This window comes from Oerskovia paurometabola (assembly GCF_016907365.1).
Classification (GTDB): Bacteria; Actinomycetota; Actinomycetes; order Actinomycetales; family Cellulomonadaceae; genus Oerskovia; species Oerskovia paurometabola.
Genome location: NZ_JAFBBV010000001.1, coordinates 2,003,788 through 2,061,458, shown reverse-complemented (window position 1 = coordinate 2,061,458; position 57,671 = coordinate 2,003,788). Strand labels below are relative to the sequence as shown.

The following is a 57,671-nucleotide window of genomic DNA, read 5'->3' as shown; positions in this document are numbered from 1 at the left end:
CCCAGCGCGGCGTCGATGTCGGGCCCCCAATTGGTGGCCCAGCGACGCATGAGGCCCGCAGGAGCGGACACGATCGCGAAGTCCGCCTCGATCTGCCGCGCCTCGCCGTTCGCCGCCGTGTAGGTGACCTTGACCCCGCTGCTCGTGTTCTCGACGCCGGTGACCGGTGAGTTGAAGAGCACGTTCTGCTTGCCGATGGCGCGCACGAAGTACTCGTAGGTCGTGTCCATGCCGCCCTTGGGCTGGAACATGAGCATCGACTGCTCCCAGTTGATCTCGAACGGGAAGTACTGCCCCACCTTCGAGGCGAGCACCTCCGAGACCGTGCCCGGTCCGGGCAGCGGCGTGCCGTGCTCGTTCCACGCCGTCGGGTAGACCGAGTACCCGCGGTTGCTCCCGCCCTGGTACTTCCCGTCGGCCGTCAGCGACCCCCAGCTGCGCAGGAAGGACCGCAAGTTCTCCTTGTCCGCGGCGGTCAGCCTCTGGTCGAGCGCGCCCTGGTCGGCCGCCATGCTGAGCAGCTCCGAGGTGTACCCGAACACGTCGGCCTTGGCCGTGCGGTAGCGGACCGGGTTGCCCGGGGTCGCGCCCGAGCGCTCGTTGTAGAGGTAGGCATCGGCGTTCGCATTGGTGAAGACCTCGTACGGCACACCCAGCTCACGCAGGTAGTCCATGGTGACCATCCACTGCGCGATGCGCCCGGCACCCGCGTTCATGTAGAGGCCGTCGGCGAAGCGCGCGGTCTGGGTGACGCCGTTGACGTCCGTCTCGGAGTCTCCGCCGCGGATCGTGAGGGTGCGACCGCCGGCCCGGTGGCGAGCCTCGAGCACCGTGACCTTGTAGCCGGCCTTCTGCAGCTCGTACGCCGACGCCAGGCCGGCGGGACCGGCTCCGACGACGACGACCTTCTTGGCCGAGCGCCCGGTCAGCGAGAAGTCGCTGCCCTGGGGAGGGGTCCAGGACTCGTTCCGCGGCTGCGCCGCAGCCGTCGGAGCCAGCCCGACGGCGCCCATCGTCGCGAACATGACGCCGGCGCTCGAACCCACGCCGACCGCCTGGAAGAAGCTTCGGCGTGAGACGCCGGAGGAGTCGTTCTCTGAGACCACGATGCCCTACCTCTCGTCTTGTCGGTCTGACGGACGGGGTCCACGGCCGCACGCGCCGGGTGCCGCCGCCAGCACCGTGCGTGACGCTAGGCGCCGTACGTTCCCAGGACGGTTCTCCAGCGTTTCCTGACAGTTGCGGGTAGTAACAAGTCTGTTTCGCGAGGTTCCGGTCGGATGCCATCTGCATGCGGATCGGGTGATACGAGGCATCAGTCCGACTTCAGCCCGAACCTCCGCGTTCATCGCGCCGAAACGGCACCTCACTACGGTCCTCGTCATCCGGTACCCGCCGGACCGAACACGTGCCAGGCGCCCCCGCGCGCTGCACCGCCACCGGAGGTCCTCATGAAGAACAGCGTCCAGGTCATCGCCGCGGTCGTCGTGACCGCAGCCGTCGCCGTCCCGGGCACCGCCTACGCGAAGGGCAAGCTCTTCGAGCCCGCGCCCACCGAGGCCGTCTCGTTCATCACGGGCGACACGGCCTCGATCGCCGACGGCGTCGCGATCGGCAAGAACGTCTCCTGGTACAAGTCCTCGGGACTCGGTCCGTCGGCGATGAACACGGCCCCCGGCGTGTCGGCCGAGGCACGGTACATCCCGATCGACGTCTTCCCGGGCGGACAGCTGCCCGCCGGGGTCACACTCACCGAGGCCCAGGGCATCAACGCCCTCATGCGCATCGGTGAGAACCTCACGAAGGCCGGGCTGTCCTATGAGGACGTCGTCTCGATGCGGGTCTTCCTGCAGAACCCCGAGGGCGAGGCGAAGATGGACTTCGCGGGGTGGAACCGCGCGTACCGTCAGTTCTTCGCCAACACGAACCTCGCGACCGGCGCGACGCTCGACGTCCAGCTCGGCTCCGTGACGACTCAGCCGATGGTCGTCAACGAGGCGCGTCCCTCGCGCTTCGCGCTCGAGATCGAGAACCTGCCGGTCAACGGGTGGCTCGTCGAGGTCGAGGTGGACGCCGTCTACCCGGGGACGGACCACAAGCACTCGAAGTGAGGGCGGGCGCCGCGGCTCGCGCGGGCTGACCGGCCGCCGGCCATGTCCCCCGGTCGGCGGGCACGAACTGACGAGCACGTCCCTCAGTGAGGGCCCACGTCAGACGTTGAAACCCAGCGCGCGCAGCTGGTCCTTGCCGTCCTGCGTGATCTTCTCGGGGCCCCACGGCGGCATCCAGACCCAGTTGACCCGGAAGCCGTCGATCAGCCCGTCGAGGGACTGCGCCGTCTGGTCCTCGATGACATCGGTCAGCGGGCAGGCCGCGGACGTGAGCGTCATGTCGATGACCGCGTGGTTGTTCTGGTCGACCTGGATGCCGTAGACGAGGCCGAGGTCGACGACGTTGATCCCGAGCTCGGGGTCGATGACGTCGCGCATGGCCTCCTCGACGTCGGCCGCGGTCGGCGGGGTCGGCGCCGCGGAGGCGGCGGGGGTCTCGGTCGTCATCGGTTCTCCTGAGGTGACTGAGGGGACGTGGTCTGGTCGAGCGCGGGCTGCTGGGTGGAGTGGGCGTCCGTGAGGACCCCCGACGTCGCCAGGGTGTCACGCAGCGCGGCCCAGCCGAGCAGCGCGCACTTGATGCGGGCCGGGAACTGTGCGACCCCGGTGAAGGCCGTGGCGTCGCCGAGCTGGTCCTCGAGGTCGTCGTCGAGGCCCTTGCCGCGCGACTGCATGAGCTGGCGGAAGACGTCGCCGAGGTGCTCGGACTCCGCGACGGGTGCCCCGGTGACGAGGTCCGTGAGCACCGACAGGGAAGCCTGCGAGATGCTGCAGCCCTGCCCCTCCCAGCTCACGCTCGAGATGGTCGGGGACTGCGGGTCGGCGGTGTCGAACTCGACGCGCATCGTGACCTCGTCGCCGCACGTGGGGTTGATCTGGTGCGACTCACCGTGCAGGTGCCCCTCCGAGAGTTCCACGAAGCCTCGCCCGTGGGGGGACTTCGCGTGGTCGAGGATGACCTGCTGGTACATCTGCTCCAACGAGCTGCTCATGGCGGGGGTCGTGCTCCTTCGGTACATCCTGCGTGGCCGTGGGGACCGCGCGAGCAAGTGAGGGACGTGCGGGTTCTCAGTCCACTGAGAAGAACGCCCGGACCCCCGCCAAACCTTCCCGGAACGCCGTGACGTCCTCGGACGTCGTGTACACCGAGGCCGAGGCGCGTGCCGTGGCGGCGATCCCGAACCGGCGGTGCAGGGGCTGGGCGCAGTGGTGACCGACCCGCACCGCGATGCCGGCGGCGTCGAGCACCTGGCCCACGTCGTGCGCGTGGACGCCCTCGACGACGAACGAGACGACCGCGAGGCGGTCCTCCGGTGTGGCCGGGCCGATGATCCGCACGCCCGGGACGTCGGCGATCTTGAGGAGCTCGACCGCGAGGTCGTGCTCGTGGGCGGCGACGTTCTCCATGCCCAGCTCGTCGAGGTACTGCGCGGCGACGCCGAGGCCGACGATCTGCGCGACGGCCTGCGTGCCGGCCTCGAAGCGCTGCGGCGGCGGCATGTACGTGGCCTCGGTCATGGTGACGACCTCGATCATGGACCCGCCGGTCGTGACCGGGGGCAGCGCCTCGAGCAGCTCACGGCGCCCGTAGAGCGCCCCGATCCCCGTGGGGCCGAGCATCTTGTGCCCCGAGAACGCCGCGAAGTCGACGTCGAGGGCGTGCAGGTCCACGGGCAGGTGCGGCACGGACTGGCACGCGTCGAGGAACGTGAGCGCCCCGACCTCCTTGGCCCGTGCCACGATCGGCGCGACTGGCGTGATCGCTCCGGTCACGTTCGAGGCGTGCGTGAACGCGACGACGCGCGTGCGCTCGGTGATGACCGAGTCCGCCTCGTCGACGCGGATGCGCCCGTCGTCGTCGACGCCGAACCAGCGCAGCACGGCGCCCGTGCGCGCGGCGAGCTCCTGCCACGGCACGAGGTTGGCGTGGTGCTCGGCCTCGGTCAGGACGATCTCGTCGCCCGGGGCCAGGGCGAAGCGGCGGGCCGCCTCTCCCCCACGACCGATCGTCGCGTTGGACAGCGCGTACGTGACGAGGTTGATCGCGGCCGTGGCCCCGGACGTCCAGACGATCTCGTCGGCGTCGGCCCCCACGAAGCGGGCCACCGCGGACCGGGCGTCCTCGAACGCCTCGGTCGCCTCCTCCGCGAGCTGGTGCGCGCCGCGGTGCACCGCGGCGTTGCGCTCCTCGTAGAAGTCGACCTCGGTGTCGAGCACGACCTGCGGCTTCTGCGACGTGGCGCCCGAGTCGAGGTAGACGAGCGGACGTCCACCCCGCACCGTGCGGGCGAGCAGCGGGAAGTCGGCTCGCACGGCGGCGAGCTCGGTGGCGCTCAGCCCGGCCCGCACGGTGTCGGTGGTGGTCATCGGAAGTCTCCTCAAGGTGTCAGGTGCCCGCCGAGATCTGGCGGGCGGGTGGCCGGCGGACCGGCCACCCGCAGGCCCAGGTCAGGCCGTGGCCGCGCCCGTCGTCAGGAAGCGGTCGTAGCCCTCGTTCTCGAGACGGTCGGCGAGCTCGGGGCCGCCCTCCTCGGCGATGCGGCCGTCGACGAACACGTGCACGAAGTCCGGCTTGATGTAGCGCAGGATGCGCGTGTAGTGCGTGATGAGCAGCACGCCGACGTCCGTGGACTCCTTGGCGCGGTTGACGCCCTCGGAGACGATGCGCAGCGCGTCGACGTCGAGGCCCGAGTCGGTCTCGTCGAGGATCGCGATGCTCGGCTTGAGGAGCTCCATCTGCAGGATCTCGTGGCGCTTCTTCTCACCACCGGAGAAGCCCTCGTTGACCGAGCGCTCCGCGAAGGACGAGTCCATGCGCAGGTTCTCCATGGCGCCCTTGACGTCCTTGACCCACGTGCGCAGCGCGGGGGCCTCGCCGTCGATCGCGGTCTTGGCGGTGCGCAGGAAGTTCGAGACGGACACGCCGGGGACCTCGACCGGGTACTGCATGGCGAGGAACATGCCCGCACGGGCACGCTCGTCGACCGTCATCGCGAGGACGTCCTCGCCGTCGAGCGTCACGGTACCGCTCGTGATCGTGTACTTGGGGTGGCCGGCGATCGAGTAGGCGAGGGTCGACTTGCCCGAGCCGTTGGGGCCCATGATCGCGTGGGTCTCGCCCGCGTTGATGGTCAGGTCGACGCCGCGCAGGATCGGCTTCGGCCCTTCCTTGGTCTCGACGCTGACGTGCAGGTCGCGGATCTCCAGAGTGGACATGTGGTGTTCTCCAGTATTCGAGAAAGTTCAGGGGGTCAGGACGGGGAGACGGTCTGGTCGATGTCGACGAGCACGCGCTCGCCGTCGATCGTGACCGGGTAGACGGGCACGGGGCGCATCGCGGGCAGCGCGGTGGGCATGCCGGTCCGCAGGTCGAACTGCGAGCCGTGCAGCCAGCACTCGATGAAGCAGCCCTCGACCTCGCCGTCGGACAGCGAGACCGCGCCGTGGGAGCAGATGTCCGAGATGGCGTGCCAGTTCCCGTCGCCGTCGCGGACGACCGCGACCTCGACAGGGCCGCTCTCGCCCTCGAGCTCCACACGCAGCGCCTCCTCGGGCGCCACGTCGTCGGTCATGCAAGCAAGCTGTGCAGTCATGCGGGTCGGGTCACCGGCCTTCGATGACGCTCATCGACTTGGCGAGCTCGGCCTCGATCGAGGTGAGCAGGCGCTCCTCGACCGAGGGGACGCCGATCTCCTGGATGAGCTCGGCGAAGAACCCGCGGACCACGAGGCGACGCGCGTCGGCCTCGGGGATGCCGCGCGCCTGCAGGTAGAAGAGCTGCTCGTCGTCGAAGCGACCGGTGGCCGAGGCGTGCCCGGCTCCCTCGATGAGGCCCGTCTCGATCTCGAGGTTCGGCACCGAGTCCGCGCGCGCGCCGTCCGACAGGACGAGGTTGCGGTTGAGCTCGTAGGTGTCGGTGCCCTCGGCCTCGGTACGGATCAGCACGTCGCCGACCCAGACCGTGTGCGCGCCCTCGCCCTGCAGCGCGCCCTTGTAGGTGACGCGCGACTTGCAGCTCGGCACGGCGTGGTCGACGAAGAGGCGGTGCTCCTGGTGCTGGTCGGCGTCCGCGAAGTACAGGCCGACCATCTCGACCTCGCCACCGGTACCGGTGAACTCGGCGTCCGGGGTCACGCGGACGACGTCTCCGCCGAAGGTCACGACGACGTGCTTGAGCTTGGCGTCGCGGCCGATGCGAGCGCGGTGCGAGCTCGCGTGCACGGCGCCCGCGCTCCAGTCCTGCACGGAGACGACCGTGAGGTGCGCGCCGTCCTCGACGACGATCTCGACGGTCTCGGTGAGCGTCGCGGAACCCACGTGGTCGATGACCACGACGGACTCGCTGTGGCGCTCGGCCTGGATCAGCAGGTGCGTCGCGGTGGGCTCGTCGGACAGTCCTTCGATACGCACGGACGTGACGTCGCTGGCCACGGCCTCGGCCGGGATCGTGACGACGGTCGCCTCGTCGAACGCGTTCCACGCGGTCACGGCGGTGCGGTCGCCCGGGACGCCCGCGCGGCCGAGGCGCTCGTCGTCACGGCCGACGATCGCGACGTTGACCTCGGGGGCCTCGACCACGGTCGTGCGCACGCCGGCGCTGCCGAGCTGGGTCGAGAACAGCGGGGCGAGGCGCTTGACCGGGGAGAAGCGCCACTCCTCCTCGCGGCCCGTGGGCTCGGTGATGACGGCCGGGTCGAACGAGGTGATGCGCTCGGCGCGGGAGCCCTGCGGCGTGCCGCCGACCCCGTGCGAGTGAGCGCCGTCCTGGACGGCCTGGGAGTGGTCCGTGCTCAGGCCGACCGGCTCGGTCTGTGTGGTGCTCGCAGTAGTAGTCATTTAGCCGACGGACCCTTCCATCTGCAGTTCGATGAGGCGGTTGAGCTCGAGCGCGTACTCCATGGGCAGCTCACGGGCGATGGGCTCGACGAACCCGCGCACGATCATGGCCATGGCCTCGGTCTCCGCCATGCCTCGGGACATGAGGTAGAACAGCTGGTCCTCGCTCACGCGCGACACGGTCGCCTCGTGACCCATCGACACGTCGTCCTCGCGGACGTCGACGTACGGGTAGGTGTCGGACCGGGAGATCTGGTCGACGAGCAGCGCGTCGCACAGAACGGTGGAGGCGGAGTGCTCCGCTCCCTCGAGGACCTGGACGAGACCGCGGTAGGACGTGCGCCCACCGCCGCGCGCCACGGACTTCGAGACGATCGAGGAGGACGTGTGGGGGGCGGCGTGCACCATCTTGGCGCCCGCGTCCTGGTGCTGGCCCTCGCCCGCGAACGCGATCGACAGCGTCTCGCCCTTGGCGTGCTCGCCGAGCAGGTAGATCGCGGGGTACTTCATGGTGACCTTGGAGCCGATGTTGCCGTCGACCCACTCCATCGTCGCGCCCTCGGCGGCCGTCGCACGCTTGGTGACGAGGTTGTACACGTTGTTCGACCAGTTCTGGATGGTCGTGTAACGCACGCGGGCGTTCTTCTTGACGATGATCTCGACGACCGCGGAGTGCAGCGAGTCGCTCGAGTAGATCGGGGCGGTGCAGCCCTCGACGTAGTGCACGTACGAGCCCTCGTCCGCGATGATCAGCGTGCGCTCGAACTGGCCCATGTTCTCCGTGTTGATGCGGAAGTAGGCCTGGAGCGGGATCTCGACGTGGACGCCCGGGGGGACGTAGACGAACGAGCCGCCGGACCACACGGACGAGTTGAGCGCGGCGAACTTGTTGTCACCCGAGGGGATGACGGTGCCGAAGTACTCCTGGAAGAGCTCGGGGTGCTCGCGCAGCGCGGTGTCGGTGTCGAGGAAGATGACGCCCTGCTTCTCGAGCTCCTCGTTGATCTGGTGGTAGACCACCTCGGACTCGTACTGGGCCGCGACGCCGGCGACGAGGCGCTGCTTCTCCGCCTCGGGGATGCCGAGCTTGTCGTAGGTCTCCTTGATGTCCTCGGGCAGGTCGTCCCACGAGGTCGCCTGCTTCTCGGTGGACCGCACGAAGTACTTGATGTTGTCGAAGTCGATGCCCGACAGGTCGCTGCCCCAGTTGGGCATGGGCTTCTTGTCGAACAGGCGCAGGGCCTTGAGGCGGTAGTTCAGCATCCACTCGGGCTCGCTCTTGAGCGCGGAGATGTTGCGCACGACCGCCTCGGAGAGGCCACGCTGCGCCGTCGCGCCGGCGTCGTCCTTGTCGTGCCAGCCGTAGCCGTAGGAGCCGATCGAGGCGATGATCTCCTCGTCGGACTGGCCGGTGCTCTGGGACACGCCGGCGGTGTCCTGGGTGGGAGCGCTCATGTCATTCCTTCCACGTTCCGTCGACGACGGAGGGGGGCGGTGGGGCGGTGGTCGATGAACCTGTCGGTTCGGGGTGTCGTGCTGGGGGGTGCGCCGGGGCGCGCGGTCCGCGCGCGGTGGCACGGCGTCCGGTGGTCTGGTACCCGACGGCGTCGCTCGCCTCGGGGGCGCGGGTCACCCCGGGGAGCACGGGGACGTTGGTCGTGCAGGCGTGCCCGCCGCCCGCGAGGGTCGCGAGCCGCTGGACGTGCGAGCCGAGGAGCTGGGAGAAGACCTGGGCCTCGGCGTCGCAGAGCTGGGGGAACTCCTCGGCGACGTGCTGGACCGGGCAGTGCCCCTGGCAGAGCTGGACGGTCGCGGTCCCGGCGACGGGGCGCACGCTCGCCGCGAACCCGTCCTCCGCGAGGACCGTGGCGAGCTGCTCGGCACGGCCCGCGACGTCGTCGGCCGTGATGCGGCTCGCGTAGCGGTCGGTGAGCTCCTCGAGGCGGCGGTGCGCGAACTCCTCGACCGCGTCCTCCCCGGCGACGTCCCGCAGGTAGCGCAGCGCCTGGGTCGCGAGGTCGGGGTAGGCGCCCGAGAGCTCGGACTGGCCGCGGTTCGTCGCGACGTAGTGGCGGGCAGGACGCCCGCGCATCCCGGTGCCCGCGCCCGACTCGTGGACGGTGATCTGACCGTCGGTCTCGAGCTGGGCGAGGTGGCGGCGGACGCCTGCGGGCGTGAGGCCGAGGTCGGTCGCGAGCGAGGCAGCGCTCACGGGACCGTCGGAGACGATGAGCGCGAGGACGCGCTCGCGCGTGGTGCCGTCGCCGTCGACTGGGGCGTGCGTGTCGTTCGGGCCCTGGAGGGCGAGGGGTCCTGCGGGCGGCACGGCGCGGGAGGTACGTGCGTCGTCGCTCATTCCTCACCTCCACGTCGTCGGCCTGCTGGGTTCCTTCCGCCTGGCCCACGGGCGCGCAAAGATCCCGGGAGGCGTCGTCGATATAGGTAACAGTCTCATGCGCTAATTGTTCCGACGCAAGCAAGGCGTACCTCACAGCCACCCCCAGCCGGCTCCCCTACAATCGCCACCGTGCCCGACTCCCCCGCCGTCGTCCTCCAGGACGTGGTCAAGCGTTATGACGGCCGGGCGGTCGTCGACCACCTGAGCCTGACCGCCTCCCGAGGCGCCGTGACCGCCGTCCTCGGCCCCAACGGGGCCGGCAAGACCACCACGATCGAGTGCTGCGAAGGCCTGCGCGCCCCCGACGAGGGCAGCGTGCGGGTCCTCGGCCTCGACCCCCTGCTGAACGCGCGCGACCTGCGCCCGCGCGTCGGGGTCATGCTCCAGGACGGCGGGCTGCCCACGGGCGTGCGCGCGCTGGAGATGCTGCACCACGTCGCGTCGATGTACGCGAACCCTCGCGACGTGGCGGAGATCACGGAACGCCTGGGGCTCGCGAGCTTCGCCCGGACGACGGTCCGGCGCCTGTCGGGCGGTCAACGTCAACGCCTCGCGCTCGCCGCGGCGATCGTGGGCCGGCCCGAGGTCGTGTTCCTCGACGAGCCGAGCGCGGGCATGGACCCCCAGAGCCGCCACGCGGTGTGGGAGCTCGTGCGCGAGCTGCGCGCGGACGGCGTCGGGATCGTCCTGACGACGCACCTCATGGACGAGGCCGAGGACCTCGCGGACCACGTGTACATCGTGGACCACGGGCAGGTCATCGCCTCGGGCGCGACCGCCGAGCTCCTGCACGCGGGCCCGTCCGCGGACGGGAACCGCACGCTGCGCCTGGAGGCCCGCGAGGGCCTGGACACCGGTGCGCTCCGCAAGCGGGTCGAGTCCGGCCCGACGACGTCGCCCGCCTCGGCGTGGACCGTCACCGAGACGCAGCCCGGCTCGTACAGCGTGACCGGGCCGGTCGACCCGTCGACCGTCGCCGTCGTGACCGCGTGGCTCGCGGACGAGGGAGCGCTCGCCTCGCGCCTGACGATCGGCCGCCGCACCCTCGAGGACGTGTTCCTCGACCTGACAGGACGAGAGCTCCGATGACCGACCAGACGACGGCCGGCCCGGTCGCCTCGGACCCCGCCGCGCCGGCCGCGACAGACGGAGCCGCCCCCGCGTGGCGCCGGGTCGCGTCGCAGACGGCGTTCGAGACGCGCATGATCCTGCGCAACGGCGAGCAGCTGCTCGTGACGATCATCCTGCCCGTGATGCTGCTCGTCGGGCTCGCTCGCACGTCCTTCATCGACCTCGACACGCAGGGGTACTCGCGCATCGACTTCGTGACCCCGGGCGTCCTGGCGCTGGCCGTCATGTCGACGGCGTTCACGTCGCAGGCCATCGCGACGGCGTTCGACCGTCGCAACGGCGTCCTGCGGCTGCTGTCCACGACGCCGCTGGGCCGCGGAGGCCTGCTCGCGGGGAAGATCCTCGGGGTGCTCGCGGTCGAGGTGGTCCAGGTGGTCGTGCTCGGCGGGGTCGCGCTCGCCCTGGGCTGGTCCCCGGACCCGGCGGGGATCCTGCCCGCGCTGCTCGCGGTGCTGCTCGGCACCGCGGCGTTCACGAGCCTCGCACTCCTGCTCGCGGGGACGCTGCGCGCCGAGGGCGTGCTCGCGGTCGCGAACCTGCTGCTCGTCCTGCTGACCGTCGCGGGCGGCGTGCTCGTCCCTGCGGCCCAGCTCCCCGGGGCGCTCGAGCAGGTCGCGCTGCTGCTGCCGTCGGGCGCGCTCGGCGAGGCCATGCGGGGAGCGCTGCTCCTCGGCGAGGTGCCCGCGTTCTCGGTGGTCGTGCTGCTCGGCTGGACCGCGGCCCTCGGGTGGGGAGCGGGCAAGCTGTTCCGCTGGCACTGAGGGTCTGCCGGCACCGAGGGCCCGCCGGCCCCAGGTCGCCTCAGGCGCCGGGCCAGGCCCCCGCGGCCTCTGCCGCCGTGGCGGGCAGGCGCAGCCACTCCAGCACGGCGGTCCACGCCTTCTCGTCGATCGTCGTGCCAGTGCACTCGAAGGACAGGACGGTGCTGGTCCGCATCGCCACCCCGGAGTAGCTCGTGAACGTCCTCGCCCGGACGAGGACCCTGCTCCGGACCGGCGACCCTGCGCGGTCGACGGTCCACTCCTGGGTCGCGACGTTGGTCCCCTTCCGTGGCTCGGTCCGCTCCTCCCCGAGCACGAGGGACTCGGACTCGGCGGACACGTTCTTCGCTCCCCGCTCTGCGGCGAGGACGTCCCGGAGCACCGCGAACGACGCGTCCCGTGCGGCGCCCGGGACGTCGTCCGTCGGGCCGTCGGTCGGAGCCGCGGTCGTGGTGGTGGACAGGGCGCACCTCCCGTTCGAGCTCAGGACGGTCCACCCGTCACGGGCCTGGAACCTGTGGGACACCGAGAACCCCTGGGGCTGGAGCACCATGAGCGGGGTGTAGGTGTCGACCAGCACCCGGCGCAGCTCCTCGGGGTCCGGCACGTGCTCGTCGGGGCCGTCCGCAGGTCCTGTCACCACGGGCGGTTCCTGGGTGCCGTCCCCTGCTCCGTCCACGGCGGTCGAGGTCGGGCTCGGCGTCGGGTCCGACGGCGCGCTCGTCCCTCCACCGTCCGTCGCGTGCGCTGCGCTCGGGCCCGGCTGCGCCTGGTCCCCTGACGTACAGCCTGCGAGGACGCCCAGGGTCAGGGTCACCGCCAGCAGGCGGCCGGGCCGAGCGACGACGGACGGACGGCGAGCAACCATGCGAACCCCCTGGACGGTCGAGAAAAAGTCTCGTCAGAGTATCGGTCGTGTCAAGAACTCGCCTGCTCGACGCTCGCCTCTCGGAGCCTGCCCGCTCGCTCTCCCGCGGCCCCGCGCCCGATCCGGGCCAACATCACACCCGGACGCCGCGCCCGGATGGCGGGCGCCGCTCCGCGCGCGGCTACCTTTGGACGGTGAGCAGCGCAGAACTCGCCCCCGTACCCACCTCCCCCGCCTGGTACGCGAAGGTCGACCGCTTCCGCCGCTGGACCCGACCGGTCCTCGTCGCGAACCTCGTCGGCCAGATCGGCATCATCGTGACCGGGGGCGCGGTGCGTCTGACGGGCTCGGGGCTCGGCTGCTCGACGTGGCCGCTGTGCGAGCCCGGGAGCTTCACGCCCGAGTTCCACTCCGCGATGTCGATCCACCCGATCATCGAGTTCGGCAACCGCACGCTCACGAGCGTGCTGGGGATCATCGCGGTCGCGCTCCTGCTGCTCGTGTGGACGGACGCCTCGCGCTCGTCCTCGTACCGGCGACTCGGCTGGGCGCCGCTCGGTGGTGTCGCGGCGCAGGCCGTGATCGGCGGCATCACGGTGCTGCTGCACCTGCACCCCGCGGTCGTCGGGTTCCACTTCCTCGTCTCGGCCGCGCTCGTGTGGGTCTCGGCGTACCTGCTCTACCGCCACGGCGAGGGCGACAAGGCGCCGGTGGCCGTCGTCGACGCGGGCACCCGTGTCGTGGGTCGCGTGCTCGCGGCCGTCTCGGTGCCGCTCCTCGTCCTGGGGGTCCTGGCCACGGGCTCGGGCCCGCACGGGGGCGACGACGAGGTCGCGTACCGCTTCGCCCTCGACCCGGCGCTCGTCAGCAAGCTCCACGCGGCCTCGGTGTGGCTCTTCCTGATCGTGCTCGTCGTGCTCGCGGTGCGGGTCCTCCGACAGGCCGACGCGCCCGCCCGTGCCCGCAAGGCCGTCGTGGTGCTGGTCGCCGTGACGCTCCTGCAGGGCCTGATCGGCTACGTGCAGTACTTCACGGGCCTGCCGGAGATCCTGGTCGCGGCGCACATGCTGGGCGCCGGCCTGCTCATCACGTCGCTCACCTGGACGCTGCTCTCGTTCCGCGTCCGCGACTGATCGCTCCGGGCGCCGCACGGCGTTCCAGAAGGGCCACCGTCCCCTCGGGACGGTGGCCCTTCTGCGTCCAGGGAGCCGCCGGGGGCCCCGGCGGCGACAGCGACGTGACAGCGCCCTGACACCGCCGTGACAGGCACCTCCCGGAGGCTGGGTCCATCAGCCACCAGGAGGAATCCATGACCCACGAATGGGCGGTCGAGGCACACGGCCTCGTCAAGACGTTCGGCGACAACCGGGCGGTCGACGGCGTCGACCTGAGCATCCGCACCGGCTCGGTGTACGGCGTGCTCGGCCCGAACGGCGCCGGCAAGACCACCACCATCAGCATGCTCGCGACGCTCCTGCGCCCCGACGCGGGCGAGGCCCGGGTCTTCGGGCACGACGTCGTCCGCGAGTCCCAGGTCGTGCGCCAGCTCATAGGCGTCACGGGCCAGTACGCCTCGGTCGACGAGACGCTGAGCGCGACCGAGAACCTCGTGATCTTCTCGCGCCTGCTCGGACTGGGTCGGGCCGAGGCTCGACGCAAGGCCGCCGAGCTCCTCGAGACGTTCGGCCTGACCGAGGCGGCCACGCGCCCCCTGAAGAACTTCTCGGGCGGCATGCGCCGTCGCCTGGACCTCGCGGCGAGCCTCATCGCGCAGCCGCCGCTGATCTTCCTCGACGAGCCCACGACGGGCCTCGACCCTCGCACCCGCGCGCAGATGTGGGACACGATCCGCGAGCTCGTCGCGACGGGTTCGACGGTCGTGCTCACGACGCAGTACCTGGACGAGGCGGACCAGCTCGCGGACCGGATCGCGGTCATCGACCGGGGCCGCGTGGTCGCGGAGGGCACGGCCGACGAGCTCAAGGACGCGGTGGGCAACCAGTCGCTCCAGCTCGGGCTCGTCGCGGCCGCGGACCTGGGGTCGGCGCTCGACATCGTGACGACGTTCGGCGTGCCCGCGACCACGTCCCCCGAGGCCCGGCGCATCACGGTCCCGGTGACGGGCCCCGACGAGGTCACGGACCTCCTGGTCCGGCTGCGCGAGGCCCGCATCGCGGTCGACTCGATCAGCATGGACAAGCCGAGCCTCGACGAGGTGTTCCTGACCCTCACGGGCCACGGCGTCGCGGCCGACGTCGAGGACGACAGCCCGGGCACGGCTGCCGCCGGCGACGTCGCCCACGCCACCACCAGCACGCGAGAGGAAGCCCTGCGATGACCACGACCCTCACCGCTCCCCGTCAGCAGATCCAGGCCGGCTCCGACCGCAGCCTGTCCAACCGCACGAGCGCCGGCCAGACGGTCCGCCACACGGTCACCATGGCGTACCGCGGGCTCCTCAAGATCCGCCGGACGCCCGAGCAGCTCGTCGACGTGACGGTCCAGCCGATCCTGTTCACGCTCATGTTCACGTACATCTTCGGCGGCGCGATCGCGGGCGACGTCGTGAGCTACCTGCCGACCATCATCCCGGGCATCCTCGTGCAGACCGTCATCACGACGTCGGTCGTCACGGGCGTCCAGCTCCGCGAGGACATGGACAAGGGCGTGTTCGACCGCTTCCGCTCGCTGCCGATCGCGCGCATCGCGCCGTTGTCGGGCGCGCTGCTCGCGGACACCGTCCGGTACGGCATCGCGACGACGCTCACGTTCGCGATGGGCTACGCCATGGGCTACCGCCCGGCGGGCGGCCTGGGTTCGGTCGTCCTGGCCGGCCTGCTCGTGATCGTGTGCTCGTGGGCCGTGAGCTGGATCTTCGCGTTCTTCGGCGTGATCGCCCGGACGGCGTCGAGCGTCCAGGGGATCTCGATGATCATCCTGTTCCCGCTCACGTTCCTGTCGAACGCGTTCGTCCAGCCCGACACCATGCCGGGCTGGCTCCAGGGCTTCGTGAACCTCAACCCGGTCTCGCACCTGGTCACCGCGGTGCGCGAGCTGACGAACGACGGGGTGCTCGGTGCGGACGCCGTGATCTCGCTCGTCGGGGCGGCGGTCATCGTCGCGGTCTTCGCCCCGCTCACGGTGCGGGCGTACATGCGCAAGGCCTGAGCGTCGCGATCGACCACGGGCGGGCGGTGCCCCGGCGGATCCTGCCGGGGCACCGCCCGCCCGTCATGCCGTGGGCCGGGTCCAGGGTGCGGTGCGCAGGATCTTGATGACCCGGTCGGGCAGGTCGTCGTGCCCCAGCTGCCCGACGGCGTCGCGCACCTCGTCCACGTGCGCGTCACCGTGCAGGGTGCGCGCCCAGGCGACGTGCGCGGGCGTGCGGAGCGAGGGAACGTCCTGGCGTGCTCCCATGCGGCGCGCGAGCTCGAGGAGGGTGAGCCCGTCGTCGACCCGGTCGAGGCCCGGGGAGGCCCACAGGTACGCCCCGAGGGCGAGCGCGGCCGTGCCGAGGACGGGGTAGTCGACCATGCCGGGCGCGGCGCGATGACCGGCGATCATCCGCACCCGCAGCTCGCGGGCCAGGCGCTCGGCCTGGGCCGAGGGCAACGCGTCCGGCTCCCACGGCCCGGTCGTCCCGGGCGCGGGCAGCAGCAGGGTCGACAGCCAGCCGGCCGCGAACATCGTGTACCAGGGCGAGCGCCGCGCGGCCCCGCTCCCGACCGCCGCGTTGGCGGCCTCGAGCTCGGCCAGGGCGCGCGCGTGGTCACCGCGGGCGACGGCGATCTCGGCCAGCCCGGCGTGCCCGATCGAGCGCAGCTCGTGCGCGGTCCCCCCGATCCCGGAGGGCACGGGGTCGTCGTCGGTCTCGACGAGCGACGTGAACAGCGGCTCTGCCTCCGCGACGCGCCCGACGAGCGCGAGGTTGGTCGCCTCGAGCCAGTCGAGCTGGCGCAGGTCCTCGTCGGCGTGCAGCCTGCCGAGCCCCTCGCGGGCCGTGTCCACCCACTCGAGCGCCCGCGCGGCGTCGCCCTGCTCGCTCGCGAGCTGGGCGAGGAAGAGCGCCGACGTCGCGGCTCCCCACGTGTCCTGGGTGCGCGTCGCGAACCCGTGCGCGACCGTGACCTGGGCGATCGCCTCGTCGAGGCGTCCGTTGTTCTCCGAGAGCTGCGCGCTGAGCAGATGAGCCACGAGCGCGACGAACGGGTCGTCGGACGTGTGGAGCTCGGCGAGCCGCGGCCCCATGCCGAGCGGGTCGCCCGCGTCGGCCAGGAGGTCGGTGAGCGCGGCCGCGCGCGAGCCGATGTCGGCGTCGCGGTGCAGGCGCCGCAGCCTCGCCGCGGCCCGGACCCCGGTGGCCGGGTCCCCGTTGGGCGTCGAGGCGGTGAGCAGGAACAGCACGATGCCCGCCTCGCGCGTGAGCTGCTCGACGGGGACGTCCGGTATGCCCCGCACGAGCCTGCCCTGCCAGCCCGCGACGACGCGCAGCACGTCGCGGCCGAGCCCGACGACCTCGGTGTGCGCACCGCGCAGGGACCAGTGCAGGCCGAGCGCGTGGAAGACGGGCAGGACCACGTCGGCGCGGTCGGCCGCGAGCGCCGTGCGCAGCACGTGCAGGAGGTTCTCCTGCTCGACGCGCAGGGCGAGCATCGCGGGGACCTGCCTGGTCCCTTCGAGGCGGGCGACCTCGCGACGTGCGAGGTCGACCGCCCATCGGTAGGTCGCTTCCTGGGCGGTCTCGCGCTCACCGGCCTCGTCGAGCGCGAGCGCGCCGAACTCACGCACGGTCTCGAGCATGCGGTAGCGCGCGGTGCGGCACAGAGGTTCGTCGGTCACGGTCAGGAGGGACTGGTTGACGAGCGCCTCGACGTCGTCGAGCCCGACGGCGGAGGCCGCCTGGGCCGTCTGCACGCCGAACCCGTCGGGCAGCAGGGACAGGCGGCGCAGCAGCTCCTGCTGGGGTGCGGTGAGGAGGTTCCAGCTCCAGTCGATGACGGCGTGCAGGGTCCGGTGGCGCGCGGGGGCGCTGCGGTCGCCCGTGGTGAGCAGCGCGAAGCGGGCGTCGAGGCGGCGCTCGATCTCCTGGACGGACAGCGTGCGCACGCGCGCCGCAGCGAGCTCGATCGCGAGCGGCAGGCCGTCGAGGTGCGCGCAGAGCCGTTCGACGACGTCGTCGGGCAGGTCGGTGCCGGGGCGGGCCGCGAGCGCCCGGGCGCGGAAGAGCTCGACGGCGGGCCCTGCCCCGCCGCCCACGACGCCGGTCGTCGCGAGCGGTTCGAGAGGGTGCACCTGCTCGCCGCCGACCTGCAGGGGTGACCGGCTGGTCGTGAGGATCGTGAGCCCGGGGGCCACGGCGAGGAGCTCGGCGGCCCACGCGGCGGCCTCGTCCACGACGTGCTCGCAGTTGTCGAGCACGAGCAGGGTCTCGGTCTCCCCGAGGCGGTCCGCGACGAGCTCGTGGACCTCGGTGCGCGCGACCTGGTCCCCGAGCCGCAGGCCGCGCGTGTCACGGATCTCCAGGGCGGACGTGAGGGCCAGGCCGATGTCCTGGCCCGTGCGCACGCTGGCGAGCTCGACGACGGCCACGAGCGGGGTCGTCGCGCCCGCGCGGCGCGCGACCTCCTGGACGGCCCGGGTCTTGCCCATCCCGCCCGGCCCGAGCACCGTGACGAGCCGGGAGCGCGCGAGCAGGCCGAGGATCGTGACGACGTCGGCCTCGCGCCCGACCAGGGCGTTGGGCGCCGCACGCAGACCGAGCACCGTGCCGCGGCGTGGTGGGCGGGACGACGGCGCGAGGGCTGCGGTGCCGTCGGTGCTGCCGCTGCCGGCGGCGACGGGAGCGGTGGCGGTGGTCGTGGCGGTGCCCTGCAGGATGCCCGTGTTGAGCGCGACCAGGTCGGCACGCGGGTCGGCGCCCAGCTCGTCGGCGAGCCGGGTGCGCAGCGCCCCGAAGGTGCGCAGCGCGTCGGCGGAGCGGCCGGCGCCCACGTAGGCGCGCAGGAGCGCGAGGTGCGCGTCCTCGTCGAGCGGTGCCCGCTCGACCGCTCGCTCGGCCCACCCGACGGCGTCCTGGTGGTCGCCCGCGGCGAGGAGGGCGTCGAGGAGGGCCTGCTCTGCCTCGGCGCGGCGGCGCTCGGCCGTCGCGACGAGATCCTCACCGACCGGGCTGCCGACCAGGTCGAGCAGGTCGTCGCCGGGTTCGCCCCGCCACAGGTCGAGCGCCGCGCGTGCGGACGCGACGGCCCCGAGGGCGTCTCCCGCCGCGAGCGCGACCGCGGCCTCACGGGTGCGCTCGCGAGCGACGTCGAGGTCGCTCTCGGTGAGCAGCACGTAGCCGCCGGGGGCCGAGACGAGCGCCCCCTCGGCCAGCACGGCGCGCGTGCGGGAGACGAGGCTCTGGAGCGCCGCACGAGGGTCGGCCGGCTGCTCGTCGGGCCAGAGGTCCGTGATCAGCGCCGAGGCGCTCACGGTCCGACCCTGCGCGAGCACGAGCGCGACGACCAGGGCTCTCGCGCGAGCGCTGGAGGGAGCGACGAGGGCCCCGTGGCGCCCTTCGACGACTACCGGCCCGAGGACGAGAGCGCGAGGGCGCGGAACCGACGAGGACACCCGCCACACTCTAGTGCGCGCGGGCCGCGCACCCTGGCGGTGACGCCGGGGCCCGACGGAGCGCGACGCCGTCGGGCACGGGTCCGTCCGCGTCAGGCGACCGGCGTCCCCGCGGCGAGCGCCTCGCGGTCCTGGTCGTCGACCGGGCGCAGCACGCGGCACGGCGAGCCGACCGCGAGCACGCGCGGCGGGACGTCGCGCGTCACGACGCTGCCGGCGCCGATGACCGAGCCCGCGCCGATCGTGACCCCGGGCAGGACGACGACGTTCGACCCGATCCAGACGTCGTCCTCGATGCGCACGGGCAGCGAGAACTGGGACCCGCCGCGACGGGCCTCGGGCGAGAGGGGGTGACCGGCCGTGGCGATCGTGACGTGCGGGGCGAACAGGACCCGGTCACCGACGTGGATGTCGGCGTCGTCGACGAGGACCAGGTCGAAGTTGGCGTAGACGTGGTCCCCGAGGTGCACGTGCGACCCGTAGGACACGCTGAGCGGCGGCTCGATCCACACACCCTCGCCGATCGACCCGAACAGCTCGCCCAGGATGGCGGCACGCTCGGCGACCTGGCCCGGTCGTGAGTGGTTGAAGTCGTAGGCGAGCTCCTTGCCCGCGACGCGCTCGGCCTCGAGCTGCTCGAGGCCGTCGCCGAAGTCCACGTAGGGCTCGCCCGTGTTCATGCGTGCTCGGACGGAGCGGTACTGCTCGGTGGTCATCGTGGTCTCCTGGTCGTTCGGTGGGCGTCGCACGCTACCGGTCGGCAGGGTGCGGTCACGCATAGGATCGTCGGGTGGCGAGGGACGGGGTGTACGCGAAGGGGCGGCTCAAGCGCGAGGAGATCCTCGACGTCGCGCTCGAGGTCTTCGCCGACGAGGGGTACCGCGGCACGAGCCTGCGGACCATCGCGGCGCGCTGCGGGCTCACGGTCGCGGGGGTCATGCACTACTTCGACTCGCGCGAGGACCTGCTGACCCAGGTGATCGTGCGACGGGACCAGACCGGTCGGCCCCTGCACCACGACGCTCCCCGCACGCTCGCCGAGAACGTCCGGGGCAACGCCGAGCGCCCCGGCCTCGTCGAGCTGTTCGTGTCCCTCACGGCCGCGGCCCGCGACCGTGAGCACCCGGCGCACGAGGTCCTGGCCCAGCGGTACGCGGGTCTGCGGGCCACGCTGCGCGACGACGTCGTCGCCCGGCAGGAGGCCGGCGAGCTGCCCGGGCGCCTCGACCCCGACGCTCTCGCCCGTCTGATCCTGGCGACCGCCGACGGAGCGCAGCTCCAGTGGATGGTCGACGACGAAGCGAGCCTCGAGGGCCCGCTCGACACGCTGCTGTACGACGTGCTCGGCCTGGCGCGGCCCTAGTCCACGGCCGCGCCGGGGGTTCTGGCGGCGTCCCTCCACCCTCTCGCTCCTTCGCGCCGGACCATTTACCTATCAGTGTATGGTTTTCTCGGACCGCCCGCGGACGCCCCCCGGCCCACCGCCCCGGACCTCCGCCCCCGCGCCACCGTCGTCGTCTCGAAGGGACACCCCATGTCCGACCGCCTCCCCTACCAGGACCCCACTCTCCCGGTGCCCTCCCGCGTGGCCGACCTCGTCGGCCGCATGACGCTCGCGGAGAAGGTCGGACAGATGATGCAGCTCAACGCGGCCGACGGCGTCGAGCGGCTCGTGACCGAGATCCACGTCGGCTCGATCCTGCACACCTGCCCCGAGAACGTCCTGCGCGCACACGAGCTGGCGTCCGCGACCCGCCTCGGGATCCCCCTGCTCATCGCCGAGGACGCCATCCACGGGCACTCGTTCTGGGAGGGGGCGACGATCTACCCGACCCAGCTCGGCATGGCAGCGACCTGGAGTCCCGGGCTGCTCGAGCAGGTCGCCCGGGCCACAGCGGTCGAGGTCGCCTCGACCGGCAACCACTGGACCTTCTCGCCCGTCCTGTGCATCACGCGCGACCTGCGCTGGGGCCGGGTCAGCGAGACGTTCGGCGAGGACCCGTTCCTCATCGGCGAGCTCGCGTCCGCGATGGTCCGCGGGTACCAGGGCGAGGGTCTGAGCGACCCGACGGCGATCCTCGCGACCGCCAAGCACTTCGCCGGGTACTCCGAGACCCAGGGTGGGCGCGACGCGAGCGAGGCCGACATCTCACGGCGCAAGCTGCGCTCCTGGTTCCTCCCGCCGTTCGAGCGCGTCGCGCGCGAGGGGTGCCGAACCTTCATGCTGGGCTACCAGTCGATGGACGGCGTCCCGATCACGGTCAACGACTGGCTCCTGAGCGAGGTGCTGCGCGGCGAGTGGGGCTACACCGGGACCCTCGTCACGGACTGGGACAACGTGGGACGCATGGTCTGGGAGCAGCACATCCAGCCCGACCACACCCACGCCGCGGCCGCGGCGGTCCGCGCGGGGAACGACATGGTCATGACGACCCCGCAGTTCTTCGAGGGAGCGCAGGACGCCGTCCGCCAGGGGCTGCTCGACGAGGTCGACCTCGACGCCGCCGTCGCACGCATCCTCACCCTGAAGTTCGAGCTCGGCCTGTTCGAGGACCCACGCCGCCCCGACCCGGCCCGGCAGGCCGAGGTCATCGGCTGCGCGCAGCACGCGGACCTCAACCTCGAGGTCGCGCGGCGCTCGCTCGTCCTGCTCGCCAACGACGGCACGCTGCCCCTCGACGGAGGGCATGTCGCCGGGCCGGACGGACGCGCGGCCCGCGCCGACGCCCCGGGGCGCCCCGTACGCCGGATCGCGGTCGTCGGGCCCAACGCGGACGACCCGGACACCCAGCTCGGCGACTGGGCCGGACGGTCCGGTCAGGCCGACTGGCTGCCCGACGGGCACCCGCGCGAGATGACCCAGACGGTGCTCGACGGGTTCCGCGACCACGTCCCCGCCGGGTGGACCGTCACGCACGCACGAGGTGCCGACATCCTGACGCTCGTCCCCGACCCGGACGGCGAGCTGTTCCCCGACGGGCAGCCCCGCCCCCAGGTCGTGCTGCCCGCCGCACCGGACGCCGACCTGATCGCCGAGGCCGTCGCGGCCGCGCACGACGCCGACTACGTCGTGGCAGTCGTCGGGGACCGGATCGAGCTCGTGGGCGAGGGACGGTCGACCGCGACGCTCGACCTCGTGGGCGCACAGGTCGCGCTCCTCGACGCGCTCGCCGCGACCGGGACCTCGCTGGTCGTCGTGGTGGTCGCGTCCAAGCCGCTCGTCCTGCCGCCCTCGGCACGCGACGCGGCCGCGATCGTGTGGGCCGCCAACCCCGGCATGCGCGGCGGGCGGGCGATCGCCGAGCTCGTGCTCGGTCTGGTCGAGCCGTCGGGCCGCCTGCCCCTGTCGTTCGCGGAGCACGTCGGGCAGCTTCCCGTGTACTACAACCAGCTCCCCGGCCAGCACGGGACCCGCTACGCCGACCTCACGCAGCGCCCGCCCTTCGCGTTCGGCGAGGGCCTGAGCTACACGACGCTCGAGTACTCGGCGCTGACCGTCCTCGACACCGCGCTGGGGCTCGACGACACCGTGCACGCGCAGGTCACGGTCACCAACACGGGCGCGCGGCCGGCCCGGGAGACCGTCCAGGTCTACGTGCGCGACACCGTGACGTCCGTGACGTGGGCCGAGAAGGAGCTCAAGGCGTACCGGCAGGTCGACCTCGCCCCGGGCGAGTCGCTCGTGGTCGACCTCGAGGTCGCCGTCGCGGACTGCACGCTCGTCGACGCCCAGGGTCGGCGCGTCGTCGAGCCCGGCGCGTTCGAGCTGCTCGTCGGACCGTCGTCGCGCGACGAGGCGCTGCTCGTGGCGGGCTTCACGGTCACGAGCTGAGGCGAGCACCCCGGGCGACCACCCCGGGGGTACGACGAAGGGCCCGACGGCGCGTGACGCCGTCGGGCCCTTCGTGGCAGTGCTGCGGTACGCCCCTCAGGCGCGCGGGTCTCCCCCGCGCCGCTCGGGCCACGGGCTGTCGGCCGGGCGCAGGGCGGACCAGCCGGTCGCGCGCGCGGCGGCGGCCGCCAGGATCCCGACGACGGCCGACGGGTTGTGCAGGTCCCCCGCCAGGACCGCGGACACGGCCTCGTCGAGCGGCACCCAGCGCAGCTCCATGCCCAGCTCCTCGGCCTCACGCTCGTGGCGCTCGGCCTCGGGGACCTGCGACAGGTCACGCGCGAGGAAGACCCGCAGGGCCTCGTTGCTGCCGCCCGGCGACGTGTAGTAGTCCGCCAGGACGTCCCAGCGCGCAGCGCGCAGGTCCGCCTCCTCGAGCAGCTCCCGGGCGGCCGCGGCCTGCGCGTCCTCCCCGTCCACGTCGAGCAGACCGGCCGGCGGCTCCCACAGCTCGCGCCGCACCGGGTGCCGGTACTGGTGCAGCAGCAGGACCCGTTCGTCCTCGTCGAGCACGACGATCGCGACCGCACCGGGGTGGTCGACGAACTCGCGCGTCACGACGCCACCCTCGCCCAGGTCCACGGACTCCGAGCGCAGGTCGAAGATGCGGCCCGCGTGCAGGACACGCTCCTCGCTGACGTCCCGGGCCACCGGGACGTCAGCGAGCGGGCGGACGCTCACGTCAGGCCGTCCGAGCCTCGAGCGCCGCCGCGACCAGGCCCGCGAACAACGGGTGGGCACGCGTCGGGCGGCTCTTGAACTCGGGGTGCGCCTGCGTGCTCACGTAGTACGGGTGCACGTCGGCCGGGAGCTCGACGAACTCGACGAGCGACGAGTCGGGCGAGGTGCCCGAGATGACCAGGCCGGCCTCCTCGAGGCGCGCACGGTAGGCGTTGTTGACCTCGTAGCGGTGACGGTGACGCTCCGTGACCGACTCGGAACCGTAGGTCTTGGCGACCACGGAACCAGGACGCAGCGCGGCCTCGTACGAGCCCAGACGCATGGTGCCGCCCAGGTCGCCCCCACCGTCGACGATCGCGAGCTGCTCCTCCATCGTGGCCACGACGGGGTTCTTGCTCTCCGGGTCGAACTCGCTCGACGACGCGTCCTCGATGCCCAGCACGTTGCGCGCGTACTCGATGACCATCGACTGCAGGCCCAGGCAGATGCCGAGCGTCGGGACCTTGTTCTCGCGGGCCCAGCGCAGGGCGCCGAGCTTGCCCTCGATACCGCGCACGCCGAAGCCGCCCGGGACCAGGATCGCGTCGGCCCCGCCGAGCGCGTCCTCGGCACCCTCGGGCGTCTGGCAGTCGTCCGAGGGGACCCAGCGGATGGTCACCTTCGCGTCGTTGGCGAAGCCACCCGCACGCAGCGCCTCGGTCACGGACAGGTAGGCGTCCGGCAGGTCGATGTACTTGCCGACGAGCGCGACCTCGACCTGGTGCTCGGGCTGGTGCACGCGCTCGAGGAGCTGCGACCACCCGTCCCAGTCCACGTCGCGGAACGCCAGGCCCAGACGGCGCACGACGTACGCGTCGAGGCCCTCCGAGTGCAGCACGCGCGGGATGTCGTAGATGCTCGGCGCGTCGATCGCGTTGACCACGGCCTCGTTGTCCACGTCGCACATGAGCGCGATCTTGCGCTTCACGGGCTCGGGGACCACGCGGTCCGCGCGCAGCACGATCGCGTCGGGCTGGATGCCGATCGAGCGCAGCGCGGCGACCGAGTGCTGCGTCGGCTTGGTCTTGAGCTCGCCCGACGGGCCGATGTACGGCACCAGGGAGACGTGCAGGAAGAAGACGTCGTCACGGCCGAGCTCGTGCCGGACCTGACGGGCGGCCTCGAGGAAGGGCTGGGACTCGATGTCGCCGACCGTGCCGCCGATCTCCGTGATGATCACGTCGACGCCCTCGCCCGCCTGGGCGCGCATGCGCGACTTGATCTCGTCGGTGATGTGCGGGATGACCTGCACCGTGTCGCCGAGGTACTCGCCGCGACGCTCCTTGGCGATGACCTGCGAGTAGACCTGGCCCGTCGTCACGTTGGACGAGGCCGGGAGCTCCACGTCGAGGAATCGCTCGTAGTGCCCGATGTCGAGGTCCGTCTCGGCGCCGTCCTCGGTCACGAAGACCTCGCCGTGCTGGAACGGGTTCATGGTGCCGGGGTCGACGTTGAGGTAAGGGTCGAGCTTCTGCATCGTGACGCTCAGGCCACGGGATCGGAGCAAGCGACCCAGGCTCGAAGCCGTCAGCCCCTTACCGAGAGAGGAGGCCACGCCGCCGGTCACGAAGATGTGCCGGGTGCTGTGGTCCGAGCGGCCGCCGGTGAGGGCGTGGGGTCTGTTCAGGTGATCTGCCACGGAACTCCATCCTAACAGTGACTCGTCGGGGCCGCTCCGGATCCGGGGGTCCGCGACCGTGGGATGACTCTCAGTCGGGCTGTTCGCCCTCCAGTCTGCGCCCGGCGGGCGGGTACCGCCCAGCCCGTCAGGCGTCCGGGCTCGCGTCGGCGGGTGCAGTGCCCCGCCCGCGCCGCACCAGCCCGACGACGGACGACCGGTCCGCGACGAACGCCAGCCCGACCACGACGAGAGCCGCCAGGACGGCAACCCCGACGCCGACGGCGAGCGCCGCCGCGACGTGCGCGTCGTCGGGCAGGAGGACCGCGCTGAGGCCCCGTCCTGCCGTACTGCCGAGCGCCACGCCCAGGATCACGACGGCGACAGTGCGCGGCACGTGGGCCACCGCCTCCGGGCCGGCGTGCCGACGCACCGCGAGCAGGAGCAGAAGGCCCGCGACCGTCATGCCCACCGCGGTCGCGAGGCCGAGGAGCGCCAGCACCCTCACCTGGTCGCCCTCCCCGAGCGCCGCGGGGCCCACGACCGCCAGCACGGCGACGACCACCCAGCCGGTCGCGGTCGCCACGACGGCCGCGCGCTGACGGTCCAGGACGTAGAGAGCGCGCGACAGGTGCAGGATCAGGGCGAAGCCCATGATGCCCGGCGCCATGGTGGCCGTGGCCACGCCCAGGCCCTCGACCGACGAGCCGGTGACGACGTCGAAGACCGACTCGACCGCGGCCGAGGCCGCCACGAGCGCCGCCGCGCCCACCCCGGACACCAGGAGCAGGGTGCGCGTCGTCGACGCCAGCAGCCCGTCGAAGAGCTCGCGGCTGCCCTGGGCGACGTGCTCGGCCAGGCGAGGGAACGCGCTCGTCGCGAGCGGGAACGCGAGCACCGCGTACGGCAGCAGGTAGACCTGCTGCGCGTAGAAGTACGTCGGGAAGGTCGCCTCGGGCCCGGAGGTGTTCGCCGCGTACATCGCCGCGAGCACAGAGACCTGCTGCGCGACGAGCGCCCCGACCCCGGCGAACGCGAGGTTGCGGGCGCGGACGCCCTCACCGCCGGGAAAGCGCAGGGTCGGGCGCAGCCGGGTGCCGGTGCGCGCGACGGGCAGGACGAGAGGCAGGGCCAGCGCCGCGACCCCGAGCGTCGTCCCCCAGCCCAGCCATGCGATCGCGCTCGACGACAGCGCCGCCACGTCGTTCTGGTCCCCGTCCGCCATGCCCGCGAACACCAGGTACACCCCGATGACCACGAGGCTCGAGACGAGCGGTGCGAAGGCCTGCCAGAAGAAGCGCTTGTGGGCCTGGAGGATCCCGCCGAGGATCACGGCGAACCCGTACATCGGGATCTGCAGCGCGAAGACGCGCACGAAGAGCGCCGTGACGTCGACCAGATCGGGGTGCTTGCCCATCAGCACGTACGCGATGGGGTACGCCAGCGCAGCGAGGAGGGCGCCCAGCGGGACCAGGACCAGGAGGGTCCAGCCGAGCAGCGCGGACGCGATCTTCGAGACGTCGACGCGGGCACCTCGCGCGATGGGCCCGGCGAGCAGCGGGACGACCGCGCCCGCGAGCGCACCGCCCGCCGCGACCTCGAACAGGACGTTGGGCAGGATGTTGGCCGACGTGTACGCCGTCCCGATGCCCTCGGTGCCGACCGCCGACGCCATGACCAGCGACCGGGCGAAGCCGACCAGCCGGCTCGCGATCGTCACGACCGTGATCATGAGCGCCGCGCCCGCGAGCGTCTGCGTGCCCGCACGCAGCCGGGAGCCGCGTGCGGGTCGTGGCGCGGGCGCGGTCTCCGGGCCCGGCGTCACGTCCTCGCTCAAGCCGGTGCGTCCTGTCCGGACGGCGACGGGTCGGTGGTCGTCGCGGTGCTGGCGGGGATGGCGGTGGTGGACGCCCCGGTGGTGGACGCCGGACGGCGGCCCCACTGGTCCACGCGGCGCAGCACCTGGTTGCCGTCGATGACCTTCGAGAAGCTGACCTTCTCGCTCGCCACGTTGAGGCCCAGGATGCCGGCGAGCGCGAGCAGGCGCACCGGCCGTGGCGCACCGAACGCGATCTGCGTGCCGACCAGAGCGCCGAGCGCGTTCGCGCCCCCGTCGCCGAGCATGTCGCGCTCGCCCAGGTCGCCGGGAGCGGCTGCGGCCGCCGCACCGAGCACCGCGCCCGACGTCGCTCCTACGGGCGTGGCCGCGAGCGGGACCGCCAGGGCGGCGCCCGCCTTGAGCGCGCGCCCGGGACGCAGGTCGAGAAGGTTGAAGAGGTTGGCGCTGAGCGCGACGATCGAGCCGTTGACCGCGACGTCCGTCAGGTACCCGAGGGCCGAGCCGGTCCGGCGCGTACCGACGAAAGCCGCCGTGAGCGACGTCGTCCCGATCCCCAGGACCTTGAGGCCCCCCGTGGTCACTCGCCCCTCGAGCAGCGCACCGACGTGCCCCTTGATGCCCTTGGTCCGGGTCGAGGCGTCCTCGGCGAGGTCGTCGACCAGCCCGAACGCGCCGCCTCCCGCGGTCGCCAGTGCGGCCGCGGTGCGGGTGCGGGCGTCGGGTCCTGCGACGAGAGCCCCTGCCACGAGACCCGCGGCGACCGCCGGGCCCTCGAGCAGGCTGATGGGCTCCCCACGGTGGTTGGTCCGGGTCCAGCGTTCGTCCCCGCCGGGCGGGGTGGCGTCGAGGTACGCGCGGGCGGTCGCCGTGGCCGCGGCCGAGGTGAGTGCGGCGCCGACGGCGCGCAGGAAGGTGCCCACTGGTCTCAGCCCTCCGTCTGCTCGCCGGTCGTGCCGGTGTCGCCTGTCGTGCCGGTGTCGCCGGTGTCGGTGGCCGTGCCCGGGGCGCCGAGGGGCGCGCGGTCGACGGGCGGGAGCTGGACGGCCGGCGGGATGACCGCCGTCGCGCCCTCCTCGAAGCCGAACTGACCGACCTTGTCGCCCAGGCGTGCCGCGAGAGCCAGCGGGACCGAGATCTGACCGGCAGGCTCTTCGATACCGCTGACCGTGGAGAGGACCGCCGCGAGGTCGGCGTCGGCCGTGATGGTCGAGATCAGGTCGCCCGGCACGGGGGTCGAGCCCGCGACGAGCGAGCCCTCGGACCGCGCCTGCGCTGCCTGGGCGAGCAGGACCTCGATGTCGACCGCGTAGGCCTTGGCCTCGTCGACGGAGGCTTCCTCCGTCGTGCCGGCCGCAGGGACGGCCTTCGGCTGGGGTTCCAGGAGAAGGATGACGTCGGCGGGTACGTCCTGCTGCTGCACGACCTCGAGGAGCTCTGCCTCGGCCAGCTTCTGCTCGATCAGCACGGCCTCCGAGGTGCGGGCCTCGGGGGCGGCGAGCTGCTTCGCGCTGAGCGACGTGGCGAGCGCGGCAGCCAGCTTCTCGTCGGTCCCGGCGTCCTCGACACCGGACACGAGGTTGGTCACCTCGGTCGCGACGGTCTTGCGCGCGTCCGTCTGGTCCTTCGACGTCCAGGCATCGTGGAGCCGGACGTGCCCGACGACGCTCGCGCCGGCGCTCTCCAGCTGCTTCTGCACGGCCTCGTAGCGGTCGCCGTCGACCTTGCCGAGGTCGACCACGGCGACCCGGCGGTCCTGGAGGGAGCCGGCGACGAGCTGGGGGCCGGCCGCGCCGATGAACTCCTCGTTGTCGGCGGCCTCGAGGTTCGTGGCGTCGAGCTGGTCGCGCAGCTCGTTGCGCTCGAGCCGCAGCTGCTCGACCTGTCCCGTGAGCTGGTCACCGATCGCACCCTGGAGCGGACCTGCGCCCAGGATGATCCCGACCGCCAGCGCCAGGAAGACCGAGATCAACGAGACGATGTGGTACCTGAAGTCGATCACTGTGCTGTTGCGTCCTTCGTGTCCGTACGGGGCGACGTGCGATCGGTGCGCGTCAGGGAGATGAGGTCGATCGTCCGGCGGCTCATGCGCCCCCGAACAGTGCGCCGATCCACGAGACGAAGTCGTCGAACCGGGCGCCGATGATGCCGAAGACCGTCTGTCCGGCGGCGGTGGACCACATCGCCATGATCACGGCGAAGAGCCCCGCGAGGGACAGCAGCGTGAGCTGCAGGTTCGAGATCCGGTGCTGGTAGAGGCGCGAGACGCCCTTGGCGTCGACGAGCTTGCCGCCCACGCGCAGGCGCGTGAGGAACGTGGAGGCCATGCCCGAGCGGCCCTTGTCGAGGAACTCCACGAGCGTCGCGTGCGTGCCGACGGCGACGATGAGCTCTGCTCCCTTGTCGTCGGCCATGAGCATCGCGATGTCCTCGCTCGTGCCCGTCGCCGGGAAGACCACCGGCTCGACGCCGAGCGCCTGGACCCGTTCGAGCCCCGGAGCCTTGCCGTCACGGTAGGCGTGCACCACGATCTCGGCACCGCACGAGAGCGCGCGGTCCGAGACCGAGTCCATGTCGCCCACGATCATGTCGGGCTTCCAGCCGGCGTCGAGGATCGCGTCGGCGCCGCCGTCGACCCCGATGAGCAGGGGACGGTACTCCTTGATGTAGGGGCGCAGCGTCGCGAGGTCCTCGCGGTAGTAGTAGCCGCGCACGACGATGAGCACCTGCCGGCCCTCGATGTCGGTACGGATGTCCGGGACGCCCACGCCGTCGAGCAGGAGCTCCCGCTCGCGCCGCATGTAGTCCATGGTGTTCTCGGCAAAGCGCTCGATCTCCTCGGACAGCCCTGCACGGGCCTCGTCGAGGCTCACCGCGATCGTCTCGGAGGTCTGCCGCACGCCCTCGGCGAGCAGGTCCTCGCCCGCGTAGACCTTGCCGTCCTCGAGGCGCAGCTCGCGACCGTCCGAGATGCTCATGATGCCGCTGCCGAGGTCGTCGATCAGGATGATCCCGGCGTCGACCAGGATCTCCGGACCGAGGTTCGGGTAGCGGCCCGAGATCGACTTCGCGGCGTTGAGCACCGCGAGGGGCTTGGCGGTGACGAGGGCGTCGGCCGCGACCCGGTCGATGTCGAGGTGGTCGATGACCGCGACGTCACCGGGCTTGAGCCGCTTGGTGAGTGCCTTGGTGCGGGCATCGACGCGGGCGGGACCGCTGGTTCCCGGTTCCGCCACGTCGGACGTAGTTCTGCGCAGAGTGATTCTCATCGCCGCTATCGTCCCACGACCGAGGACTCGAGCAGTTCGAGCGCGTGCTGGCGGGCGGCGTCGGACTCCTCCTGCCCCGAGAGCATGCGCGCCAGCTCGCGGACGCGGTCCTCACCCGTGACCTCGTGCACGCCCGTGACCGTGACCGGGTCGACACCGTCCGAGCCACCAGGCGACTTGGTGACCACGAGCTGGGAGTCGGCGAACGCGGCGACCTGCGCGAGGTGCGTCACGACGATCACCTGGGCAGTGCGGGCCAGGGACGCGAGGCGTCTGCCCACCTCGACGGCCGCCCGGCCGCCGACGCCCGCGTCGACCTCGTCGAAGACGAACGTGGGCAGCGGTGCGGCGTCGTCGGTGCCCGCGTCCGCGCCCGACGTGGCCAGCGCCACCTCGATCGCGAGCATCACGCGGGACAGCTCACCGCCCGAGGCGCCCTTGCCGAGCGGGCGCGGCGGGGAGCCGGGGTGCGGGACGAGCGAGAGCGTCACGACGTCGGCGCCCCACGGGCCGGGCTCGTCGGCGGGGGTCACGTCGACCACGAGGCTCGAACCGGTCATGGCGAGCCCCGCGAGCTCGTCCGTCACGGCGCGCGCGAGGCGCTCCCCCGTCGCGGTGCGTGCGGCGGTGATCCGGGCGCCGAGACCGGACAGCGTCGCGGTGAGCTCGTCGGCCCGCTCGGTCATCGAGCGCAGGCGCTCGCCGCCGTCGTCGAGGTCCAGCAGTCGCAGCCCGGCGTCGCTGGCCCAGGCCAGGACGTCGTCGATCGTCTCGCCGTAGGTGCGGGTGAGCCCGCCCAGGGCGGCCAGGCGCGTGTGCGCCTGCTCGAGGCCCCCGGGGTCTGCCTGGAGGTCCTCGACGTAGCCCGAGACCTCGGTCGCGATGTCGGCGAGCGCGTAGCCGACGCCCGCGATGCGCTCGACGAGCCCGGCCAGGCTCGGGTCGAGGTGGCTCGCGGTCTCGAGCGCACGCCGGGCGCGCTCGACGGCCGACGTCGCGTCGCCGGGCGCGTCCGTCCCGTCGAGGGCGTCGTCACCCACGATCGCGTCGTGGGCCGCCTGGGCTCCCAGGCGCAGCTCCTCGGCGTTCCCGAGGCGCGCGACGAGCGACGTCAGCTCGGTGTCCTCGCCGGGCTGCGGGTCGACCCGCTCGATCTCGGTGAGGCCGATGCGCAGGAGCTCCGCCTCGCGCGCACGCTCCTGGGCGCGGGCCGTGAGGTCGGCGATCTCCTCGAGCAGGCCGGTGCGCTCGGCCCACGCCGCCCGGTACTCGTCGAGCAGCTCGGCGTGCGCGCGCCCCGCGAACGCGTCGAGCGCGACGCGCTGGTGGCTCGGGGTGCGCAGGCGCAGCTGGTCGGCCTGCCCGTGGACGGTGACGAGGTCGTCGGCGATCTCCGCGAGCACGCCCTGGGGAACGCTGCGGCCGCCCAGGTGCGCGCGCGAGCGCCCCTCGGCCGCGACGGTGCGCAGGACGACGACCGTCCCGTCGTCGTCGACGCTCCCGCCGGCCTCGTCGATGCGCTGCCCGACGGCGTCGCGCCCGCTCACTCGCAGGCGCCCCTCGACCACGGCACCGGTCGCGCCGGGGCGGACCGACGACGGGTCGGCCTTGCCGCCCATGAGGAGGCCCAGGCCGGTCAGGACCATGGTCTTGCCGGCGCCGGTCTCGCCCGTGATGACGGTCAGTCCGGGGTGGAGGGGGACGCGCGCGGAGCGGATGACGCCGAGGTTCTCGATCGAGATCTCTTCGAGCACGGTCAGTCCTCCTTCGGGTCGGGAGCGGTGGGACGCGGGCTGCCCAGCCGTGCGGCGTCGACGGCGTCGGCTGCGGCCTGGCGGGCGACGCGGACAGCGTCCGCGGCGTCCTCGGCGACGCGGCCGCGCCAACCGACCACCGGCAGCGAGAACTTGGAGACGAGCCGGTCCGTGAAGGGAGCCGTGGAGAGCCTGGCCAGGAGGATCGGTGAGTCCCCGCGCGAGACCTCGACGCGGGCGCCTGCCGGCAGGTCGATGCGGCGACGACCGTCGCACGTGAGCACCGCGGCGCCCGAGCGTTGCAGCAGCTCGAGAGCGAACGTCGAGCGTGGGCCGACGACGAGCGGGCGCGCGAACAGGGCGTGCGCCGCGAGCGGGACGAGCAGCATCGCGTCGACGTCGGGCCACACGACCGGTCCCCCGGCCGAGAACGCGTGCGCCGTCGAGCCGGTCGCGGTCGACATGACCACGCCGTCGCAGCCGAACGACGACAGCGGCCGGCCGTCGACCCCGATCGCGACCTCGATCATGCGTTCGCGGGACGCCTTCTCGACCGTCGCCTCGTTGAGCGCCCAGCCGATCCGTGGCTCGTCCTCGCCGGGCAGCGTGACGCGGACCTCGAGCACCCCGCGCTCCTCGACCACGTAGTCGCGGGCGGCGAGGCGCTGGACGGCGGCGGGCAGGCCCTCACGCTCGGCCTCGGCGAGGAAGCCCACGTGGCCGAGGTTCACTCCGAGCAGCGGGACCCCCGTGCCGTGCGTGAGCTCGGCGGCACGCAGGATCGTCCCGTCACCACCGAGGACCATGACGACCTCGGACTCCGCGACGCCCTCCCTCGTGCGCAGCTGGGCCATGTGGTCGCCGAACGTCTCGGCGAGGTCGTCGTCGTGCAGCCCGACCTCGAAGCCCGCGTCCTGGAGCTCCTTGACCGCCTCGTGCAGCGCGACGACCGCCTCGGGCCGTCCACCGTGCGTGACGATCAGCACTCTCCTGGTCACAGGGCTCCTCCGGTCGGTCGTGGGTCCACGGCGGTGCCGCGGTCCTGGGTGGGCGCGCCGTCGTCGGGCACCGGTTGCGAGTCTGTCAGGTCCGCGCGCCCGCGCGCGTCCGGCGGCGACGTGACATGGGCGACGCTCCCGCCGACCAGTGCCACGACGGGGACGGTCGTCACGGTCGAGGCCACCGCGGCCTCGACCGCGCGCTCGAGCGCCGGCACGTCGGGCGGCGCGGGTGCGTCCGTCGCGCGCAACCACACGAAGAACTCGCGGTTGCCGCTGGGCCCGGGCAGCGGGCTGGGGACCACGCCGACGGGCCGGAGCCCCAGCGCGGCTGCGTCGAGGGCCACGTCGAGCACCGCGTGGGCGTGCAGGGTCCGGTCGCGGACCACTCCCCCGGTGCCGAGGCGCTCGCGTCCGACCTCGAACTGCGGCTTGACCATGAGCAGCAGGTGCGTGCCGGGAGCCACGACCGCGGCGACGGGCGGCAGGACCAGGCGCAGCGAGATGAACGACAGGTCGGCCACGACGACGTCCGGGGTCTCGTCGAGGTCACCGGGGGCGAGATCGCGGACGTTGAAGCCCTCACGGACCACGACGCGCGGGTCCTCGCGCAGGGCGGGCACGAGCTGGTCGTGCCCGACGTCGACCGCCACGACCCGCCGCGCACCACGGCGCAGCAGGACGTCGGTGAAGCCGCCCGTCGAGGCGCCCAGGTCGAGGCACGACGCGTCCGCGACCCGTGGGGCGCTGCCCGGGGCCGCGGCGGTGATCGCGTCGAGCGCTCCGGCGAGCTTGAACGCGGCCCGGGAGGCGTAGCCCGGGTCCGTGGGGTCCAGCTCGACGGTGATCGACTGCGCCTGCGTCACGGTGAGCGAGGGCTTGGCGACGGTCCGGCCGTCGATCGTGACGCGTCCGGCGGCGACGAGGTCGGCGGCCTGGCGCCGTGACCGGGCGAGGCCGCGGCGGACGAGCTCGGCGTCGACGCGTGTGCCCACGCTCAGTCCTCCGCGTCCGCGAGGCGCGCCTGCAGGGCCTCGTGGATCGCGTCGAACACCGCGACGTGGTGGGTCAGGGGTGCCTCGGCCAGCTCGTCGAGCCGGCCGAGCGCCGCCGCGACCGCGTCGTCGCCCGGGTCGTTGCCCGACGCCGTCGCACCGGTCCGCACGTCCCCGGGGGTGGGGACGGGGGTTGAGGTGGGAACGCCGTCGTCGACGGTGTCCTGCGCCATGCGTGTACCTCCAGTCCGTGTCCAGGGTGCGGTGCGTCGCACCGACACGGCGGGCGCCGCCACGAGGGGCGCGCGTCGCCGCACCGGTGCAACGCTACCGGTCGGGACAGGATCTCAGCGGCTACCGACAGCCAGCTCGGGCACGGTGTCGGCGTCGACCGTGCCGCCCGTGTCGACCGTCGACCAGGCCGCGCCGCACGCGGCACGGATCAGGTCGACGCCCTCGGGGCCGGTCAGCTCGAGCGAGCCGTCCGTGACGCGCGCGGCGGAGTCGCCGCACGTCCACCAGCCCTCGCCGCCCTGGGTGGGCGCGGCGTGCGGCTCGAGGAGGCTCAGGAGGTCCGCACCGATGTAGTGCGGGCGCAGCCCAGGCTCGGCGAGGACCGCGTCGCGGCCCCCGTTGACACCCGTCAGGACGTGCAGGCCCGGGTAGCCGCCCGAGCGGGCGCCCGCGAGGTCGGTGTCCAGGCGGTCACCCACGACGAGCGGTGAGGACGCCCCCGCCCGCTCGATCGCGAGCCGGTACATCGTCGGCGAGGGCTTGCCCGCGCTCGACGGCTCGACCCCCGTCGCAGCCTGGACGGCACGCACGAGCGAGCCGTTGCCCGGCGCGAAGCCCCGGGCCGTGGGCAGCGACAGGTCGAGGTTGCTCGCGACGTGCCAAGCACCCCGCTGGACCGCGTAGGCGGCCTCGGCGAGCTGGGCCCAGCCGAGCTCGGGGGCGAACCCCTGCGCGACCGCGACCGGCTCCTCGTCAGCGCTCTCGACGATCACGAAGCCCGCGTCGTGCACGGCCGTGAACAGGCCCGCACCACCGACCACCAGGACACGGGCGCCCGGCTCCAGGCGAGTCCGCAGGAGCGCGGCCGCTGCTTGTGCGGCGGTCATGACCTCGTCGGACGACGTGGGGATGTCGAGCTCGGTGAGCTGCGAGGCCACCGACTGCGGCTCGCGCGACGCGTTGTTCGTCACGAACACGAGGCGCATGCCCGCGGCACGAGCTCCCCCGAGGCCGGTCGCGGCGTTCGGGATGGGCTCGTGCCCGCGGTAGGCGACACCGTCGAGGTCGACGAGGGCCAGGTCGTAGCGTTCCGCGAGCGGGACGTCGCTCGAGATCAGCCCCAGGCTCACTTGGTCTCCTCGTCGCTCTCCACGCCCGACGCCGCAGCGTCCTTCTCGTCCGCGGGCTCGTCCGTCGACGTCGCGGCCGAGTCGTCGGTCTCGTCGTCGCTGTCCGCCTCGTCGTCGATCTCGACGGCGTCCTCGGTCAGGTCGTAGACGACGACGTCCTCGTCGAGGGACGTGCCGAGGGCAGCGGCCAGCGCACGGGGGTCGACGTCCGCGAGGATCGCAGCCGCTTCCTCGGTGCGGCCTGCGGCCTCCAGGACGCTGGCCTTGGCCTGCAGCACACGAAGGGCGAGATCACCCGTGGCGTCGGCCGCGGGGATCTGGTCGAGCACCGCGAGTGCGGCCTCGAACTCGCCGAGGTCGACGCGCGCACCGCTCACGACGAGAGCGAGCTCCGTACGACCCGTGGCGTCGAGGGTGCTCGCCTCCTCCGAGGCGGCCAGGGCGATCGCCCGCTCGGGGCGCTCCAGCCCGCGCTCGCAGTCCGCCATGATCGGCAGGTGCTCCGACGATCCGTTGAGACGACGCACGGTGCGCAGCTCGCGCAGCGCCTCGGCATACCGGCCCGTCTGGTAGGCCGTCAGCCCTGCGGCCTCACGGACCACGTCGACGCGGCCGGCGCGGCGCACCGCAGCCTGGGCGTGCTCGTAAGCCAGCTCGGGGTCGGTGTCGATCAGCTTGCCGGCCATGACGAGGTGGCGCCCGACGACCGTCGCGTTCTCCTTGCTCAGCGTCCGCAGACGACCGCGCACGTCGCGATCGAGGTCCGAGAACTGCACGGCCTCGTCGATCTCAGGGCCAGCGTGACGCTGGTCCTGCGGCGGACGCGACTGGCGCTCGCCCTGGTCTCCTGCACGCTGCGGGCGGTCGCCGTAGCTCTTGCGCTCACCGGAGCCCGAGGACTGCGGGCGGTCACCGTAGGAACGGCGCTCGCCAGGGCCCGAGGACTGGGGGCGGTCGCCGTAGGAGCGGCGCTCGCCAGGGCCCGAGGACTGGGGGCGGTCGCCGTAGGAGCGGCGCTCGCCGCCACCGTGGGACCCGCCACCAGACTGCGGACGGTCACCGTAGCTCTTGCGCTCGCCGGAGCCCGAGGACTGGGGGCGGTCGCCGTAGGAGCGGCGCTCGCCGCCACCGTAGGACCCGCCACCGGACTGGGGGCGGTCGCCGTAGCTCTTGCGCTCGCCGCCGCCGGACTGCGGACGGTCACCATAGGAGCGGCGCTCGCCAGAGCCCGAGGACTGGGGGCGGTCGCCGTAGGAGCGGCGCTCGCCGCCACCGTGGGACCCGCCACCAGACTGCGGACGGTCACCGTAGCTCTTGCGCTCACCGGAACCCGAGGACTGCGGGCGGTCACCGTAGGAACGGCGTTCGCCGCCACCGTAGGACCCACCACCGGACTGGGGGCGGTCGCCGTAGGAGCGGCGTTCGCCACCGCCGGACTGCGGGCCGTCACCGTAGGAACGGCGTTCGCCGCCACCGTAGGACCCACCACCAGACTGCGGACGGTCACCATAGGAGCGGCGCTCGCCGGAGCCCGAGGACTGGGGGCGGTCACCATAGGAACGGCGCTCGCCGCCACCGTAAGACCCGCCACCAGACTGCGGACGGTCACCGTAGGAACGGCGCTCGCCGCCACCGTAAGACCCGCCACCAGACTGCGGACGGTCACCGTAGGAACGGCGCTCGCCGCCACCGTAAGACCCGCCACCAGACTGCGGACGGTCACCGTAGGAACGGCGCTCGCCGGAGCCCGAGGACTGGGGGCGGTCACCATAGGAGCGACGCTCGCCGCCACCGTAAGACCCGCCACCAGACTGCGGACGGTCACCGTAGCTCTTGCGCTCGCCACCGCCGGACTGCGGACGGTCACCGTAGGAACGGCGCTCGCCAGAGCCCGAAGACTGCGGACGGTCACCGTAGCTCTTGCGCTCACCGGAACCCGAGGACTGCGGACGGTCACCGTACGAACGGCGCTCGCCGCCACCGTAGGACCCGCCACCGGACTGAGGGCGGTCACCGTAAGAGCGACGCTCGCCGGAGCCCGAGGACTGGGGGCGGTCACCGTAGGAACGGCGCTCGCCGGAGTCCTGGCGGCGGTCGCCGCCGGCGCGCGGGGGCTTGCTCGAGCTTCCGTCGCGACGGGGCGCTCCCTGACCACGGCCCTGAGAGCCGGAGGAACGACCGGTGTCGCCGGACCGCCCTGCCCCGGAAGACCTACGGTCGCGGTCGTCGGCGTGACGTTCTGGGCTGTCGTTCACAGCGGTGTCCCTTCGATATGCACTGACGTTCATCATCCCACGAGCAGGGTCGTGGGGGCTTGCCCGGTAGGTCACAGGCACGCCAAAGGCCCACCCCGTGAGGGGTGGGCCTTTGGTGAATGGTTGTCCGGCGGCGACCTACTCTCCCACCCCGTCTCCAGGGCAGTACCATCGGCGCTGAGAGGCTTAGCTTCCGGGTTCGGAATGGGACCGGGCGTTTCCCTCTCGCTATGACCGCCGTAACTCTATGGAGATGTTCGGGGCCCCCGGTTACGTGGGGGTGTGCCCGTATCTCGGGAACCGCACAGTGGACGCGTAGCACAAGTTTGTGTGTTATCAAGTTGTCGGCTTATTAGTACCGGTCAGCTTCAGCAGTCTTTAGTCCTGCCTTACACATCCGGCCTATCTACCCAGTGGTCTAGCTGGGAGCCTCTCCCCCTTGCGGGGATGGAAACCTCATCTTGAAGCAGGCTTCCCGCTTAGATGCTTTCAGCGGTTATCCCTTCCGAACGTAGCTAACCAGCCGTGCTCCTGGCGGAACAACTGGCACACCAGAGGTTCGTCCGTCCCGGTCCTCTCGTACTAGGGACAGCCCTTCTCAAGCTTCCTGCGCGCGCAGCGGATAGGGACCGAACTGTCTCACGACGTTCTAAACCCAGCTCGCGTACCGCTTTAATGGGCGAACAGCCCAACCCTTGGGACCTACTCCAGCCCCAGGATGCGACGAGCCGACATCGAGGTGCCAAACCATGCCGTCGATATGGACTCTTGGGCAAGATCAGCCTGTTATCCCCGGGGTACCTTTTATCCGTTGAGCGACGGCGCTTCCACAAGCCACCGCCGGATCACTAGTTCCGACTTTCGTCCCTGCTCGACCTGTCAGTCTCACAGTCAAGCTCCCTTGTGCACTTGCACTCGACACCTGATTGCCAACCAGGCTGAGGGAACCTTTGAGCGCCTCCGTTACATTTTAGGAGGCAACCGCCCCAGTTAAACTACCCACCAGGCACTGTCCCTGATCCGGATTACGGACCGAGGTTAGATATCCAGAGCGACCAGAGTGGTATTTCAACGTTGACTCCACACACACTGGCGTGCATGCTTCACAGTCTCCCACCTATCCTACACAAGCCGCACCGAACACCAATACCAAGCTATAGTAAAGGTCCCGGGGTCTTTCCGTCCTGCTGCGCGTAACGAGCATCTTTACTCGTAGTGCAATTTCGCCGAGTTCGCGGTTGAGACAGCGGAGAAGTCGTTACGCCATTCGTGCAGGTCGGAACTTACCCGACAAGGAATTTCGCTACCTTAGGATGGTTATAGTTACCACCGCCGTTTACTGGGGCTTAAATTCTGAGCTTCGCTCCGAAGAGCTGACCCGTCCTCTTAACCTTCCAGCACCGGGCAGGCGTCAGTCCGTATACATCGTCTTGCGACTTCGCACGGACCTGTGTTTTTAGTAAACAGTCGCTTCTCCCTGGTCTCTGCGGCCGTCAACGCTCGGGAAGCTAGTTCCGTCACGCATCGGGCCCCCCTTCTCCCGAAGTTACGGGGGCATTTTGCCGAGTTCCTTAACCACGATTCTCTCGATCGCCTTAGTATTCTCTACCTGACCACCTGAGTCGGTTTAGGGTACGGGCGGCTAGAACCTCGCGCCGAGGCTTTTCTTGGCAGCATAGGATCACCCAATTCGCGCATACGCGCTATCTATCAGTTCTCAGGCTATGTGAACAGCGGATTTGCCTACTGTTCGCCCTACAACCTTGGACACGGTCAACCATCGCCGTGCTGGGCTACCTTCCTGCGTCACCCCTGTTAATACGCTTACCTAGTACCGGTTCGGGTCGCGCGCCGCTCCAGCGGTGTCTCCCGAAGGAGACGATGCTGGTTAAGGGCGCTTAGCATCACCGGGTTCGGTATGGGCGGTTCTTCGCCGGTAGGAGAATATCAACTCCTTGTCCATCGACTACGCCTGTCGGCCTCGCCTTAGGTCCCGACTTACCCAGGGCGGATTAGCCTGGCCCTGGAACCCTTGGTCATTCGGCGGACGGGTTTCTCACCCGTCTTTCGCTACTCATGCCTGCATTCTCACTCGTGTAGGCTCCACCGCTGGGTTACCCCGCGACTTCACTGCCCACACGACGCTCCCCTACCCATCCACACGCCTGGACCACGAAGGCCTAGCGTTTGTGTGAATGCCACAGCTTCGGCGGTGTACTTGAGCCCCGCTACATTGTCGGCGCGGAATCACTTGACCAGTGAGCTATTACGCACTCTTTCAAGGGTGGCTGCTTCTAAGCCAACCTCCTGGTTGTCTGTGCAACTCCACATCCTTTCCCACTTAGCACACGCTTAGGGGCCTTAGCTGGTGGTCTGGGCTGTTTCCCTCTCGACTACGGAGCTTATCCCCCGCAGTCTCACTCCCGCGCTCTCACTTACCGGCATTCGGAGTTTGGCTGACGTCAGTAACCTTGTAGGGCCCATCGGCCATCCAGTAGCTCTACCTCCGGCAAGAAACACGCGAGGCTGCACCTAAATGCATTTCGGGGAGAACCAGCTATCACGAAGTTTGATTGGCCTTTCACCCCTAACCACAGGTCATCCCCCAGGTTTTCAACCCTGGTGGGTTCGGTCCTCCACGTAGTCTTACCCACGCTTCAACCTGCCCATGGCTAGATCACTTCGCTTCGGGTCTAGACCCAGCGACTCATTCGCCCTATTCAGACTCGCTTTCGCTACGGCTTCCCCACACGGGTTAACCTTGCCACTGAGCACTAACTCGCAGGCTCATTCTTCAAAAGGCACGCTGTCACCCCTGCTAGGGAGGCTCCAACGGATTGTAGGCACACGGTTTCAGGTACTATTTCACTCCCCTCCCGGGGTACTTTTCACCTTTCCCTCACGGTACTGGTCCGCTATCGGTCACTAGGTAGTATTTAGGCTTAGCAAGTGGTCTTGCCGGATTCACACGGGATTTCTCGGGCCCCGTGCTACTTGGGATCCCCTTCGGGAGGCCGCGTCATTTCGTCTACGGGGGTCGCACCCTCTGTGCCGGGCCTTTCAATGCCCTTCGACTATAACGCGGCTTTCTGACTCCCTGACCGGGTACCAGCCCGGTCTGAAAGGTCCCACAACCCCGCCCATGCAACGCCTGGTAGCTATCACACATGAACGGTTTGGCCTGTTCCGCTTTCGCTCGCCACTACTCACGGAATATCTCTTCCTGTCGGTACTGAGATGTTTCACTTCCCGACGTTCCCTCCACACACCCTATATATTCAGGTGCGGGTCACTGGACATGACTCCAGCGGGGTTTCCCCATTCGGAGATCCTCGGATCACGGTTCGTTTGCCAACTCCCCGAGGCTTATCGCAGGCTACAACGTCCTTCATCGGCTCCTAGTGCCAAGGCATCCACCCTGTGCCCTTAAAAACTTGACAACAAAAAATTGCAGAGAACAAAGATAAATCTTTGATCTTACAAAGATGCTCGCGTCCACTGTGCAGTTCTCAAGCTACGGACGATCCCACCCGCTCCCACGGCCTACCAACACAACCGGTTGGCGGTTCACCCAGGAGACGCGATGGCCCGTTCAGAGCGACCCCACCCATGCGGGCGGTTCCCTCAGGACCCAACAGTGTGCTTGGCAAACCCTTCCCCCGTACCCGTGATGTTCCACCACCCACACAAGGTGGGCAGGTACTGACACGAACCGTCATGGCCGAGCTCTTCGTTAATGTTCCACCCTTGAGCAACCATCCACCCACGCGTTCGGCGAGTGCCATGGCCTCTGCACAACCAGCACCACAAGGGCGCCGACTGTGAGTGATGCTCCTTAGAAAGGAGGTGATCCAGCCGCACCTTCCGGTACGGCTACCTTGTTACGACTTAGTCCCAATCGCCAGTCCCACCTTCGACAGCTCCCTCCACAAGGGTTGGGCCACCGGCTTCGGGTGTTACCGACTTTCGTGACTTGACGGGCGGTGTGTACAAGGCCCGGGAACGTATTCACCGCAGCGTTGCTGATCTGCGATTACTAGCGACTCCGACTTCATGGGGTCGAGTTGCAGACCCCAATCCGAACTGAGACCGGCTTTTTGGGATTCGCTCCACCTCGCGGTATCGCAGCCCTTTGTACCGGCCATTGTAGCATGCGTGAAGCCCAAGACATAAGGGGCATGATGATTTGACGTCATCCCCACCTTCCTCCGAGTTGACCCCGGCAGTCTCTTATGAGTCCCCACCATGACGTGCTGGCAACATAAGACGAGGGTTGCGCTCGTTGCGGGACTTAACCCAACATCTCACGACACGAGCTGACGACAACCATGCACCACCTGTACACCGACCTTGCGGGGCAACCATCTCTGGAAGTTTCCGGTGTATGTCAAGCCTTGGTAAGGTTCTTCGCGTTGCATCGAATTAATCCGCATGCTCCGCCGCTTGTGCGGGCCCCCGTCAATTCCTTTGAGTTTTAGCCTTGCGGCCGTACTCCCCAGGCGGGGCACTTAATGCGTTTGCTGCGGCACGGAACTCGTGGAATGAGCCCCACACCTAGTGCCCAACGTTTACGGCATGGACTACCAGGGTATCTAATCCTGTTCGCTCCCCATGCTTTCGCTCCTCAGCGTCAGTTGCGGCCCAGTGACCTGCCTTCGCCATCGGTGTTCCTCCTGATATCTGCGCATTCCACCGCTACACCAGGAATTCCAGTCACCCCTACCGCACTCTAGTCTGCCCGTACCCGATGCAAGCTCAAGGTTGAGCCTTGAGTTTTCACACCAGACGCGACAAACCGCCTACGAGCTCTTTACGCCCAATAATTCCGGACAACGCTTGCGCCCTACGTATTACCGCGGCTGCTGGCACGTAGTTAGCCGGCGCTTCTTCTGCAGGTACCGTCACTTGCGCTTCTTCCCTGCTGAAAGAGGTTTACAACCCGAAGGCCTTCATCCCTCACGCGGCGTCGCTGCATCAGGCTTTCGCCCATTGTGCAATATTCCCCACTGCTGCCTCCCGTAGGAGTCTGGGCCGTGTCTCAGTCCCAGTGTGGCCGGTCGCCCTCTCAGGCCGGCTACCCGTCGTCGCCTTGGTAGGCCATTACCCCACCAACAAGCTGATAGGCCGCGAGTCCATCCCAGACCGATAAATCTTTCCAGACACTCCCCATGCAGGGGCATCTCGTATCCAGTATTAGACCTCGTTTCCAAGGCTTATCCCGGAGTCTGGGGCAGGTTACTCACGTGTTACTCACCCGTTCGCCACTGATCCGCCCAGCAAGCTGGGCATCACCGTTCGACTTGCATGTGTTAAGCACGCCGCCAGCGTTCGTCCTGAGCCAGGATCAAACTCTCCGTAAATGTTTGCTATCAACCCCGAAGGATTAACAACCATACGAAGCGGACCCGAAGGTCCATAATCATGGCTACAAACCGAAAACATGACGTTTTCAATTCATACCAAATAGAAGTCTCAACACGAACACACAACACACACCAAACGATGCGCGCCACACGCCCATGCAGGACAATTGGCATTAACTATCAAGCACACTGTTGAGTTCTCAAGCAACCGACACGCACCGACTCCAACCCACCAGGGGCCTTCACTCGGGGCAACTTCTCTACCTTACCAGGTCTGGATCATCGTGTCTACCGCCGAAGCGGAGACGGGAACTTCCCCGGTCCCCTCACGAGTCGACAGATCCAGGACCTGAAGTTCGTGTGGGTGGCCTGCCCGTGGGACCAGCCACTTCGCGGCGGCTCCGAGGAGCTTCGCAGTGGTGTCTGTTCCTCCCTGTCGGGCTGACATCCAGAAGATTACGTCGAGGTGACGGGCGAGGTCAAACCCGGGCGCGGTGACCCCGGTCACCGCGCCGCCAGCCGGTACGGTCGACGGCGCCGTGGGCCCCTTGCAACGACGGCGGGGCCAGGGGGACGAACCCCTTGGCCCCGCCGTCGTGCACGCGGGTCCGTCACGCGACCTCGGCCACCGCGAGCGTCCGCTTGCCCCGGCGCAGGACGGCGAAGCGCCCGTGCAGGAGGTCGTCCGCCCCGAGGGCAGCATCCTCGGACGTGACCTTCACGTTGTTGACGTAGGCACCGCCCTCGGCGATCGCGCGCCGCGCCGCGCCCTTCGAACCCACGAGCCCCGACCCCACGAGAAGGTCGACGACGAGGTCGCCGGGCGCCGCCGTCGTGCGCGGGAGCTCCGCCACGGCCGCGGCGAGCGTGCCGGCGTCCAGGGCACCCAGGTCCCCCCGGCCGAAGAGCGCCTGGCTCGCGGCGATGACCGCCTCGGTCGCGGCGGCGCCGTGGACCAGCGTGGTGACGTCGGCTGCGAGCGCCTTCTGCGCCTCGCGCGCCGCGGGACGCTCGGCGACCGCACGCTCGAGCTCAGCGATCTCCTCCGCGGTGCGGAACGTGAAGATCTTGAGCCAGCCCACCACGTCGGCGTCGTCCGCGTTGACCCAGTACTGGTAGAACGCGTACGGGCTCATCATGTCGGGGTCGAGCCACACGGCCCCGCCCTCGGTCTTGCCGAACTTGGTCCCGTCGGCCTTGGTGATGAGTGGCGTCGTCAGGACGTGCACCGACGCCCCCTCGGCCTTGCGGATCAGCTCGACACCCGAGAGCAGGTTGCCCCACTGGTCGTTGCCACCCGTCTGGAGCGTGACGCCCTCACGCCGGAAGAGCTCGAGGTAGTCGTTGCCCTGCAGGATCTGGTAGCTGAACTCGGTGAAGCTGATCCCCTCGTCCGACCTCAGGCGACGCGCCACGGTGTCCTTGGCCAGCATGGTGCCCAGACGGTAGTGCTTGCCGATCTCCCGCAGGAAGTCGATCGCCGTGAGGTTCGCCGTCCAGTCGAGGTTGTTCGCGATGCGCGCCGGGTTGTCGCCCTCGAAGTCGAGGAAGCGCGAGACCTGCGCCTTGAGGCGCTCGGTCCACTCGGCGACCGTGTCCTTGGTGTTGAGGATCCGCTCCCCCGACTGACGCGGGTCGCCGATCATGCCCGTTGCTCCGCCGACGAGCGCGATGGCACGGTGCCCGGCGAGCTGCAGGTGGCGCAGCAGGATGAGCTGCACCAGGTGGCCGTGGTGCAGGCTCGGCGCGGTCGGGTCGAAGCCGCAGTAATACGTGACGGGTCCCTCGGCCAGCGCAGCACGCAGCGCGGCCTCGTCGGTGGACTGCGCCACCAGGCCTCGCCATTGCAACTCGTCGAGAACGTCGTTCACTGCATCTCCTTCGTCGTGCCCGCGCGCGGTGCGGCGCAGGGCGTGGGACGGGCGCGCCATCGTTCCGCGCGCCCGAGGTCCTAGTCTGCCGTGTCCCGCCCTCCAGCACCGACTCCGCCGGGGACCGGGCTCGTCAGCGGCTGCGGCGCGTCGCGGGCCGGTAGGCCGAGACGGTCGGGTCGCCCGTCAGCCACAGGCGCCACGGGTAGACGCTCGCGTCTCCGCCGTCGCCGCTCACGCCGACGCGAGGTCCGGTCGCGATCGCGGGCCGCAGGGTCCGCACGTCCCGGTGCACGACGACGTCGCCCGCCTCGTCCGTCACGTCCAGCCCGTAGTGGGCCAGGTCCAGGCCGAGCGCCACCGCGAGACGTGCCGGTCCGCGCGCGATCTGGCGGTCCGAGTCGCAGACGCCGGCAGCGAGCCGGCGCGCCCGTGCCAGCGCGACGCCGTCGGTCACCTCGCCCGCCCGCAGGAGGACCGCCGACGCGGAGCCCACCGGGCCGCAGACCACGTTGACGCAGTGGTGCAGGCCCAGGTGACGGTAGACGTACAGGTGACCCGGCTCGCCGTACATGGCCCGGTTGCGCTCGGTCCGACCGCGGAAGGCGTGCGACCCCGGGTCCTGCTCTCCGTCGTAGGCCTCGACCTCCGTGAGGCGGACGGTGACGCTGCCCTCCGGGGTGCGGTGGGTGATCGAGGCCCCCAGGAGGTCGCGTGCGACCTCGAGGCTCGGGCGGGAGAACCATCCGCGCGCGGGAACGTCCGGCGCGGGGGCGTCGAGGTCCGTGGTGGAACGGGACTCGGTCACATGGGCCTCCTGGCTGGGCGGGCGTCTCCCCCGCAATCTACGCCGAGCACGTCTCGACGTCTCACCTGCGATCGTGGACGGTCAGGCTTCGCCCGCGCGCTCGTGCGCACGAGGGCGTGCCGTGACCGGCTCGCCGAACCCGTCGAGCACGACGTCGGCCCGCTCGGCCGTCCCCTCGGTCGCGTAGACCGCTCGCTCCGAGGCCATCCACTCGAGCCAGTGCACACGGGCCTCCTGACCGTCGCGCGCGAGGCCGCGCGCCAGGCGGAGCTCGTCGTCGGCCTCGACCCAGACGAGCAGCGTCGTCATCTCGGCGATCCGCCGGGCACCCGCGCCGCAGCCCTCGACCACGAGGAACGGGGCAAGCGGGACGTCGTGCCACTCGGCGAAGTCCTCGAGCGTCCAGTCGTAGCGTTGATAGCGCCCGGGTCGACCGGCGGCGAGCGGGTCGAGGACCTGCTCGACGAGCCGCCCCGCGCCCGCCGTCATCCCCGTCCAGCCCTCGTACAGGTCGTCCATGTGGATCACCTGGGCAGGCAGCGCCACGCCGAGCTGCGCGGCCAGCGTCGTCTTCCCGGACCCTGCCGGCCCGTCGACGACGACCAGGCGGCACGCGCCCCCGCGAGGGACGCCCGGACCAGCCGGACGTCCCTGACCGAGGCGCGCTGCGCCGTCGTGCACGCGGGCCACGAGGTCATCGAGGACCGCAGCGCTCACGCTCATGGTGACCTCAGCCCTGCACCCAGAAGCGGTACTCGGCCGAACGCACCTTGGCCTCCTCGAGCTGCTCCGCGACACGCGCCGGAGCCGTACCGCCCACCGCGTCGCGCGAGGCGAGCGAACCCTCGACCGTGAGCACGTCCCGCACTCCCGGGGTGAGGTGCTCGGAGATCTCCGCGAGGTCCTCGTCCGTCAGGTCCCACAGCTCGATGCCACGCTCCTCGCACACGCGCACGCACGCTCCCGCGACCTCGTGGGCCACCCGGAACGGCACGCCCTGACGGACGAGCCACTCCGCGATGTCGGTCGCGAGCGAGAAGCCCTGCGGAGCGAGCGAGGCCATGCGCTCGGTGTCGAACGTCAGGGTGCGGACCATGCCCGCGTACGCCGGGAGCAGGACCTTGAGGGTGTCGACCTGGTCGAACACCGGCTCCTTGTCCTCCTGCAGGTCGCGGTTGTACGCGAGCGGCAGGCCCTTGAGCGTGGCCAGCAGACCCGTCAGGTCGCCGATGAGACGCCCGGCCTTGCCGCGCGCGAGCTCCGCGATGTCCGGGTTCTTCTTCTGCGGCATGATGCTCGAACCCGTGGAGTAGGCGTCGTCCAGGCGGACGAAGCCGAACTCCTTGGTGTTCCAGATGATGATCTCCTCCGCGAAGCGGGAGAGGTCGACACCCAGCATGGCCGAGACGAACGCGAACTCCGCCACGACGTCCCGCGAGGCCGTACCGTCGATCGAGTTCTCGACCGGGCCGTCGAAGCCCAGGTCCGCCGCGACCGCGGCGGGGTCCAGGCCCAGCGACGAGCCGGCGAGCGCGCCCGAGCCGTAGGGTGAGCGCCCCGCCCGCACGTCCCAGTCGATGAAGCGGTCGACGTCGCGCAGCAGCGGCCACGCGTGCGCCAGCAGGTGGTGCGCGAGCAGCACCGGCTGCGCGTGCTGCAGGTGCGTGCGGCCCGGCATCGGGGCGCCGGGGTGCGCCTCGGCCTGCTCGATCAGGGCGTCGACGACGTCGAGCACCAGGAGCCCGATCGCGCGGGCCTCCTCGCGCAGGTACGACCGCACGAGCGTCGCGATCTGGTCGTTGCGCGAACGCCCCGCGCGCAGCTTGCCGCCGAGCTCCGGACCCGCGCGCTCGATGAGCCCGCGCTCGAGGGCCGTGTGCACGTCCTCGTCGGCCAGGACAGGGAGGAACGCCCCCGACCCGACGTCGGCCGAGAGCACGTCCAGCGCCTCGAGCATCGCGGTCAGCTCGTCGTCGTCGAGCAGCCCCGCGGCCGCGAGCACCTTGGCGTGGGCCCGGGATCCCGCGATGTCGTGCTGCGCGAGGCGCCAGTCGAAGTGCGTCGACTGCGAGAGAGCGGCCAGGGCCTGCGCGGGACCGCCGGCGAACCGGCCACCCCACAGGCTCACGGGAGCCTCCGACGCGCGCTCCACCTCGGCCGCGTCGCCCGCAGCGGCGCCGGACGTGATCTCGTCACTCATGGTTCACAGGCTCCCGGTGCCGAAGTCCACGCCGTTGCCGAACTTCTCGTCACGGGCCGCGGAGAGCTTGGCAGTGAGGCCGAAGATCTCGATGAAGCCCTTGGCCTGCGACTGGTCGAACGAGTCGCCCTCGTCGTAGGTCGCGAGGTTGAAGTCGTACAGGCTCGACTCGCTGCGGCGGCCCGTGACGGTCGCGCGTCCGCCGTGCAGGACGAGGCGGATGTCGCCCGAGACGTAGCGCTGGGTGTCGTCGATGAAGACGTCGAGCGACTTCTTGAGCGGGCTGAACCACATGCCGTCGTAGACCAGCTCGGTCCAGCGCTGCTCGACGCCACGCTTGAAGCGGGCCTGCTCGCGCTCGAGGGTCACGTTCTCGAGCTCCTGGTGCGCCGCGATGAGAGCGATCGCGCCCGGGGCCTCGTAGATCTCGCGGGACTTGATGCCGACCAGGCGGTCCTCGACGATGTCGATGCGGCCCACGCCCTGGGCGCCGGCGCGACGGTTCATCTCCTGGATGGCCTGCAGCGGGGTCACGGGGACGCCGTCGAGCGCGACCGGCACGCCCTGCTCGAACGTGATGACGACCTCGTCCGCGACCGGCGGGAACGTCGGGTCGTCGGTGTAGTTGTAGACGTCCTTCGTCGGGGCGTTCCAGATGTCCTCGAGGAAGCCCGTCTCGACGGCGCGTCCCCACACGTTCTGGTCGACCGAGAACGGGTTGTGCTTCGTCGTGGCGATCGGCAGCGAGTGCTTCTCGGCGTACGCGATGGCCTTCTCGCGCGTCAGCGCGAGGTCGCGGACCGGCGCGATCGTCTTGAGCTCGGGCGCGAGCGACGTCGTCGCGACCTCGAAGCGGACCTGGTCGTTGCCCTTGCCCGTGCAGCCGTGCGCGACGGTCGTCGCGCCGAACTGGCGAGCCGCGCGCACCAGGTGCTTGACGATCACGGGGCGCGAGATCGCGGAGACCAGCGGGTAACGGTCGAGGTACAGGCCGTTCGCGCGCAGCGCTGGCATGCAGTACTCCTCGGCGAACTCGTCGCGGGCGTCCGCGACGTAGGCCTCGACGGCACCGCAGTCGAGGGCGCGCTGACGGATGACCTCGAGGTCCTCGCCGCCCTGGCCGACGTCGACGGCCACGGCGACGACCTCGGCCCCGGTGGCCTCGCCGATCCAGCCGATGGCAACGGAGGTGTCCAGGCCGCCCGAGTAGGCGAGCACGACGCGTTCAGTCATGACTTGTTCTCTTCCTTGCGTGGGGTGATGGGTCCAAGTGTGGCAGCCGCCGAGGCTCGGAGGTCGCCGTGGTCGCTGCGCGGCCCGTGCGGGCCGTCGCTAGCCAGGAGGTGCTGAGATCGTGGGGGTGGCGGGGGTCACGGGGTTGGTCAGGGCCAGGAACCGCGCGGCCAGGTCCTCGCCGCCGTCGACGTCGCGCGAGATCACCAGGACGGTGTCGTCGCCCGCGATCGTGCCCAGGACGCCGACGAACACCGAGTGGTCGATCGCCGACGCCAGGTACTGCGCGGCGCCGGGCGGCGTGCGCAGCACGACGAGGTTGCCCGACGCCTCGGCCGAGACCAGCAGCTCGGCGCACAGCCGCGCGAGCCTGGCCGCGACGTACTCGGCGTCGTTCGCGACCTGGACCGAGCGGTCGCCGCCCTCGCCGGGCACCGCGTAGACCAGCGCGCCCGACGCGCTGCGGACCTTCTCGGCCCGCAGCTCGATGAGGTCGCGCGAGAGCGTCGCCTGCGTGACGCTCACGCCGTCCTCGGCGAGCGCCTTGGCGAGCTCGGCCTGGGAGTGGATCTCGTGCCGGGCGACGAGCTGCGCGATGCGCGCGTGGCGTGCCGCCTTGGTGGTGGGCACGCTCCCCGGGCCGAGGGCGGTCGTCACGAGCGTTCCAGCAACCAGGTCAGCAGCGCCTTCTGGGCGTGCAGGCGGTTCTCGGCCTCGTCCCAGACGGCCGACTGCGGGCCGTCGATGACCTCGGCCGTGATCTCCTTGCCGCGGTAGGCCGGCAGGCAGTGCAGCACGAGCGCGTCGTCGGCAGCGACCGCCATGAGCTCGGCGTTCACCTGGTACGGGACGAACGGCAGCTCGCGCTCGGCCGCGCTCGCCTCGTCGCCCATCGAGACCCAGGTGTCGGTCGCGACGACGTCCGCGCCACGCGTGGCCTCGGCCGCGTCCGTGGTCACGAGCACGGAACCGCCCGTGTCCCGGGCGATGCGCTCGGCGTCGGCGACGACCGCCGGGTCCGGCAGGAAGCCGGCCGGGGCCCCGATGCGCACGTGCATGCCCGCGGTCACGCCGCCCAGGAGGTAGGAGTGCGCCATGTTGTTGGCACCGTCGCCCAGGTAGACGAGCGACGTGCCGGCGAGCGAGTCGACGCCGCCGCGCAGCTGGGCGACCGTCAGCAGGTCCGCGAGGATCTGGCAGGGGTGGAACTCGTCGGTCAGGGCGTTGACGACCGGGACGGTCGCGGCCCGCGCCATCTCCTCGACGCGCTCCTGGCCGAACGTCCGCCACACGATCGCCGACGTCTGACGGTCCAGGACGCGGGCCGTGTCCGCGATGGGCTCGCCGCGCCCGAGCTGGCTCGACGCCGCGTCGATCACGAGCGGGTAGCCACCGAGCTCGGCGATGCCCACCGAGAACGACACGCGTGTGCGGGTCGACGGCTTGTCGAAGATCACCGCGACGGCCTGCGGCCCGCGCAGCGGCGTGCGGATGAAGCGGTCCTCGCGGAAGCCGAGGCCCAGCTCGAGCACCTCGCGCTGCTCGGCGGGGGTCAGGTCGTCGTCGCGCAGGAAGTGCCGGACGGAAGCGGTCGAGGTCACGGTCAGCCCTTCTGTGGGGTGGCTGGGGTGATGGACGGGGTGGTGGGGGCGGCCGTACCGGACGCGGAGGCGGCCACGAGGTCCGCGGGCAGGCTCGCGAAGAAGGCGACGACCTCGCCCGCCTGGTCGCGCGTCAGGATCAGCGGCGGGGCGAGGCGGATCGCGTCGGGCTGCACCGCGTTGACGATGAACCCGGCGTCGAGCGCCCTGCGCGCGACCTCGGCGGAGACCGGTGCCGAGAGCTGGACCGCGATCAGCAGGCCCAGGCCACGGGTTCCCGCGACCACGGGGTTGCCGCACGCGGCGATCCCGTCGCGCAGCGCCTCGCCGACCGCGCGCACGTTGGCCAGCAGGCCGTCGCGCTCGATCACGCCGAGCGTCGCGAGCGCGGCGGCCGCCGCGACCGGGTTGCCCCCGAACGTCGTGCCGTGCTGACCGCGGCCCAGGAGGGTCGCGGCGCGCTCGCCGAACGCCACGACGGCGCCCACGGGAAAACCGCCGCCGAGCCCCTTGGCGAGCGTGACGACGTCGGGCGTGATGCCCCCGCCGATCTCCTGCTGCTGGAACGCGAACCACGACCCCGTGCGTCCCACGCCCGTCTGGACCTCGTCGAGGACCAGCAGGGCGCCCGACGCCGCGGTCAGCTCGCGCGCGGCCACCAGGTAGCCGGGCGGCAGCGGGCGCACGCCCGCCTCGCCCTGGACCGGCTCGACGACCAGTGCCGCGACCTCGCCGCGCGCGGCGACGGCGTCGGGCGAGAAGGCCTCCTCGAGCGCGGCCACGTCACCGAACGGGACGAACTCGACACCGCCCGGCAGGGGCTCGAAGGGCTCGCGGTACGCGGCCTTCGACGTGAGCGCGAGCGCGCCCATGCTGCGGCCGTGGAATCCTCCCTCGAGCGCGAGGACACGGGTGCGCGTCCCGGGGCCACCGACGCCGTCACGGTTGCGCCGGGCCATCTTGAACGCGGCCTCGTTGGCCTCGGTGCCCGAGTTGGTGAAGAAGACGCGCGACCCCTCGGGGGCCTGCGCGAGGTTCAGGAGCCGCTCGGCGAGCGCGATCTGCGTGGGCGAGCCGAAGAAGTTCGACACGTGCCCGAGCGTCCCGAGCTGCGCGCTGACCGCGGCCGTGAGCGTGGGGTGCGCGTGGCCCAGCGCGTTGACCGCGATGCCCGCGAGCAGGTCGAGGTAGCGCTTGCCGTCCGCGTCCCACACGTACGCGCCCTCGCCGCGGACCAGGACCTTCTGCGGTGCGCCGAACGTGTCCATGACCGCGTGCGTGTAGCGCTCGGTCCACTGCGCGACGCTGCCCGGGCCGGCCAGGGTCGTGTCCGCGGCCCCCTCGACGCTCCGGGCGGCGTCGGTGGCCTGCGTCTCGGTGGTCGCCGGGGCGACCTCGGCGGGGTGCGTCGACGAGACCTCGCCGGTCGTGCCGTTCATGACTGCTCCTGCGGGACGGGAAGGGCGGCGGGGGTGGAGGCGAGCGCGTCCGGGACGACCATGGTCCCGTTGCCACGCGTCGTGAAGACCTCCAGGAGGACCGAGTGCGCGACCCGGCCGTCGATCACGGTCGCTCGCGGGACGCCCCCGGACACGGCCCGCAGGCACGCCTCCATCTTGGGAACCATGCCGGCCTCGAGCGAGGGCAGCAGGTCGGCGAGCTCGGAGCGCGTGATCTCGGCGACGAGCGAGCTCTTGTCCGGCCACGACGTGTACAGGCCCTCGACGTCGGTCAGGACGATGAGCTTCTTGGCACCGAGCGCGACGGCGAGCGCGGCCGCGGCCGTGTCGGCGTTGACGTTGAGGACCTGGGTCGGGTCGTCGATGTCGGGTGCGATGGTCGAGACGACGGGGATGCGCCCGGCGTCGAGCAGGTCCTGGACCGCGGAGGGGTGCACCTCGACGACGTCTCCCACGAGCCCGACGTCCACGGGCTCTCCGTCGACCACGGCGTGGCGCCGCTGCGCCTGGAGCAGGCCGCCGTCCTCGCCCGACAGCCCGACCGCGTACGGGCCGTGCGCGTTGATGAGCCCGACGAGCTCGCGCGAGACCTGGCCCGTGAGGACCATGCGCACGACGTCCATCGCCTCGGGCGTGGTCACGCGCAGGCCGCCGCGGAACTCGCTCTCGATGCCGAGGCGCGCGAGCATCGCGGAGATCTGGGGGCCGCCGCCGTGCACCACGACGGGGTGCAGGCCGACCTGGCGCAGGAACACCATGTCGCGCGCGAACGCCGCCTTGAGCTCGTCGTCGATCATGGCGTTGCCGCCGTACTTGACGACCACGAGCGCGTCGCGGAACTCCTGCAGCCAGGGCATGGCCTCGAGCAGGACCTCGGCCTTCTGGCCGGGGGTCAGGTCCGTCCGCGTGTCGAACGCCCCCGACTGGGCGGCGACCTCTGACGTCTGGGCGCTCACGACGAGTACGCGCTGTTCTCGTGGACGTAGTCGTGCGTGAGGTCGTTGGTCCAGACCGTGACCTGGGCGTCGCCCGCGTGCAGGTCGATCTCGACGTGCACCTCGCGGGCCGAGGCGAGGTCGACGAGCTCGCGGGGCTCGCCCACTCCCCCGGCGCGGCAGACCTGGACGCCGTTGATCGACACGTCGAGCGCGAGCGCGTCGAAGGGTGCGACGTCCTCGGGGACGGTCCCGACGGCCGAGAGCACCCGGCCCCAGTTGGGGTCGTTGCCGAACACCGCGGCCTTGAAGAGGTTGGACCGGGTCACGGCGCGGGCGACCGCGAGCGCCGCGGTCTCGTCGCTCGCGTTCGTGACGGTCACCGCGATGTCGTGGCTGGCGCCCTCGGCGTCCGCGACCAGGGCCCGCGCGAGGTCCGCGCACGCCTCGGTCACGGCCGCCGTGAGCTCCTCGAGGGTCACCGGCACCTGGGACGCACCGGAGGCCAGGAGGATCACCGTGTCGTTCGTCGACATGCAGCCGTCGGAGTCGACCCGGTCGAACGTGGTGGCGGTCGCGGCCCGCAGCGCGGCGTCCGCGGTCGCGGCGTCGACGACGGCGTCCGTGGTCAGGACGCAGAGCATGGTCGCGAGGCCCGGTGCGAGCATCCCGGCTCCCTTGGCCATGCCGCCCACGGACCAGCTCGTGGCGCCGTCGACGCTGTGCTCGTCGGCCACGTCGCGCGTGACGAGGACGGTCTTGGGCACGGTGTCCGTGGTCATGATCGCGAGGGCCGCGTCGGGGCCGCCCTCGGCGTCGGCCGCGCCGACCGCAGCGTCACAGCCCGGGAGCAGCTTCTCCATGGGCAGGCGCTCGCCGATGAGGCCCGTCGAGCAGACCAGGACGTCGCCCGCCGAGACCTCGAGGAGGTCCGCGACGTACTCGGCCGTGCGGTGGGTGTCGGCGAAGCCCTCGGGGCCCGTGCACGCGTTCGCGCCACCCGAGTTGAGGACGACGGCGCGCGCGATGCCGTCGGCGACGGCCTGGCGCGACCACGCGACGGGGGCCGCGAACACGCGGTTCGACGTGAAGACGGCCGCGGCGACGTCGAGCGGGCCCTCGTTGACGACGAGCGCGACGTCCTTCTTCCCGGTGGACTTGAGCCCGGCGGCGACTCCTGCGGCCCGGAAGCCGAGCGGTCCGGTGACGGTCACGGTGCGACCCCTTCGGTGGTCAGGCCCAGGGTCTGCGGCAGCCCCAGGGCGATGTTCATGGACTGCACGGCGCCGCCGGCGGTCCCCTTGACGAGGTTGTCGATCGCGGTCACGGTCACGACGCGGCCCGCGGCGCGGTCGATCGCGACCTGGACCAGGGCCGTGTTGGCGCCCAGAGTCATGGCAGTGGTGGGCCACTGCCCCTCGGGCAGGAGCTCGACGAAGGGCTCGCCGACGTACGCCTGCTCGTAGGCCTGGCGCAGGTCGGCGACGCTCAGGTCCTCGTGGCCCGGGGCCAGGCGGGCCGTCGCGGTCGCAAGGATGCCGCGCGCCATGGGCACGAGCGTGGGCGTGAAGGAGATCGTGACCTCGTCGGCGCCGGCCGAGCGCAGGTTCTGCGCGATCTCCGGGATGTGGCGGTGAGAGCCGCCCACGGCGTAGGGCTGCGCGGAACCGAGCGCCTCGGAGGCGAGCAGGTGCGTCTTGAGCGACTTGCCCGCGCCCGAGTACCCGTTCGCGAGGACCGCGACGACGTCCACCGGGCTGAGGAGGCCTGCGGCGATGCCGGGCTGCAGGCCCAGGGTCACGGCCGTGACGTTGCACCCGGGGACAGCGATGCGCCGTGCGCCCGCGAGGACCTCGCGCTGCTTGGTGTACTCGACGCCCGCGCCGGTCTGCTCGGTGATCAGGAGCTCGGGCAGGCCGTAGGGCCAGGTGCCCGCGTGCTCGGAGCCGTAGAACGCGGTCCAGTCCGCGGCGGACGCGAGCCGGTGGTCCGCGCCGAGGTCGAGGACCAGGACGTCGTCGGGCAGCTGCGCGGCGATCTCACCGGACGCGCCGTGGGGCAGCGCGAGCACGACGACGTCGTGGCCCACCAGGTGCTCGACGGTCGTGGGCAGCAGCACGCGGTCCGCGAGCGAGCGCAGGTGCGGCTGGTGCAGCCCGAGGAGCGACCCCGCGTTGGAGTGCGCCGTGAGCGCGCCGATCTCGACCTCGGGGTGCCCGGCGAGCAGCCGGAGCATCTCCCCGCCCGCGTAGCCGGACGCACCGGCGACTGCCACTGTGATCGTCATATGCAGAACTATACATAGTTATGCAGTCGATGTGGAACCTCTTCGTCCCGTTGCGTCCCGGTGCGGTCCTATGCGCCCCAGACGCCCAGCTCGTTGCCGCTCGGGTCGAGGAAGTGGAAGCGCCGGCCGCCCGGGAAGTCGTACGGCCCCTCGACGATCTCCCCGCCCGCGTCCTGGACCAGCAGCAGGGACTCGTCGAGGTCGGCCGAGAAGAGGAGGACGAGCGGGCCGCCGCGCGTCACCGAGTCCGCGAGCGCCAGCCCACCGGCCTCCGCCTCGCCCTCCTCCGCGGAGGTCCGGAAGCCCGCGTACCCCGGCCCGTAGGGGACGAACTCCCACCCGAAGGCCTCCGCGTAGAACGACTGTGCGGCCGCCATGTCCGTGACGGAGAGCTCGAGGTAGTCGATCGAGTGGTGGATGCCGTGCGCGTGGGTAGCCATGCCCGGCAGCGTGCCACGCGGCACCGACAGGAGGCACCGACACGAGGCCGGCGGCCGCACCGACGCCGGTCAGGCCTGCTGGTCCGACGGCCCGTCGGAGCGGACCGGGCGACGGCAGTCGTCGACGACGGACGCGAGACGGCGCACCCTGTTCACCGGTCCGACGGTGAACTGCAGCGGGACCACCTTCCGCCCACGTCGCAGCGCGAGCATCGAGAAGATCGCACTCTCGGCCCCCCAGTTCCACAGGCTGCTGTACGGCACGACCACCAGCTCGTCCCCCGGGACGAGCCGCATCGTCCGCCACCACCCTCGCAGGTACACCTCGCCCGCGCCGACGAAGACTCCCGTCCGCAGCCCGAGGACCATGAACACCGCGGCCCCGAGCGCCACCACACCGAAGAAGAGGTCCGGCCCGGTCTCGATCAGGCCGCCCGCCCCGATGAGGAAGAAGGGCACGCCGACCACGAGCGCGAAGAGTCGACTCATGGATGTCGCCCCCCGCAGCGCGGAAAGCCCCTTCCGGCGTCGTCCTCGACCGTCGTCGGCCCTCATTCCATCCCGCACGCCCACCACTCCCCCTCGAGCGGCACGGGGTCGGCGCAGATCATGCCGTGCATGTCGAGTCCCGCGGGCGACCCCCCGGACTGAACCAGAACCCGCCCGCGTCGTCGGGCATCCCGAGCCACTGAGGCACGAAGACCCGGCCGTCCTCGTACCGGTCGACGCGCCCGTTCGCCGAGACGTACCGGAGCGCGTTCGGCAGGAGACCGTCCTCCCCCGGGTCACGGGCACCCTCGCCGTCCGGCGCGGCGACCTCGGACAGGGCCACCCGGTACGCGGCGAATCGCTCGGCGGTCCCCACCTGCGCGCGCGGCCACGACACCGCCACGGTGAGCAGCACCAGGGACGTCACGAGCGTCAGCGCGGATCGGCGCCGGACCAGGTGCACCACGACTCCCACGAGCCCGGCGACCAGGCGGAACAGCCACGTCCCGAGACCGGGTCCTGCGGCGACGAGTCCGTGCAGCGGCGCGGGCAGGGCGTCACGGACCGCGAGCGCCCACGCCCACGTCGCGCTGGTCGCGTACGCCAGGGCGAGCAGCGCCATGCCACCGAGGAGGGCGACGGCGAACACCTGGGTACGTGTCAAGGTCGGCGTCACCACGGCGACAGCGTAGTGGTCCGCTCCCCGGGTCGCGGATGGCCTCCGGGCCGGTCGAGCCGGACGTGTCCGGTACCGCTAGGGTCTCGGCATGTCGCGGAGTCGCAGGGGTGGGTCAGGCATGCGGACGATGGAGTTCGAGGAGGAGCACGACGGGCCGGTGGGCGGTCCGCCCGAGCGTCCCGACGGCAGTGGTGGCCGCCTCGAGCACGACGGGCTCGACGGGCCCGGGTCCAGGACGCCACGCCGCCCCGGCCTCCCGTGGATCGCTGCGGGGATCGCGGTCGTCGTGGTCGCAGCCGGCCTGGTCGTGGACGGGACGATCGAGGACCGCCGGGAGACCGCCCGGCTCGTCGGGGCTTTCGGCGCCGTCGTGCCCTGGGGCGACGCACCACCCGGCGAGCTGTGGTCGGTGGACGCACCGGGCGGCCAATTCGCCCAGGCCGGTGCCGACGGGGTGGTACTGATCGAGAACGGGACGGTCTCGGGCGTGGACCTCGGCACGGGAGAGATCGCCTGGTCGCGGGACGTCGGCCCGGGGGCGACGTGCGGGACGGACCTCTCCTGGAACGGCAGCACCCAGCGGCGGGACGACCCGCTCGTGTGCGTGTCCGGAGGTCCCGAACGTCTGGCGACCGTGCTGGACGACGACGGCACCGTCCTGGGATCGCTGTCGCTCGACGATGTCGGCGGTGCGGAGGCCTTCGCCGTGCCCGGTCCTTCAGGAACGGTGGTGCTGGCGGAGCGGGCCGCCGAGCCCGCTCCGGGCGCGACCGCGATGCCCTACCGGCTCCTGACGATCCAGGGCACGATGGAGGACGTCGTCGTGCCTGCGGGACGGGCGGCGCGCGTCGTCGCGGTCGACGTCGCCACCGGCGAGATGCGCTGG

At 71.2% G+C, this 57,671-nt stretch carries 47 protein-coding genes and 3 rRNA genes (2 of these 50 only partly in view); 9 read left to right on the top strand and 41 right to left on the bottom strand.

Annotated features, from left to right (window positions below):
* Positions 1–1,106, bottom strand: the 5' portion of a protein-coding gene (locus tag JOD48_RS09225) for a flavin monoamine oxidase family protein (RefSeq protein WP_204808680.1). It extends 508 nt beyond the left edge of the window; only the first 1,106 of its 1,614 coding nucleotides appear in the window; the start codon lies at positions 1,104–1,106; its stop codon lies beyond the left edge, outside the window.
* 345 nt (positions 1,107–1,451) lie between these two features.
* Between JOD48_RS09225 and JOD48_RS09220 the strand changes: the two genes are divergently transcribed.
* Positions 1,452–2,111 (top strand): Rid family hydrolase, encoded by a 660-nt coding sequence (locus tag JOD48_RS09220; protein WP_204808678.1) that lies wholly within the window; start codon positions 1,452–1,454, stop codon positions 2,109–2,111.
* A gap of 99 nt (positions 2,112–2,210) precedes the next feature.
* On the opposite strand, the gene JOD48_RS09215 is transcribed toward JOD48_RS09220, so the two are convergent.
* The 8 genes from JOD48_RS09215 to JOD48_RS09180 all read right to left on the bottom strand — a co-directional run bounded on the left by JOD48_RS09215 (position 2,211) and on the right by JOD48_RS09180 (position 9,303).
* Positions 2,211–2,558, bottom strand: a complete 348-nt coding sequence (locus tag JOD48_RS09215; RefSeq protein WP_056647167.1) for a metal-sulfur cluster assembly factor — start codon at positions 2,556–2,558, stop codon at positions 2,211–2,213.
* Positions 2,555–3,103 carry a Fe-S cluster assembly sulfur transfer protein SufU gene (gene sufU / locus JOD48_RS09210; RefSeq protein WP_191791373.1) on the bottom strand — a complete coding sequence of 183 codons (549 nt, stop codon included), beginning with the start codon at positions 3,101–3,103 and terminating at the stop codon, positions 2,555–2,557. Before sufU ends, JOD48_RS09215 begins: the two co-directional genes overlap by 4 nt.
* 76 nt (positions 3,104–3,179) lie before the next feature.
* On the bottom strand, positions 3,180–4,478 hold the full coding sequence (locus JOD48_RS09205; protein WP_191791374.1) for a cysteine desulfurase: 1,299 nt from the start codon (positions 4,476–4,478) through the stop codon (positions 3,180–3,182).
* Positions 4,479–4,559: 81 nt separating this feature from the next.
* On the bottom strand, positions 4,560–5,327 hold the full coding sequence (sufC, locus tag JOD48_RS09200; protein WP_138824653.1) for a Fe-S cluster assembly ATPase SufC: 768 nt from the start codon (positions 5,325–5,327) through the stop codon (positions 4,560–4,562).
* A gap of 35 nt (positions 5,328–5,362) precedes the next feature.
* Positions 5,363–5,704, bottom strand: a complete 342-nt coding sequence (locus JOD48_RS09195) for a non-heme iron oxygenase ferredoxin subunit (protein WP_030152220.1) — start codon at positions 5,702–5,704, stop codon at positions 5,363–5,365.
* A 10-nt stretch (positions 5,705–5,714) separates the two neighbouring features.
* The gene (sufD, locus tag JOD48_RS09190) at positions 5,715–6,947 is read right to left on the bottom strand and encodes a Fe-S cluster assembly protein SufD (protein WP_204808676.1); all 1,233 of its coding nucleotides are present in this window, start codon (positions 6,945–6,947) and stop codon (positions 5,715–5,717) included.
* Complete coding sequence (gene sufB, locus JOD48_RS09185) at positions 6,948–8,402, bottom strand: Fe-S cluster assembly protein SufB (RefSeq protein WP_191791376.1); 1,455 nt, start codon at positions 8,400–8,402, stop codon at positions 6,948–6,950.
* 1 nt (position 8,403) lies between these two features.
* Entirely contained in the window at positions 8,404–9,303 is a 900-nt protein-coding gene (locus tag JOD48_RS09180; RefSeq protein ID WP_204808675.1) for a helix-turn-helix transcriptional regulator, read from the bottom strand.
* A gap of 171 nt (positions 9,304–9,474) precedes the next feature.
* Between JOD48_RS09180 and JOD48_RS09175 the strand changes: the two genes are divergently transcribed.
* Both JOD48_RS09175 and JOD48_RS09170 read left to right on the top strand, forming a co-directional pair.
* Entirely contained in the window at positions 9,475–10,434 is a 960-nt protein-coding gene (locus JOD48_RS09175; RefSeq protein WP_191791377.1) for an ABC transporter ATP-binding protein, read from the top strand.
* Entirely contained in the window at positions 10,431–11,237 is an 807-nt protein-coding gene (locus JOD48_RS09170; protein ID WP_191791378.1) for an ABC transporter permease, read from the top strand. The genes JOD48_RS09175 and JOD48_RS09170 overlap by 4 nt, the downstream gene beginning before the upstream one ends.
* A 40-nt stretch (positions 11,238–11,277) precedes the next feature.
* Here the strand turns inward: JOD48_RS09170 and JOD48_RS09165 are convergent, their stop codons facing one another.
* Positions 11,278–12,105: a hypothetical protein gene (locus tag JOD48_RS09165; protein WP_204808673.1), complete on the bottom strand. Its 828-nt coding sequence runs from the start codon at positions 12,103–12,105 to the stop codon at positions 11,278–11,280.
* A gap of 194 nt (positions 12,106–12,299) precedes the next feature.
* On the opposite strand from JOD48_RS09165, the gene JOD48_RS09160 reads away from it, so the two are divergent.
* From JOD48_RS09160 to JOD48_RS09150, 3 genes are all read left to right on the top strand, one after another.
* On the top strand, positions 12,300–13,238 hold the full coding sequence (locus JOD48_RS09160; RefSeq protein ID WP_204808671.1) for a COX15/CtaA family protein: 939 nt from the start codon (positions 12,300–12,302) through the stop codon (positions 13,236–13,238).
* A gap of 176 nt (positions 13,239–13,414) precedes the next feature.
* Entirely contained in the window at positions 13,415–14,443 is a 1,029-nt protein-coding gene (locus tag JOD48_RS09155; RefSeq protein WP_191791381.1) for an ATP-binding cassette domain-containing protein, read from the top strand.
* Positions 14,440–15,273: an ABC transporter permease gene (locus JOD48_RS09150; protein ID WP_204808669.1), complete on the top strand. Its 834-nt coding sequence runs from the start codon at positions 14,440–14,442 to the stop codon at positions 15,271–15,273. The genes JOD48_RS09155 and JOD48_RS09150 overlap by 4 nt, the downstream gene beginning before the upstream one ends.
* Positions 15,274–15,336: 63 nt before the next feature.
* On the opposite strand, the gene JOD48_RS09145 is transcribed toward JOD48_RS09150, so the two are convergent.
* Both JOD48_RS09145 and JOD48_RS09140 read right to left on the bottom strand, forming a co-directional pair.
* Positions 15,337–18,717 carry an AfsR/SARP family transcriptional regulator gene (locus JOD48_RS09145; RefSeq protein ID WP_204808667.1) on the bottom strand — a complete coding sequence of 1,127 codons (3,381 nt, stop codon included), beginning with the start codon at positions 18,715–18,717 and terminating at the stop codon, positions 15,337–15,339.
* A 92-nt stretch (positions 18,718–18,809) separates the two neighbouring features.
* On the bottom strand, positions 18,810–19,433 hold the full coding sequence (locus JOD48_RS09140) for a sugar O-acetyltransferase (RefSeq protein WP_204808664.1): 624 nt from the start codon (positions 19,431–19,433) through the stop codon (positions 18,810–18,812).
* Positions 19,434–19,507: 74 nt separating this feature from the next.
* Here JOD48_RS09140 and JOD48_RS09135 point away from each other — a divergent pair, with 74 nt between their 5' ends.
* Both JOD48_RS09135 and JOD48_RS09130 read left to right on the top strand, forming a co-directional pair.
* Positions 19,508–20,080, top strand: a complete 573-nt coding sequence (locus tag JOD48_RS09135) for a TetR/AcrR family transcriptional regulator (RefSeq protein WP_191791385.1) — start codon at positions 19,508–19,510, stop codon at positions 20,078–20,080.
* 171 nt (positions 20,081–20,251) lie between these two features.
* The gene (locus JOD48_RS09130) at positions 20,252–22,549 is read left to right on the top strand and encodes an exo-beta-d-1,3/1,6-glucosidase (protein WP_204808663.1); all 2,298 of its coding nucleotides are present in this window, start codon (positions 20,252–20,254) and stop codon (positions 22,547–22,549) included.
* 96 nt (positions 22,550–22,645) lie between these two features.
* On the opposite strand, the gene JOD48_RS09125 is transcribed toward JOD48_RS09130, so the two are convergent.
* From JOD48_RS09125 to JOD48_RS08985, 29 genes are all read right to left on the bottom strand, one after another.
* Positions 22,646–23,290 (bottom strand): NUDIX domain-containing protein, encoded by a 645-nt coding sequence (locus tag JOD48_RS09125; protein ID WP_204808661.1) that lies wholly within the window; start codon positions 23,288–23,290, stop codon positions 22,646–22,648.
* A 1-nt stretch (position 23,291) separates the two neighbouring features.
* Positions 23,292–24,968, bottom strand: coding sequence for a CTP synthase (pyrG, locus tag JOD48_RS09120; RefSeq protein WP_307824065.1), 1,677 nt, complete (start codon positions 24,966–24,968; stop codon positions 23,292–23,294).
* A 127-nt stretch (positions 24,969–25,095) separates the two neighbouring features.
* Complete coding sequence (gene murJ, locus JOD48_RS09115) at positions 25,096–26,784, bottom strand: murein biosynthesis integral membrane protein MurJ (RefSeq protein WP_239527370.1); 1,689 nt, start codon at positions 26,782–26,784, stop codon at positions 25,096–25,098.
* Positions 26,781–27,707, bottom strand: coding sequence for a hypothetical protein (locus JOD48_RS09110; protein ID WP_307824064.1), 927 nt, complete (start codon positions 27,705–27,707; stop codon positions 26,781–26,783). The genes murJ and JOD48_RS09110 overlap by 4 nt, the downstream gene beginning before the upstream one ends.
* A 5-nt stretch (positions 27,708–27,712) precedes the next feature.
* Positions 27,713–28,786, bottom strand: coding sequence for a copper transporter (locus JOD48_RS09105; RefSeq protein ID WP_204808659.1), 1,074 nt, complete (start codon positions 28,784–28,786; stop codon positions 27,713–27,715).
* Positions 28,787–28,868: 82 nt separating this feature from the next.
* Entirely contained in the window at positions 28,869–30,053 is a 1,185-nt protein-coding gene (gene steA, locus JOD48_RS09100; RefSeq protein WP_204808657.1) for a putative cytokinetic ring protein SteA, read from the bottom strand.
* A gap of 5 nt (positions 30,054–30,058) precedes the next feature.
* Complete coding sequence (recN, locus tag JOD48_RS09095) at positions 30,059–31,807, bottom strand: DNA repair protein RecN (RefSeq protein ID WP_204808654.1); 1,749 nt, start codon at positions 31,805–31,807, stop codon at positions 30,059–30,061.
* A gap of 2 nt (positions 31,808–31,809) precedes the next feature.
* Complete coding sequence (locus tag JOD48_RS09090) at positions 31,810–32,805, bottom strand: NAD kinase (RefSeq protein ID WP_191791391.1); 996 nt, start codon at positions 32,803–32,805, stop codon at positions 31,810–31,812.
* Positions 32,802–33,800, bottom strand: a complete 999-nt coding sequence (locus JOD48_RS09085; RefSeq protein WP_204808652.1) for a TlyA family RNA methyltransferase — start codon at positions 33,798–33,800, stop codon at positions 32,802–32,804. The genes JOD48_RS09090 and JOD48_RS09085 overlap by 4 nt, the downstream gene beginning before the upstream one ends.
* A gap of 2 nt (positions 33,801–33,802) precedes the next feature.
* The gene (locus tag JOD48_RS09080; protein ID WP_204810703.1) at positions 33,803–34,033 is read right to left on the bottom strand and encodes a hypothetical protein; all 231 of its coding nucleotides are present in this window, start codon (positions 34,031–34,033) and stop codon (positions 33,803–33,805) included.
* A gap of 114 nt (positions 34,034–34,147) precedes the next feature.
* On the bottom strand, positions 34,148–35,164 hold the full coding sequence (locus JOD48_RS09075) for an HAD-IIA family hydrolase (RefSeq protein ID WP_191791393.1): 1,017 nt from the start codon (positions 35,162–35,164) through the stop codon (positions 34,148–34,150).
* The gene (locus JOD48_RS09070) at positions 35,161–35,940 is read right to left on the bottom strand and encodes a tetratricopeptide repeat protein (RefSeq protein WP_307824063.1); all 780 of its coding nucleotides are present in this window, start codon (positions 35,938–35,940) and stop codon (positions 35,161–35,163) included. The genes JOD48_RS09075 and JOD48_RS09070 overlap by 4 nt, the downstream gene beginning before the upstream one ends.
* 1,604 nt (positions 35,941–37,544) lie before the next feature.
* A 5S ribosomal RNA gene (rrf, locus tag JOD48_RS09065) occupies positions 37,545–37,661 on the bottom strand.
* Positions 37,662–37,751: 90 nt separating this feature from the next.
* Positions 37,752–40,859, bottom strand: a 23S ribosomal RNA gene (locus JOD48_RS09060).
* Positions 40,860–41,258: 399 nt separating this feature from the next.
* Positions 41,259–42,779: ribosomal RNA gene (locus JOD48_RS09055) — 16S ribosomal RNA — on the bottom strand.
* The 16S, 23S and 5S rRNA genes sit together here, the layout of an rRNA operon.
* A 614-nt stretch (positions 42,780–43,393) precedes the next feature.
* Positions 43,394–44,653: a tyrosine--tRNA ligase gene (gene tyrS, locus JOD48_RS09050; protein ID WP_307824062.1), complete on the bottom strand. Its 1,260-nt coding sequence runs from the start codon at positions 44,651–44,653 to the stop codon at positions 43,394–43,396.
* 133 nt (positions 44,654–44,786) lie between these two features.
* Entirely contained in the window at positions 44,787–45,461 is a 675-nt protein-coding gene (locus JOD48_RS09045) for a DNA-3-methyladenine glycosylase (protein WP_191790713.1), read from the bottom strand.
* An 81-nt stretch (positions 45,462–45,542) separates the two neighbouring features.
* Positions 45,543–46,184, bottom strand: coding sequence for a uridine kinase family protein (locus JOD48_RS09040; RefSeq protein ID WP_191790712.1), 642 nt, complete (start codon positions 46,182–46,184; stop codon positions 45,543–45,545).
* 7 nt (positions 46,185–46,191) lie between these two features.
* Positions 46,192–47,661 carry an argininosuccinate lyase gene (gene argH / locus JOD48_RS09035; RefSeq protein ID WP_191790711.1) on the bottom strand — a complete coding sequence of 490 codons (1,470 nt, stop codon included), beginning with the start codon at positions 47,659–47,661 and terminating at the stop codon, positions 46,192–46,194.
* Positions 47,662–47,664: 3 nt separating this feature from the next.
* Entirely contained in the window at positions 47,665–48,894 is a 1,230-nt protein-coding gene (locus JOD48_RS09030) for an argininosuccinate synthase (protein ID WP_191790710.1), read from the bottom strand.
* A 99-nt stretch (positions 48,895–48,993) separates the two neighbouring features.
* Complete coding sequence (locus tag JOD48_RS09025) at positions 48,994–49,551, bottom strand: arginine repressor (protein ID WP_191790709.1); 558 nt, start codon at positions 49,549–49,551, stop codon at positions 48,994–48,996.
* Positions 49,548–50,495: an ornithine carbamoyltransferase gene (gene argF / locus JOD48_RS09020; RefSeq protein WP_191790708.1), complete on the bottom strand. Its 948-nt coding sequence runs from the start codon at positions 50,493–50,495 to the stop codon at positions 49,548–49,550. The genes JOD48_RS09025 and argF overlap by 4 nt, the downstream gene beginning before the upstream one ends.
* 2 nt (positions 50,496–50,497) lie before the next feature.
* Positions 50,498–51,934 carry an acetylornithine transaminase gene (locus tag JOD48_RS09015; RefSeq protein WP_204808650.1) on the bottom strand — a complete coding sequence of 479 codons (1,437 nt, stop codon included), beginning with the start codon at positions 51,932–51,934 and terminating at the stop codon, positions 50,498–50,500.
* Positions 51,931–52,911, bottom strand: coding sequence for an acetylglutamate kinase (argB, locus tag JOD48_RS09010; RefSeq protein WP_372440712.1), 981 nt, complete (start codon positions 52,909–52,911; stop codon positions 51,931–51,933). Before argB ends, JOD48_RS09015 begins: the two co-directional genes overlap by 4 nt.
* Positions 52,908–54,104, bottom strand: coding sequence for a bifunctional glutamate N-acetyltransferase/amino-acid acetyltransferase ArgJ (gene argJ, locus JOD48_RS09005; protein ID WP_204808648.1), 1,197 nt, complete (start codon positions 54,102–54,104; stop codon positions 52,908–52,910). Before argJ ends, argB begins: the two co-directional genes overlap by 4 nt.
* The gene (gene argC, locus JOD48_RS09000; protein ID WP_191790705.1) at positions 54,101–55,177 is read right to left on the bottom strand and encodes an N-acetyl-gamma-glutamyl-phosphate reductase; all 1,077 of its coding nucleotides are present in this window, start codon (positions 55,175–55,177) and stop codon (positions 54,101–54,103) included. The genes argJ and argC overlap by 4 nt, the downstream gene beginning before the upstream one ends.
* A 68-nt stretch (positions 55,178–55,245) precedes the next feature.
* Positions 55,246–55,617, bottom strand: a complete 372-nt coding sequence (locus tag JOD48_RS08995) for a VOC family protein (protein WP_138824685.1) — start codon at positions 55,615–55,617, stop codon at positions 55,246–55,248.
* 69 nt (positions 55,618–55,686) lie between these two features.
* Positions 55,687–56,106 (bottom strand): hypothetical protein, encoded by a 420-nt coding sequence (locus JOD48_RS08990; protein ID WP_204808646.1) that lies wholly within the window; start codon positions 56,104–56,106, stop codon positions 55,687–55,689.
* Between the two features lie 118 nt (positions 56,107–56,224).
* Complete coding sequence (locus JOD48_RS08985; RefSeq protein ID WP_204808644.1) at positions 56,225–56,785, bottom strand: hypothetical protein; 561 nt, start codon at positions 56,783–56,785, stop codon at positions 56,225–56,227.
* Between the two features lie 118 nt (positions 56,786–56,903).
* On the opposite strand from JOD48_RS08985, the gene JOD48_RS08980 reads away from it, so the two are divergent.
* A protein-coding gene (locus JOD48_RS08980) for an outer membrane protein assembly factor BamB family protein (RefSeq protein WP_204808642.1) crosses the window boundary here: on the top strand, positions 56,904–57,671 show its start. Its footprint extends 777 nt past the window's final position; only the first 768 of its 1,545 coding nucleotides appear in the window; it begins with the start codon at positions 56,904–56,906; the stop codon falls past the right edge of the window.

Bases quoted from the DNA above. Each gene is read 5' to 3' on its own strand.
- JOD48_RS08990 (WP_204808646.1), bottom strand. From the start codon at position 56,106: ATGAGTCGACTCTTCGCGCTCGTGGTCGGCGTGCCCTTCTTCCTCATC.
- JOD48_RS09040 (WP_191790712.1), bottom strand. From the start codon at position 46,184: ATGAGCGTGAGCGCTGCGGTCCTCGATGACCTCGTGGCCCGCGTGCAC.
- sufB (WP_191791376.1), bottom strand. From the start codon at position 8,402: ATGAGCGCTCCCACCCAGGACACCGCCGGCGTGTCCCAGAGCACCGGC.
- JOD48_RS09015 (WP_204808650.1), bottom strand. From the start codon at position 51,934: ATGAACGGCACGACCGGCGAGGTCTCGTCGACGCACCCCGCCGAGGTC.
- JOD48_RS09130 (WP_204808663.1), top strand. From the start codon at position 20,252: ATGTCCGACCGCCTCCCCTACCAGGACCCCACTCTCCCGGTGCCCTCC.
- JOD48_RS09170 (WP_191791378.1), top strand. From the start codon at position 10,431: ATGACCGACCAGACGACGGCCGGCCCGGTCGCCTCGGACCCCGCCGCG.
- sufD (WP_204808676.1), bottom strand. From the start codon at position 6,947: ATGACTACTACTGCGAGCACCACACAGACCGAGCCGGTCGGCCTGAGC.
- JOD48_RS09150 (WP_204808669.1), top strand. From the start codon at position 14,440: ATGACCACGACCCTCACCGCTCCCCGTCAGCAGATCCAGGCCGGCTCC.
- sufC (WP_138824653.1), bottom strand. From the start codon at position 5,327: ATGTCCACTCTGGAGATCCGCGACCTGCACGTCAGCGTCGAGACCAAG.
- JOD48_RS09220 (WP_204808678.1), top strand. From the start codon at position 1,452: ATGAAGAACAGCGTCCAGGTCATCGCCGCGGTCGTCGTGACCGCAGCC.
- JOD48_RS09215 (WP_056647167.1), bottom strand. From the start codon at position 2,558: ATGACGACCGAGACCCCCGCCGCCTCCGCGGCGCCGACCCCGCCGACC.
- JOD48_RS09180 (WP_204808675.1), bottom strand. From the start codon at position 9,303: ATGAGCGACGACGCACGTACCTCCCGCGCCGTGCCGCCCGCAGGACCC.
- JOD48_RS09165 (WP_204808673.1), bottom strand. From the start codon at position 12,105: ATGGTTGCTCGCCGTCCGTCCGTCGTCGCTCGGCCCGGCCGCCTGCTG.
- sufU (WP_191791373.1), bottom strand. From the start codon at position 3,103: ATGAGCAGCTCGTTGGAGCAGATGTACCAGCAGGTCATCCTCGACCAC.
- JOD48_RS09080 (WP_204810703.1), bottom strand. From the start codon at position 34,033: ATGGCGCAGGACACCGTCGACGACGGCGTTCCCACCTCAACCCCCGTC.
- argH (WP_191790711.1), bottom strand. From the start codon at position 47,661: ATGAGTGACGAGATCACGTCCGGCGCCGCTGCGGGCGACGCGGCCGAG.
- argC (WP_191790705.1), bottom strand. From the start codon at position 55,177: ATGACGATCACAGTGGCAGTCGCCGGTGCGTCCGGCTACGCGGGCGGG.
- JOD48_RS08995 (WP_138824685.1), bottom strand. From the start codon at position 55,617: ATGGCTACCCACGCGCACGGCATCCACCACTCGATCGACTACCTCGAG.
- steA (WP_204808657.1), bottom strand. From the start codon at position 30,053: ATGAGAATCACTCTGCGCAGAACTACGTCCGACGTGGCGGAACCGGGA.
- JOD48_RS09140 (WP_204808664.1), bottom strand. From the start codon at position 19,433: ATGACCACCGAGCAGTACCGCTCCGTCCGAGCACGCATGAACACGGGC.
- JOD48_RS09155 (WP_191791381.1), top strand. From the start codon at position 13,415: ATGACCCACGAATGGGCGGTCGAGGCACACGGCCTCGTCAAGACGTTC.
- JOD48_RS09030 (WP_191790710.1), bottom strand. From the start codon at position 48,894: ATGACTGAACGCGTCGTGCTCGCCTACTCGGGCGGCCTGGACACCTCC.
- JOD48_RS09195 (WP_030152220.1), bottom strand. From the start codon at position 5,704: ATGACTGCACAGCTTGCTTGCATGACCGACGACGTGGCGCCCGAGGAG.
- JOD48_RS09205 (WP_191791374.1), bottom strand. From the start codon at position 4,478: ATGACCACCACCGACACCGTGCGGGCCGGGCTGAGCGCCACCGAGCTC.